The organism is Roseofilum sp., from assembly GCF_982964205.1.
Genome location: NZ_CEZBFX010000011.1, coordinates 1 through 57,671, shown reverse-complemented (window position 1 = coordinate 57,671; position 57,671 = coordinate 1). Strand labels below are relative to the sequence as shown.

Sequence of the window (57,671 nt, the reverse complement as noted above, 5' to 3'; positions counted from 1 at the left end):
AATGAATTCAGGTTCTGTAAATCCAGATACTGATTGGATATATTGTTTAAGAAGTTTGAGGCGAGTTTTATCTGTACCGTCACGCCAAATTTGAATCGCTTTTTGATAAAACATGCGGTTAGAAAAGCTGACAATGACAACTCCACCGGGTTTTAGGATGCGGTGAATTTCACTAAAGATGGCATCGGGGTATTGCAAATATTGTATGGAGACACAATTGAGAACCGCATCAAAGCTTCGATCCTCAAATGGCAGTTGCAGAGTTTGATTGAGGTTTTGCACCCAATAGTGATTTAATCGGGGGTTTTTGGCTAACTCTTCTTCATTTAAACCATGGCCTTCCACATGCTCAAATGTCATGTCTTCAGGAAGATGGGAAACCCAACTACTCATTAAATCTAAAATTCGGGTCTGGGGTTTGAGGCGATCGCGATAAAGGTCAGTTAACTGCTGGATAAACCCCTCATCCACATGGGTGACGAACCGAGGAAAAGCATAAAACTGGAGATCGTCGCTAGAATCAAGTTTAGTGCGGTCTTGGGGGTGTAGGAGCATGGTTAATCGATTAAAACTTAAACCTGTAAACTTAAATCATTAGGGGTTCCTTTTCACTATAAAGGATTCCTCAGGTTTGGCCTTCTCCCTTCTTTGCGCGATCAGGATAGTTCCATGATTCCCAGTATTATTATTTTCTTTTTAGTGGCGATCGCCTGTCTATCGGGTTCCCTAGTCATCATTCCGGAACCTTATCAAGGCTTAGTTGAGCGCTTGGGCAAATATCACCGTACCCTAGGCCCTGGGGTAAATTTTATTATACCGCTGCTGGAAAAAGTCGTGATTCGAGCCTTGATGAGTGAGCGTTTATTGGATGTCCCTCCCCAACAAACAATCACCAAAGATAATGTATCGTTAGCCGTTGATGCGATCGTTTACTGGCAAATTGTCAACCTAAGACGTGCCTATTATGCCATTAACGATATTGAACATGCCTTAGAAAACTTAGTGTTAACTAATTTGCGAGGGGAAATTGGCCGCCTAGAAATGAGCCAAACCTTTTCAGGAATCAAAGAAATTAATCAATCTTTGCTGGAACAAATTGACTCTATTACTGACTCTTGGGGAGTGAAGTTAATTCGAGTAGAAGTTCGAGATATTACTCCGCCAAAAACTATTCTTGAATCTTTGGAAAAAGAACGAGCAGCGGAAAGCCAACGTCTGGCTTCGATTATTGAAGCCCAAGGTGGAGCGCAATCGATGAAAATCTTGGCTGAGGCGTTAGGAATGGACTCTGGAAGCCCTGAATTTATCCAATTTATCATCGCCCGACATTATCTAGATACGAATGAAAAGCTTACCGCTAGTCCTAACTCTAAGGTTTTCTTTATGAATCCTAGCGTTTTGAATGAGACCCTAATCAATCTTCTGGAATCTGAACGTTCGGGATTGAAGAAAATTGATCTACCTCCTACATCCTCACCGGGAAATGGATCGGAAGGCAACCCTGATGGCTAAACCCTTAAACAACATAGCGCGAAGCGCTGGTAATCGGTAATGGAATTAAGCTGATAAAACAACACTGTTTATGGACTATTCAAGGAACGGGTACACCTGAGTTTGCCCTATTATCCATTACCTATTCCCTAAGCTTGTTTTTCCTGGGAATTGGCTAAATGAAAAACAATCCGAAACGCTTCATCTAAGGTTGTATCTTCTTTAGTTTTAATACGCTTGATCCGAGTTTGATTTAATTTAGCAATCAACTCTTCATAGGTTTCTTTTTCAGCAGAAGCATCCTGGCGATTAATCGGGGAAATAATCCGATAATCACAGCCATAGCGCTGACATTCTAAACTACCGTACTTGCGTAGGCTTCCATTAGGATGAATGTAAGAGAGGACTTCAAAATCAAACACTCTAGTTGTCATATCCACAAACTCTATCGGTGAAATGTAAGGGTCAATCCGGATGTAGACCGCGATTAACTCTTATACTTTAATCATCTCAGAGTTAAGTGCAAATGGCTGTGACTGATGCCAGTTAATTTGGTGAGTTCTCGAAGAGAATCGATTGATCTTGAGCTAGGGATCTGAGTGAGCGATCGCCCTTTGCCATGGAATTTCGATCACACAAACCGTCCCCTCGATCCCCGTTGAATCGCAGTCATTTCTTCCACACTGGGGAATACGCCCACGCCCACAATACCTGGTAGTGAAGGTTTGACCTCCACTTTCACCACCCTAGCCATACAGATCCAAATGGTGCGATCGAACAAATGAAACGTTAACCAGGGGCGTTCCAAGAGCAAACTCACCTGCTTTTGAAACTCCTCTGGAGCAATGGGTAAACTAAAAGCTTCTGATTCTCCCGTATCGTAGAAAAATGTAATTTCTGTTGCGTCTGTGTCTTCAGAATACATCAGCGATTTACTCCACACTACTCTATCCTGGATACCATTGTACCCCTTAATGGAGCATGAAAACACCGTCCTGCTTCGGTAGAATAAAGGGAACGAAGCAGGAACAGAACCTCAGAGGTTTACTACGAGTTGATCCAAGTTTGAAGGGCTATGGCAGAGCGCGAGGACTGAGGGGAACAAACTCCCCGTGATGAGTGAGTCCGAGTAACATGGGTTGATTGGGGTGAATGGGATTGCCAGTAATGGCACAGCGTTCTTCTTGATGAGCGATCGCCTCTATAGTAGAGCGAATGTCTTCCGGATAATATTGACATTGATAGTCATCCGATCGCTGTTGCACATAATTCCACAGAATATCTCGCACCATAGCTTGATAGCCCTGATTGCCAGCCAGTTTCTTGAGCTGTTGTTTGAGTTCTTTTTCTAAGCGGATGCTCGTAACTTCCATATCGGTTGTTGATGTTCTTGGGAGGGTGTACATGATTTTTTTCCTCAATGGGTGGACAACTCTGTAATATCAGTGTAGTATTTAAAAGTCAATCCTTACACCTTGCAGCCAAAAATTCCCGTGATTCCTGATTTTGCCCGATCGACCAACTCTAACCATAGCCGCGATCAATACGGCTTATGTGGCCTAAGTCTCTATGGAGAAATGGGCGATCGAAGTAAGAATATAGGAACCATCGAGATATCTTGCGGTTTTAGAAATCATTCTGAACCCTGGGATACCATAATCCAGGATGTGCTACAGGCAAACATCCGAGCCGATCAGCGAAGCCAAAGGTACAAATTAGAGAGTGTACCTGGGTAAAACTCAAAGCATTCTCCTGTTGTGTTTACCCCCGCTTCGTTCCTAACCCGAAGCGGGGGTAATTTTATGAGGAACTTAGTCGTGACCAGTGCAACCCATGTTTTAAGTCAATCGGTAGTCGTATTTTCTAAGAACTACTTACCCGTCAGTCAGATCGATCTTAAACGAGCGATCGCCCTTTTGGTGACTGGAAAAGCCGAACCTTTAGATTTAGTCAAAGGACAAGAATGGATGGTTCGCTCTCCTAATTTAGTACTGATGGTTCCTGAACATATCCGATTGACTTTTGCGGGGACAGAGGGCATTTGGAAAACACCGCCCGTTAACCGAAAAGAGCTGTTACGGCGAGATAAACAAATGTGCCAATACTGTGGTAGTAAGAAGAATTTGACGATCGATCATGTGATCCCTCGGTCAAAAGGAGGTCAACACAGTTGGGATAATGTGGTGATTGCTTGTCAATCTTGTAATTCTCGCAAGGGCGATCGCACCCCAGAACAATCCGGCCTTAAACTACGAACTCAACCGAAAGCACCAATCCACCCGGCTGTGGCGTTTGCGGAACAGTTCTGGAGAGAACATCAAAGAGACCTGGATGCGTATGGAGGCTAGGAAATATGTTGAAGTTAACCTATTTAGATAATGATTTTCATCTAGAGCGCTTTGCCACATCCTTGGAAGATTGGGTCACCGCTCGCTTAACATTTCTATTGCGCGTGGGTGAGCCAATCTCCCTAGACAAGACAACAGCCTCTTTCCTACTGCCTGCGGATTTACCAGAAATGCGCTTATTAGAAACCCAGGTACGCCATCAGGTTGATGACCGGATTACGTTAGATCGGGTAGATTGCGATTACATGGAAGTCAGCTTACGAGGCACGTGGTTAACGTCTAATCCTCAAGCAGAAGAAGGAATCTTCTTGGTTGAATTAGGCGATCGTACGGAGTTCTTTCTCTTCCATCTGTGGATGGCATCTAAAACCCAAACCGCGATGAAAAATTAATTTCAAAAGCCCCTAGCGCGATCGCCTGGGGCTTTTTCCGTTGAGCGATCGCATATTCAAGCCACACCAAAATCAGTGTATTGACGTACATGGGGAGGATGGAAGCCTAAAATAATATCCTGTGGAGGAACACCTAACTCTACCAACTCTTCCGCCACTGAAATATTGGTTCCGTCGTGTTGAATCCAGATTTTGCCCTCAATAATATCAATATGAATAACAGAACCATGGACGCGCCGCTGGTTATCCCAACCGACATTCATCAGTTCATAGCGATCGCGCTCCAAATCTAAGATCGCTTCCGGTTCAATCTCCCCATTAGACGGTTTATATTGCCCATATTTGAGGATCGGATTACGAACCAGTTCACGATAGTTCTCTAGGGTATCCATTGAATAATCCTCCGTTCCACATCATCAAAAACGATCAGTTTGATCTCCCAATCTCTTAAAATGAGTTGACCTAGCTTTTCAGTCAAAATCGTTTCATACGTTCGTTTGGGAACCGCAAGATAGAGCATCCGTTCCGGTTGCAGTTCTGCCAGGATGCTTTGATATATTCCATGTCTGTACTCGAAGCGCAAGAAAAAACCCAGTCCCCGTTATTTAGGGAACCGAGCCTTTAACCAAGGTTAATTTTTAGCCGTCACTTATAGAAGACATTAGCCTTTACACCGCTTCAGCCTCTCCAACTTCAACCGCATCTACCTGAAACGCAGCCTGAGTTTTTTCCCGATCCAACTTCAAATACAACACCCCTAACGGAGGTAAGCACAACTCAACCGAATAGGGATAATTATGGAACCACCACTCATCCGTCCATTTACCCCCCAAATTCCCCATATTGCTACCGCCAAACTCATAGGAATCACTATTAAACAACTCCGTATAGAATCCCGGTTCAGGAACTCCAATGCGGTAGTGGGAATGGGGTTGAGGCGTAAAGTTACAAACAATCACCAAAAAATCATCGGATTCCTTATCCCGACGGATAAAAGAAACCACACTATGATTATTATCATTACAATCAATCCAAGAGAACCCTTCTTGATTAAAATCCTGAGTATAAAGAGCCGGCTCGCTACGATATAGAGCATTAACCTCACTCATAAACTTCTTCAGTTTTTGATGCTCTTCATACTGCAACAAATACCACTCTAAATCGCTCCACACATTCCACTCATTCCACTGGCCAAACTCCATGCCCATAAACAAAGTTTTTTTGCCAGGGTGAGCATACATATAACTAAACAGAGCGCGCACACTAGCAAATTTTTGCCAATGGTTCGGGTCATCGGTTGGCCCGGGCATCTTACCAATAATGCTACTCTTGCAATGCACCACCTCATCATGGGAGAGCGCCAGCATAAAGTTCTCACTATAGTGATACATAATGCTGAACGTGACATTGTTTTGATGGAACTGGCGGAACCAGGGATCGAGACTGAAATAGTCCAACATATCGTGCATCCAGCCCATGTTCCACTTCAAATTGAAGCCCAAACCACCCACATAAGTTGGCCAAGACACCATTGGCCAAGATGTGGATTCTTCCGCCACAGAAATCGTTCCAGGGAAATAGCTAAATAAACAATGGTTGACTTGACGCAGGAAATCAGCCGCTTCAATATGTTCATGGCCGCCATATTGGTTGGCGACCCATTCCCCATCCTTACGCAGATAATTGAGATAGAGCATGGAAGCAACCGCATCGACGCGCATTCCATCAATGTGGAATTTGTCATACCAGAATAGGGCATTAGCGACTAAAAAGTTGCGGACTTCATTGCGTCCATAGTTAAACACTAAGGTTCCCCATTCCTTATGTTCTCCTTTCCGAGGGTCAGCATGTTCGTAGAGATGGGTGCCATCAAAAAAGGCCAAACCATGACCATCTTTGGGGAAGTGTCCGGGAACCCAGTCTACTAAGACTCCAATGCCGTTTTGGTGACATTGATCGACAAAGTACATGAAATCTTGGGGCGTTCCAAACCGGGAGGTCGCGGCATAATAACCCGTGACTTGGTAACCCCAACTACCATCAAAGGGGTGTTCGGCGACGGGAAGTAGTTCAATATGGGTAAAACCTAGTTCTTTAACGTAGGGAATTAGTGTATGAGCCAGTTCGCGATAGGTGAGGAAGCGACCACCAGGGTTGAGTTCTGAAGTGATGACAACCGGTTCAGTTTCACCATTGGGTAGTTTAGCGGGTTCTTCTGAAGATGCATGGAGCCATGACCCTAAATGGAGTTCGTAGACAGAAACCGGTTTGTTTAAGGGGTCAGTATTGCGTCTCTCTTCCATCCAATCGTCATCATTCCAGGTGTAGTCATCTAGGTCAGTGACGATAGAGCTGGTTTTCGGCCGGACTTCTTGTTGGAACCCATAGGGGTCTGATTTTTCGTAGATGTGTCCGTGAGGGTTTTTGATTTCGTATTTGTAAAGGGTGTTTACACCCAGGTCAGGAATGAAGAGTTCCCAGACTCCATTACCTGTGCGTCGCATTTGGTGCTGACGGCCATCCCAGTTGTTGAAGGTGCCAAGAACGGAGACGTTTCTGGCGTTGGGGGCCCAAACGGCAAAGTAAACTCCTTTTACGCCATCAACAGTCATGAGGTGAGCGCCGAGTTTTTCGTAGATGCGGTGATGGTTTCCTTCGGCAAACAGGTGAATATCAAATTCGGTGAGTTTGGGCGATTTGAAGGCGTAGGGGTCGTAGATGATGCGCTCGTGTTCGCCTTCTTTGATTCGCAGTTGGTAGTTACTTAGTTCGGGGATGTCAATGTTGCACTCGAAGAAGTGGGGATTATGTACCGACTGCATGGGGTATTCTTGGCGTTTTTCCGGCAGTACCACGGATACAGATTCGGCGTTGGGTTGATAGGCTCGCACGACCCAGGTTGATTTACCGTTATTTTCTATTTTGTGGGGGCCAAGAACTTCAAAGGGGTCATGATGTTGGTTCCATACAATGCGATCAATTTGGTCGGTGGCAATGGTCATTGACATTTAATTATCCTTCCTTAAGTTTAAGAAATTTGATTGGGTTTGGTGGGTGTCCCCAACTGGGTCGGGATGATTACATTTTCTTTATATTTGACCATAAATCCTATACCAATAGGGAAGAATTTGGGGATTGGGGGATAACCCTGGGGACTGTATCACATTACCTTTAAAGGTTGGCTTTGGGAATCAGGTGAATGGGGAATGAGTAAGGGTTAATCGCCCATTCCTCCCATTCATCTATTCCCCTAGCTCCCTAACCCTGGGGGTAAGGCTTCCCCACAAAGTTGATGGATTTCCTCTATTCTTTGAAATAACCAGGGATATTGGGTTCTGTAGTGGGGAATCAGGGCTAGGGGACTGAGGAGAGCCGCGGCTGCAATATCGGCAATACTAATCTGTTGGCTAACAAGATAGGGCTGATGTTGCCAGGAGTCGCCTAGGATTTTCAGGCCTAATTCTAGGCGACTCCTGGCGAGGGCAACGGCACGAGGGCCGATGTTATATTGTTGTTTGACAATTTGAATGACAGCTTGGCTGAACCAGGAGGGATCGATGGATTTTCCCTCTCCAGAGCGATAGTGATAGTAAATGAAGCGGGTGGCAACGCCTAGACTTTCGTCGAGCCAGTCTTCGAGGAGTTCGGCTTGCTGGTGTTGGTGGCGATCGCCTAAAATTAGAGTGCGATCGGGATGCTCTTTCTCCAGATAGTGCCAAATTTCAGTCGAATCCCCAATAGCTTGGTTCTCTGATAACAGTACTGGCACAGTTTGCCCCCCAGTTAGGGGTTTAACGCGCAGAATATGAACCCCAGGAGTTAGGTTTTCTACGTCATAAGTAATTTTCTTATAGCCTAGAATTAAGCGAGCTTTGCGACAATAATGAGAGGTACTAAATTGCAGTAGACGCATTCCTATTCCTTTCCATAAAGATATTCAATCACTTGGTTAAAGTAAATTTCCGCTACCTTGTCTTCTGGACAAAGTCGTAAACATTCTTCAAAATATTCAGCAGCTTGATGAAATTGCTGCAAATAGTAATAGGTTAACCCTTGTTCAAATACTGTTTTTGTTTGCATTTTCGCCCTTCGAGTAGACACCGGATCGGCATTAAAAACTTCAAACACAGAAACCCGTTCCGATTTGCCTTTCACTCTCACCTTATCAATAATTCTGATTTGATAGTTAGAGTCATGTTGAAGGCGTAAAAAAGTATGTTCAGAAATGAGTAAAGGAACCTGATAATTTTTGGTCAGTCCTTCTAGTCGGGAAGCTAAATTAACGGCATCACTAATAACTGTACTATCCATACGGTTTTTACCCCCTACAGTTCCAATCATCATTAAACCTGTATTAATGCCAATCCCAATTTTGAGTTTAGGTCGTCCTGGACGACCGCGTGTTTCATTATAGCTATTGAGTTCATTGAGCATAGCAATTGCTGCTTGCAGGGCATTATCTGCACTACCATGAAAGATGGCCATAATGGCATCTCCAATATACTTATCAATAAATCCATTATTCTCAACAATTGGAGTCTCCATTCGAGACAAATAAGCATTAATAAACTTAAAATTATCTTCAGGACTCATGGCTTCTGATAAACTCGTGAAGTCTCGGATATCAGAAAATACAATTGACATTTCCTGCTGAACATGATTACCGATATCTACATCCAAGATACTCTCTTTGTGCAAAAGCTGAATAAATTCTTGAGGCACAAATCGACCGTAAGCATTTTTGAGTTCCACCTCTAAGTTCAAGGCATTTTCTAAGTCACTTAAGGCAATTTCTAAGTTCGTATTGACCTCAAACATATCTTCAATAAACTGTTGTCGTTCGGCTTCTGCTGATTTGCGCTCAGTAATTTCCTCAATAAAACCTTGATAATAGAGAAAATTCCCTTCTTTATCGTAGACACTACGGGCATTTTCAGAAATCCAAATTACTGTCCCATCTTTCCGATACACCTCAGACTCAAATCCTGAAACTTCATGATTTGAGTCCATTAATTCCAGAAAGTTTTGTCGCTGTTCTCGATCGACATAGAGTTGTTCTTCTATATTAACAATCCCATTGATTAGATCCTCTGGGGAATCATAACCGTAAATTCTAGCTAAAGCTGGATTAGCACTAATATATTTTCCATCAGGAGTCGCTTGAAAAACTCCTTCTAAAGCACTTTCAAAAATTCTACGATATTTATCTTCTGCCTGTTTCAAAGATTCAATTAAATGAGCTTGTTCTTGATTGAGATTTTCTAGATCTGAATTTGCTTTTTGTAACTGAATATTAGTCTCAATTAACATTTGTTCTTGGGAATAGCTATTCAGCGCTTCCCGAATGGTTAAGCGCAAATCTTCAATTTGCCAAGGCTTGGTCAAATATCGATATAAATTCGCATAATTGACAACCTTACGAATCCCTTCAATATCGGCTTGCCCAGTCAGCATAATTTTAATCGTTTTAGGGCAAATCTCATGAATTTTTTGCAGCAGTTCATCTCCTTTCATTCTGGGCATCATATAATCAGAAATGACCAGAACTACTTCATTATTTTCTGCTAAACATTTGTGGATAACTTCTAAAGCACCACTCCCATTTTCCGCCAACTCTACTTGATAAGATTTACCAAATTCCCGTCTCAACATTCTCTTGAGACTATCTAAAATAAAATGCTCGTCATCGACACATAAAATTACCGGTTTATTCATAACGAATTTGAGTCAGAAAAAATCAAGTAAAATCAGTTTACTTTTTGGAATAAGACGAAACTTACTCTTGGCCATACATCTGAACTTTTTGGAGTCCTGATTTGATGGTTTCGATTAATTTATCCTGTTTCCAAGGTTTGGCTATATGTTGATAAAGGTTGGCATGTTTTTGCGCTCGCTCAATAGCTGACTGATCGGCTTGTCCTGTCAACATTACCTTAATTACTTTCGGGAATTTTTGATGAACATGAATTAAAAACTCATCCCCTTTTACACCAGGCATAAGCCAATCGGAGACAATGACAATTAAATGATTATCCGTTTCTTGGAGTTCTTCAATAATCTCCCATGCTTCATCGGCACTTTCTGCTAGTTCATAAATATAGTTATCTAAGAAAGCATTTTTAAGTTGAATTTTCAGACTATTAAGAACGACACTTTCATCATCAACACATAAAATAATGGGCTTAGGCATGGGAATTCACCTCCTGAGTGGATAAGGGTAAGGAAACGATAAATTGAGTATTCCCAGGAACTGAGTTCACGTCTATTTTACCTTGATGCTTATGAATAATTTTTTTGACGATATCCAATCCTAATCCACTTCCTTCCCCTGGGGACTTCGTCGTAAAAAAAGCATCAAATATTCGGGGCATATTTTCCGAGGATATCCCTGGACCTGTATCGGCAATTTTGACATGAACATGCTGTTTCTCTGGGAAAACATCAATGAAAAGGGTTCCTTGATAGTTCATGGCTTGCAGAGCATTATGGATTAAGTTAGTCCAAACCTGATGTAGTTCATCTGGATAGCACCAAATTGGTGGAGTATCTTTGTAGTTTTTAACCACATCAATTCCTTTTTTGAGCTTATTTTGATATAAAGTCAGCACTGTTTCTATTCCTGAATTAATCTGGGCGAGTTCTTTACTATTATGTAAATCGTGTCGGGCATAACATTTGAGAGCGAAAACAACTTTTGCAGCTTGATCGGTAGCCGTAGAGACTGTTTTTACGCTTTTCTGAATACTAGAAATTTGATAGACCATATTGAGGATTTTATCGTTTTCTGGCTTGGCCAGTTCAGGAATAATATCGGTAATTTTGTCATAAATTCCTATATCGACTAAGGTGTCAGCGATCGCGTCAGCTTCAGGAATGTGATAAGCTTCAAGCTGGCGAACTAATCCCTTTCGATTTTTTCGTTTTTCTCTACTCGATATATGATCGTTAGATTGGTCTATTTGATTGCTAAGTTGATAGAAGAATTTTTTTCGATCGACTGTCATGGTTTCAAAAAAATAAGGTAACTCTTCGAGAGTGCGATCAAAAAATTGAGTTAGGTTATCTACAGATGCCCGAATTGCGCCTAGGGGAGTATTGATTTCATGGGCAACTCCAGCAATGAGTTGTCCTAGGGCGGCCATTTTCTCGGATTGAATTAACTGGGACTGGGTTAATTTCAGTTGTTCTAGGGTTAGTTCTAGTTCTTGATTTTTCTGCTGGAGTTGATTTTGCAAAAAGATGTTGTCTAAATGGGTTTTTACTCGCACTAAAACTTCATCAATTTCAAAGGGCTTGGTAATATAATCAACGGCTCCCAAATGAAATCCTTTGACTTTATCGAAGACTTCATTCATAGCGCTGATGAAAATGATGGGTATCGATTGGGTTTTGGGATTATTTTTGAGCCGTTGACAGACTTCATAACCACTGATCTCCGGCATCATGATATCGAGAAGAATTAAATCAGGAGGACTTGCTTCAATGGCAGAAAGGGCTAAATTCCCACTGGGTACTGGTCGGACTTTATAGGAGTTTTCACGCAGAATTTTCACCATAAGTCTGAGATTTTCTGGAGTATCATCAACGACTAAAATATCGGCTTTAGGAGATGAAAATGGCTGAGAATTCATACGTTTAAAGAAATAAGGGAAGTCCAATAACAAACTAAAGTTTAAGGCTTGAACCGGTGCCAGAAGTGCCTGCAAGCAGACTAAGCTAGGCTGACGAGAGACCAATCTAGGAGATTGGCTCCGGGAGATCTTCAGGAAAGTCTCCGGTTTGTCCATCTCTCGATAATCTGATGCTCGCAGGGTAACCCCCAGATAGTAGACTAAACAGTACCTAGGCTTGACCCCATTGTAGAGCCACAGGTCGTCGTACAAAACTCTAATTCAGAAGCACACTTGAACCTATGACCACAACCGATCCAGTAAAGTTGATGAAACAAGAGGTGGGTAAAGCCGCAGCATCCAAGGTAAAATCAGGGATGATTGTTGGCTTAGGAACCGGATCAACCACTGCTTATGCCATTGAATATATCGGCGATCGCCTAAAATCGGGCGAAATTGAAAATATTCTTGGCATTCCCACCTCCTTTCAAGCGGAAGTTCTAGCTAGAGAATATGGTATCCCCTTAACTACCCTAGATGTAATCGATCGCATGGATCTTGCCATTGATGGCGCTGATGAAGTCGATCCTAACAAAAACTTGATTAAAGGCGGAGGCGCTGCCCACACCCGCGAAAAAATTGTCGATACCTTGGCCGACCAATTTATTGTAGTAGTAGATTCTGGTAAGCTCGTCGATCGCCTTGGCTCGACCTTTCTCCTACCCGTTGAAGTGATGCCCATGGCTATGACAACTGTGATGAAAGCCTTAACAAAACTCGGCGGTAAACCCCAACTGCGGATGGGAGTAAAAAAAGCAGGGCCAGTGATCACAGACCAAGGTAATATGGTCATTGATGTCAAATTTGACTCGATTGACAACCCGACTGAACTGGAAAAAACGATTAATAATATTCCTGGAGTCCTAGAAAATGGGCTGTTTGTTGGTGTGGCTGATGCGATCCTAGTTGGAGAGGTTAAGGAGGGTCAACCCTCAGTTCGGGAGTTTTAAGCGCTACGCGCTGGCAATAGGTAATGGGTAATAGACCTGATTTACCTATTCCCTATTCCCCCCTTAAAGCACTCCCGAAGACCCTAAATTTAAGATCAACCGGGCAATATTGAAATAAATCAAGACCCCCAAAACGTCAACCGCCGTGGTAATAAACGGTGCAGACATCAGGGCTGGATCGAGACCTAGAGAGCGAAAGATAAAGGGTAATCCGGAACCGGCTACAGATGCTAAAATCGAAATCCCTAACAAGGAGATTCCCACAGCGATCGCAATGGCGAAGTTAACCTTGAGCAAAAATAGCGCTCCTAGGGTGGCTAAAATGCCCAGGGTTACGCCTAAAATCGATCCGGCTAATCCCTCCCGGATCACCACTTGAGACATACCTAGAGAGCGAATTTCGTCCGTATTCAGCCCTCGAATGACCACTGTTGAGGACTGCGATCCCACATTCCCCCCAGTTCCCGTCAATAGGGGAATAAAGGCCGAAAGGACAGCATATCGAACAATTAATTCTTCCTGCGATCGAATAATAAACCCAGTGACTGCATTAGTTCCCAATAAAATCAGCAGCCACATCACCCGTCGTTGAGCTACCCGCCATAAGCTCATCTGGAAATAATTGTCACCATCGGACTGAACCCCCCCAAAGGCATAAATATCTTCCGTAGCTTCCCGCTCAATGATATCAATTACATCATCAACGGTGATAATGCCTACCAATCGTTCTTCCCGGTCTACCACAGGAACAGCTAAAAAATCATAGCGCTGAATGAGTCGAGCGACTTCTTCCTGATCGGTATTGGTGTGTACAAAAACGGTATCGCTAGTCATCACTTCACCAATTTTCCGATCGGGTTGGGTGATGATTAAATCTCGTAGGGAGACAATTCCAGTCAGACGACGGGCACTATCGGTGACATACAAATAAAAGACCGTTTCACTCACATGGGACAGGTTCCGAATTCGTTCAATACTCTGGCTAACCGTATACTCTTCCTTCAATGAGATATATTCTGGGGTCATGATCCGACCCGCTGTATCCGGTTCATAACCCAGAAGTAAGTTCGTTGTCGCCCGTTCTGAGGGACTCATATGATCGAGTACCCGTCTGACAATTTTGGCAGGGAGTTCGTCAAACAGCCTCGCTCGGTCATCAGGAGACATCTTATCAACAATATCGATTACTTCTTGGCGCTGAAATTTTTCTAAGAGGGACTGTTGCACTGAAGAGTCGAGATTTTCGTAAACATCGATCGCCTCTGCTTTCGAGAGTAACCGAAAGGCGATCGCCTGCATTCCCTCTGGTAACCCTTCAATGGCTTCTGCGATATCAGCCGGCCGCACAGGCACTAAAATCGCTTTAGCCCCCTTATAATCTTCTGTTTCCAGGAGGGCTTGCAGTTGTTGGCGCACCAATTCTCGTAACTCACGACGAGAGGGCAGGGAGGTTGTTGTTTCTTCAGTCACGGGTTCCCCTCCTAAACTGAGTTGATGGCTGGATCTAGTTTAGTGGGTCTTGTGCCGGATTTATAGAGAAGGGAATGGGGAAGTGGGGAAGATGGGAAAATGGAGATTACCCATTACCCATTACCTATTACCCATTTTTAATTGAGATGAAAATTCTGTTAGTTGATGATGAAGTTGCGTTAACCGAGTCCCTCAGTCAAGTCCTTAGGCGAGAAGGATATGAAGTCGATATTGCCACGAATGGAGAGCAGGGAGAACAGTTAGCGACCACTGGAGACTATAATTTGCTCATTCTCGATTGGATGTTACCCCATCGATCGGGGCTAGACATTTGCCGATCGCTGCGTAATAGCCAATTGGCTACCCCAGTTCTATTTCTCACCGCAAAAGATACCTTAGACGATCGCGTGATGGGACTCGATAGTGGGGCAGATGATTATATGATTAAGCCCTTTGAGTTGCGGGAATTCTTAGCTAGGGTACGGGCATTATTGCGCCGTTTTTCGACTGCTCACCATTCAGTATTGCAGGTGGAAGACTTACGATTAGATCTCGATAATCAAATGGGCGATCGCCAGGGACACTTAATCCCATTATCCCAAAAAGAATGTCATCTGCTCGCCTATTTTATGCAACATCCCGGTCAACTCCTCACCCATAACCAAATTTATCGAGCTACCTGGAGTACCGAGGAATTACCTAATAGTAATGTTTTAGCTGCTCAAGTGCGTTTACTGCGTCGAAAAATCGAGTTACCTGGAGAACCCTCCTTAATTCATACCGTTTATGGCAAAGGCTATCGGTTTGGCAGCCTAGCTGATTAAAATAGAGTAAATATATCCCTAATTATCGTTTTCTTATTCTCATCGCACTCAAAATCATCCCAAACGTCTGTTAATTCTCCTAATTCAGAGGAGGGATAACAGCAATATCTAAGGATTGGGGGAGGGATCGGATAACCAATCTTGTCCAATTCTTAAGGTTAGATCGGAGCTTAAATCTCCAGTTGACATAGCTTCTAACGTACCGATTCCCAATTCTTCTAATAGGATTTCTCCGCCTTTAATATCTCCTTTTTGGACAACGACTTGAGTGTTTTTTAGGGGGTGGGGCCAATCGGGGATAAAATAGAGGTCATAATAGCCTTTCGATTCTAAATAATCGGCAACTTGATGGGCTAATTCGGGTTGAGTCGTGGCGTTTTGAATGGCAATTCTGAGGGTGGTGGGGTCTCGACCGGTGGAAACACTATAATCTGGGGTATCCCAAACGTTTCCCCTCCAAAACTGCCGAAAATATTCTCGGAGGATGCGATCGCGGCCATCGTCGTCCATAATCCAATAACTGGTATTCTCGAAAGGGGAGAATTGGGAAGAACCGGGGAGCATGATCATTTTCAGAGCCTCGTTGTCCATGTCCAGGGTAAACTGCATCAGGGCAATTCTTTCTTCTGGACTCAAGTTGGTATCGATATAGGGTTCCATGGTTCTCAGCATTTGCGCAAGCCGGGGAATAACCACAGGATTTTTGAGCCGTTGCTGGAGGGCTTTGAGGAGTAATTGTTGACGTTGTACCCGACCAATATCACCGAGCGCATCCCCCCGAAAGCGGACAAAATCCTCTGCTTGTTGACCACTTAAGGTTTGCCATCCAGGAAGGAGTTCAATGGTTAAGCCTTGGGTATAATCGATGTAGGACATGGGTTGGGGGACATAAACCTCTAGTCCTCCCAGGCGATCGACTAATTCAGTTAAGGCTCCTCTTTGAATGCGAATGTAGCGATCGATCTGAATTCCCTTAAGCAGGTCTTCAATTGCATCAATAGTGACCTCTGGACCGCCTAAAAAGTTGACTTCATTGATTTTACGCTCTCCCAGTTGGGGAACTTGCACTTGGGTATCCCTGGGAATGGAGAGCAAGTTAATCGTTTGGGTTTTCGGGTCAATACGCAAGAGCAAGATCGTATCGCTGCGACCCCTAAAACCAGGACTCGATCCGCGATCGACTCCCATGATCAACAGATTCATCGATCGCCTGAGACGATATTGAAAGGGGTACCCCAAATTCACCAGAGGCGCTTGTTCTTGGGGTTCCTCTTGCACCATGGTAATCAGTTGTTTGGGGACTAGCAAAGCGGCGATCGCCCCCAATGTAGCGGAGATTAAGGCAGTGATAATAATGACATAGCACCAGAATAAGACCTGATTGGCTTGGATTACCCTAGAGCCTCGATCCCATGAATCTTTACCAGAAGAATAGTCAATCAGTCCAGACAAGTCCGTGAACCTATACAATCAACAATCAAAGGCTATTGTGACATAGAGCTACACCGACTCAAGGAGATCCTTATAAATTCTCTCAAAACGGTAACCCGATCATCGTTCTGGATTCAACCTTTCGGTTTTCCAAATTTTCACCGTTCCATCCTCACTACTACTGAGGAGAACTTGCAGTTTAGGATGGGCTAAAAATTGCAGTGCAGTGATGGCTCCATCATGTTCTCTAATGCTCTCTAACAATTCTCCAGTTTGAGTATGCCATAATTTAATCGCTTTATCTTCACCGCCACTAGCAATTAAAGGTTGATGGAAACTAAAAGCCAGAGATAAAATGGGAGAACCCTGATGAGCTGACCAGAGTTTCGTATAATTCGGAACTTTCCAAAGATGAATCTGATGATTATATCCTGCTGTTGCCAACATTAACCCATCGGGACTAAACGCTAGAGATGAAATTGCCGATGGACTTTTCACCGAACGGACTAATTTTCCATCTGCTATCTGTCGAATTCTCACCAAAGGTTCTAAAGCGCTACTGGCAAAATATCTGCCATCCGCAGATAACGCCAGATCCATGAGATGGGCCGAATATCCAGTCAAATTTTTCAGCAGTTGACCGGTTTCAGTATTCCATATTTTGACCGTTTTATCTTCAGATCCCGTGATTAACAACTCACCGTTCACGCTAAACTGAATACAAGTAACAGCAGCTTGATGGGCCTCCAATCTGAAAATTTCTTCTACCTTACCTTTGCCCAGTTTCCAAGCTTTGATCGTTCCATTTTGACAAGCACTGGCAAAAGATTGACCATCAGCAGATAGAGCAACAGCATTGACGCGATCGCTATGAGCCTCAATCGTTTTTAAAAGATCTCCAGTTTTCAAATTCCAGAGTTTAACCGTACAGTCATAACTGCCACTAATAACTAAACCTTGGGCACTCATCGCGCAAGAGCTGACACCATCCTTATGGTCTGCCAGAATGTGAATACACTGCCAACTTGAAGGATGAATACTGTCTTGATTTGGGGTCGCTTCCTGTTCTGGAATGGCTTCTTCCTCTTCCAGAGGTTCAGTTGGAGAAGTCCCTGGAGAAGGAGCTTTTGGTTCTTGAACCGACTCTTCTGTGGAAGGGGGTTTAGCGGGAGAACTCGCTGAAGCAGTCGTTTGTTGCAGCTTAATCTGCTTCACCTTGAGAAAATCCGCTTCCGCTCTATAGATATACCCTAACTTTTCATAGAGAAACGCTCGATATTGATAGGCTTTGAGATAATTCTCATCTAATTTAATCGCGTGGGTAAAATCCTCAATTGCCTCTGGATAATCCTCCAATTCTGCATTGATGACTCCTTGCTGATAATAGAAATCCGGATTTGTTTTTTCAGTCTTCAATTGAACCCTAGCAGAGGTGGGTTCCAATAATTCCTGTTTGATTAACTCGTAAGCCTGATTGATTTCCTTAATTTTTGTTTCCGCTTGTTTGATAGCAGACTCATCTCCAACAAACTGATCCGGATGCCACTGTTTTGCCAGTTGACGATACGCTTTTTTTATGGTCTTCAGGTCTGCACCCCGCTTGAGGCCGAAAAGTTGCCAAGCCTGTTCTATGGTACTCATTGTGTCCCGATCTCAACCTTGAACAGAGGACAAGGGTAATGCACTTACTCTCTTTGTCTATAATATCACGTTGCGATCGTGAGGAAAGATGAAGAGCTAGAAACCTGGTTTCTTTACACTTCTCGCACCCAAATGTTGTCAGCTTACCCATTTATTACCCCACTGCAAAGTCTGTATACTGGCGGAGATGAGGGGGATGATAAGCTAAAACAATCTCCTGCTTCGGGACTCCCTTAGCAGCTCACCGATCGGCGATAATGCTCCGCATCACTTACGCGATCGCATCTTCCGTGCCATCATGTTGTATCCAAATTTTGCCGTCGATGATGTCAACATACAACACACAGCCATAGATCCGTCTCTGGTTATCTTTCCATCCAACGCTCACCAGTTGATAATGATCGCCCTCGCGATCGAAAATGGTCTGACTTTTTACCGGATCATTCGGCGATCGCCGTTTCGCCCGCTCTAATTGTTGAAGAAGCTAGAAAAGTCTCGACTTCTACAGCAATTTTATCCTCATTCTTGGTAGCCGCAATTAACCGCTCTGCACCCAGATCGATATAAAAATCAACAACGCCTAAATCAATAGGATAGGGATCGTGAGTAATTGTCCACCCTTCATGTTCAAGAGCAGTCCTTACTAACTCATGAAATAAATCTCTTGCTGGCATGGTCAGCAGTTAGGGAATAAGGAATTTATTAACTTCTATTTTATCTCATATGATAAAATCCCTCAAGAGAGTCGGTCTAAAATTTCCTCAACTCACTAATATTTCATCATTTAAAATTTTCAGGAAAAAAGGGTTGACCCATTACCCATTACCAGCGCGCAGCGCCATAATTGAATGCTACGATAGCCACAGTTGAACCTTGCAACCTGAAGGAGTTCTGCACCATGTCTCATACCGTTGTGCCTGTGATTTTAGCTGGGGGAAAAGGAGAGCGCTTTTGGCCCCTGAGTCGCAAACATCGGCCCAAGCAGTTTCTGAGTTTGGATGGAACCGGTTCGAGTCTGTTGCAAACAACTGCCGATCGCCTGGTTCAACTCGCCCCCGGTTGGGATAAACTATGGATCTGCACCTCTAGCCAACTGGCAGATGGCGTGCAAGAACAGTTAGCCCAACTGCCTCCAGAAAACCTTCTGGCAGAACCGGAAGGTCGAGATACCGCGCCAGCAGTGGCTTGGACAACCCTCGAAATTGCCAAGCGCTATGGTAAAGATGCAGTCATTGGATTTTTCCCCGCAGATCATTGGATTGGAGATTATCCCGCCTTCGAGAAAACCATTCAAGCAGCCGTAGAACTCGCAGCCACAGAAGAAGCGATTGTTACCCTAGGCATCAAACCTGCTTACCCCTCCACCGGCTACGGCTATATTGAACAGGGAGAACCCAAAGGCAGCTATCTCGATTTACCCGTGTATCGGGTGCAACGCTTCACCGAAAAACCGGACCTCACCACCGCCGAACAGTTCATCGCCCAAGGTAACTTTAGTTGGAATAGTGGCATGTTCATTTTCCGCGCTGGGGTGGTGTTGCAGGAGTTAGCCACCCATGCGCCAGACATCTTAACCCCTCTGCAAAACCAGGGTAAAGCCGCCTATGGCGACTTACCGAAGATTTCGATTGATTATGCTTTGATGGAGAAAACCCAACTCGCCTATATTTTACCGGCTGATTTTGGCTGGGATGACCTGGGAGACTGGAACGCCATGGCTCGCTTATTGCAAGGAGCGCAGCCGAATTTAGAGCTAGGGAACCATGTCAGCCTGGATACTCAGGGGGCGATCGTTTACGATCGCGATCCAGAGGGTTTAGTCGTGACGATTGGCTTAGAAGATATCGTCATTGTCCGGGATGGGAATGCCACCTTAATCGTCAACAAAGAGCGCACCCAAGACATTAAAAAAGTGCTCGGACTGCTCAAAGAAAATCCCAAATATCAGAATTTGCTTTAAAACTAAGACAGTATCCCAATTAATCCCACCATGTTTGCACTCACCAAGACCAGTTCGCGCCAACGGGAAATTTTAGAAGTCGTCTTCCGCAACGGTTGGGATTACATCGAAGGCTTGCTCAAAGGGGATCAACCCGGTGAACCTAAGTTACCTTCTCCCACCGTATTACGCAATATTCTGGTTGATTTAGGGCCCGTATTTGTTAAATTAGGACAACTGCTCAGTACTCGACCTGATTTACTACCGGGTCGTTATATTACGGCTCTGTCCGATCTGCAAGCCAATGTTCCTGCGGTGCCTTGGTCAGAGGTGGAGGCCCAACTGCGTCAAAATTTACCCGTTCCCTTAGAAGAAGCCTTCCCTCAAATTGAGCCAGAGGCGATCGCCGCCGGTTCCCTCGGCCAAGTCCATCGTGCTACCCTCAACACGGGGCAAGACGTGGCCTTAAAAATCCAACGTCCTGGCATTAGTCGCATTGTCGAGCAAGACATTACCCTCATTAAAGGATTAGCTGAACTGGCATCACTGAGCGATTTTGGTCAAGACTATGATTTAGTCGCCCTCGCTGACGAATTTACCAAATCCCTGCGCGATGAACTGGACTTCACTAAAGAAGGCCATTTCACCACACAAATGCAAGAAAATTTATCCGCCAGTCGCTGGTTTGACCCCAAACAACTCGTTATTCCCCAAGTCTACTGGGACTATACCAGCCAAAAACTCCTGGTTTTAGAATGGTTAGAAGGCAAACCCCTCCTTTCAGCCGACTTAAGCCCATTCGTCACTCCCACCCTATCGCTCGAGCAAAAACGAGATCGGGTAACAACTCTCCTCTTCCGGGCCTTTTTCCAACAAATTTATATTAACGGCTTCTTTCATGCCGATCCTCATCCTGGCAACATTTTCTTGCTCAACGATGGAAGAGTGGCCCTGTTAGACTGTGGTATGATTGGACGCTTAGATCCACGGACGCAACAAATTCTAACCGAAATGTTGCTGGCGATCGTGGATATTGATGCCCAACGTTGCGCCCAACTCACCTTAGATTTAGCCGAATCGAATCAACCCGTTAATCTTAGTCGTTTGGAAGCCGACTATACACGGATGCTTCGCAAATACTATAACGTTAATTTGAGTGAAATTAACTTTAGCGAAGTCTTCTACGAAATTCTCGAAGTTGCCCGCAAAAACAAAATTCGTCTCCCCGGTAACATGGGACTCTATGCCAAATCTTTAGCCAACTTAGAAGGAGTCGCCAGAGGCTTTAATCCCCAAATTAATTTACTCGATCAAATTAAACCTCTGATTACCGATATTTTCCAGCGCCAATTGCTCGGAGATAAACCCATTCAAACCCTACTCAGAACGGCTCTCGATTTCAAAAGTCTCTCCTTACAATCCCCTCGCCTAATTGAATTATTTCTCGACCGTTTAACCTCAGAAACTTTGAATTGGAATATTCAGGTTAAAGACCTAGAGCGACTTCGTCGCAGTATTGACGACTCCGCTAACCGCCTCTCCTTTAGCATTCTCGTTGGTTCCCTAATTATGGGAGCAGCCGTTATTTCCAGTAATGCCCAAAGTCCCCAACTCTCGTTACTCAGCGCCGTCTTATTTGGAGCCGCCAGCTTTATTGGATTATGGCTTGTCGTCAGTATCCTAAGGTCAGGACGATTGCGATCTTAAGGAGCTAGGATTAACTGGTGGAGATCGCCCCTTGAACTGAATACACTGCTTTCTGTAATCCTGGTAGAAGAGCCTCAATATACTCTGGCCAACCAATAACGATCATTTGCTCGTGGGCCAAGGTATCCGGATGAATGGCATTGGGGCTAAACTCTAAGGGTTGACCCTCTAGATCGCAACAAATTAATCCCGCCCTCTGAGCTAAGGCGATGGGGCCGACAGTATCCCAGAGTTTTACCCGACGATTGAAGTAAAAATACAGGCCAACCCGACCAAAAATTACCTCTAAGACCTTCAAGCCAAAGCTGCCTAAAGAGTAAAATTGAATGTGGGGAACAAACTGAGTTAGAGCTTGGCCATACTTTTTCCGGTCTTGAAAGCCAATTTGCACGGGACAGAATGATGTAGAGGGAGAGGGAGGTATTTGGGGAATGATGGCTTTGGGTAGTTCTTGAGAGCGAATTTCAAATAAACCCCAATCCTGGCCCCCATAATATAATCTTGCCCGTGCAGGAGCATAAACCCAACCGGCGATCGGTTGATAATCTCGCAACAACCCTACCATCACCGCATAATCTTGACGACCATTGACTAATCCTTCTGTACCATCTAAGGGATCGATACACCATAATTGTTCATACCCTTGATGGAATAAGCGTCTTGATACTTCATTTTCCTCGCTAATAATGCCATCTTGGGGAAACATACCGCCAAAAACCTGAGACAGCTTCCGGTCTAAATAGCGATCGACATTGGTTACATAATCTCCTGGGCCTTTTTGATCGACCTCAAAAGACTCACTGAGCAACTCAATTTGTTGACCACACTCTTGTAATACTTGAGTGATTTTGGGATTAAACTCAGATGCAATGCGATCCATAGCTCTCTCGACATAAAAAAACGGGGTAACCAGCATTAGGTTAACCCGTTAACTTGGAAACGCGCTAGAGAAATTACTTTTGGACAACCAATTTCACGTTAGCGTTTTGCAGACCAGGACGCTTAACTTCGCTCAGGGTCTTGTTGACTGCATATTTTTGGTTGATGGAGTTGATCAACTCGGTTTGATTGTGCTTTTTCGCAACACCCCAGAGGTCAGCGATCAGGTCGAAAGAACCATCAGCATTACGAGACCAGCCGAGGTCATATTCGCCTTCGAGAACCGCAACGATGTCAGCACGAACCTGTTGGCCGTTGTATCCACGCACATTGGCTTCACTCTTAACGGAGATACCCAGGTCACGCAAGGAAGACTTGAGGATTTCAGCGTCGGTGATTTTGGTACGCAGGGTGCTAAAGTGAGACATTTGAGATTTCCTCCTAAGAAAACGTTGTTTGAGAGAAACGACAACTCATGGATTGAAACTATGCCGTTGAGCGCTGATGGCGATCGCTGGCGTTGGATGAACTAGCGAGGGATGCGCTAGTCTTTCCTCCTGTTGGGAGCAGGAGAGAAAGTCTGTTAGAACTCCAGTCGCTGATATTCAGCAACTGAAGCAGCCGCAGGTCTAGCACGTTGTCTTGCCCAGTCTCTGAGGGCAGAGACCTGTTCTTGCATCGTCTTTGACAGGGGCAACGTAGCTTTGATCGCAGCAATTATGTCCAGTTGGGTAAATTCCCGATCCTGGGCAAATGCTTCATACATGGCTGCAATCAGGGCCTGCTCAATTTCAGCTCCGGAAAAACCATCGCAGATCTTCGAGAGTTGCTCGATATCGAAGCGGGATATATCTCGGCGACGTTTTTCTAGATGAATGGTGAAAATATCTTGACGCTCTTGTTCATTGGGTAGATCGACAAAGAAGATTTCGTCAAAGCGGCCTTTACGCAAGAACTCTCCGGGCAATCGCTCTACACGATTAGCAGTTGCCATGACAAACACTGGGGAGGTTTTTTCTTGCATCCAGGTGAGGAACGATCCGAAGATCCGGCTAGAGGTTCCGCCATCGGAGTCCGCCGAACCGGTTCCTCCAGCAAAGGCTTTGTCGAGTTCATCAATGAACAAGATAGCGGGGGAAATGGATTCAGCCGTTTTCAGGGCATTTCGGAGGTTCGCTTCTGAACGACCAACCATGGACCCATCGTAGACTCGACCCATATCCAGGCGCAGTAGGGGTAATCCCCACAGGCGAGAGGTTGTTTTAGCAATTAGGGATTTTCCACAACCGGGAACGCCTAAAATGAGCATTCCTTTGGGTTGGGGGAGTCCGTATTGTCTGGCTCGCTCAGTAAAGGCGTTCGATCGCTGTTTGAGCCAGGATTTGAGTTCTTCTAACCCCCCGACTGAATCAAGGGTTTCGTCTTCTTCAATGTATTCGAGAATACCATTACGGCGAATTAACTGTTTTTTCTCAGATAGAACGATTTCTACCTCAGATCCTGTTAATCGACCGGCTGTTACTTGAGCTTTACGATAGACCTTTTCTGCTTCATCTAGGGTTAATCCTAGGGCAGCTTTGAGGAGTTTTTCTCGCACATTGGTCTTGATCCGACTAGAACCGAGTTGAGCGGATAAGATTTGGTTGAGAGCCTCAAGATCGGGTAAAGGAAAGTCAAGAACAATAATTTCTTTTTCCAATTCAATGGGAATTTCTTGCACAGGAGACATTAATATAATGGTCTTCTGAGTTCCCTTAAAGTTGGCGATCGCATCGCGTAACCACCGCACGATCGTTGGAGTATAGAAGGAATGCAAGTCCTTAAAGATAAAGATTGCCCCTTCTTTGGAAGGTTGGCGAATCACCCATTCGATCGCCGCTTCCGGTGACAACGTGTTGTGCTGGGTTACGCTGCGAGGTTCTCCGTACTCAACCATTCCACGGGTGACTGTCCAAACGTAGAGTCGTCTTGGAGACTTGCCTTGTGCAAGGTTGGCTATGGATTGCTCTGCCCGCTCTTCCTCAGAGGTTACGAGGTAGATTAGGGGATATTGAGCTTTAATTAAAATACTAAGCTGCTCTCGCATAGCGATCGACCTACTTGCAACAGGGGGAATACCGGTTGGGGCTAGACTAATCTGATCGATACTAAGTGGATAACCCAGGGTTAAACGTTTAGCTTACAATCGGATTAGTCCGGCCATTTATGTCAGCATATGATCCGACAATATCTAGCACGGAACCAATTCTTCCTCGCCAGATTGAGAAATCTGGGAATCAAGGTTTGACACCCTCTCAACTGGCAGTTCCTCTTCAGACAGCACTGTGGGCTGATTCTTAAGAGCGACCAGTTCTCCATCTTGGATAACCACTGAACTCTCACATTCTGGACAGGTATGGATCTGATACGTTTTCCCGTAGGAATCGTTCATATTGTCCACGACCTCTGGATGTTCCAGGTAGAATGTAATTGCCCGTTCTACAATGGCTGACATCGGTTCTAAATCGATCGCCGCTTGTATTTTTAGCCGACGATGGAGTTCTGGGGGAATGTACAGCGTAACTTTTTGCTTGTCTTGCATATAGCTCTGGAGTCGTCCTATCCGGCTATGCCTTATTACCTTATCGATTCTATCATTAGCTGTCAAGACGTAAAGACTGTATGACGGCAATATTGTTACATTTGTTTACAAAGCGGAGGATGTGGAGGACAGCGTTAAAAGCGCTAATCCTTTTGTGTGTAATGATTTCAGTCTCTGCTTGCGCTGCAAATCCCCCATTGAATAACTGGAAAATTTATCAAAATCCCCGTTATGGATTTACATTTCCCTATCCCGATCGATGGCAAGCGCAACCGCCCCCGGAAAATCAGGACGGGCAAATTTTCAGCCATCCCGATCGCCCAGAGATTCAGATCCAAGGGTTTGCCCAGTCTCAGGTTGAACTTAATGGCTTACACGATGGTTCAAACTTTATTACCAACCAAGGAATCAAAGGTTTATTAACCCCAACTCTAGAGACGACCACCAGCCGGTTAACCCTGAGAATCTATAGCAATCAAGTCTATTATGTTTGGGAAGGGCGATCGCCCAGTTCAGAATTTGCCCAATATTATCCCCTCTTTGAACAAATCGCGAGGGAATATACCATTCCCTGAGTCGAGTAACGGGCGATCGCAAAAGACAAAACCCGTCCCATGCTGGAGATCATCGAGTTACTCTCGGTAAACGATGTTTGAAGCTACATAAGATTTCCCAAGAAATAGTACCAAGAGTGTCCGCCCAATCATCAGCGGTAAACTGATTTTGGCCATCTTGCCCTAAAAGGGTAACGACCTCGCCCACTTGCAGATCGGGGATACTGCTAACATCAAGCATTAACTGATCCATGGTAATAGCGCCCACTTGGGGAATACGCTGCCCTCGAATACCGACTTGCACTTTATTGGAGAGGTTACGAGGAACCCCATCGGCATATCCGATACCCACAACAGCAACAGTCATCTCCTGGGCCGTAATATATTGATATCCATAACTAATACCGGTTCCCGCAGGAATAGTTTTAATTTGGGTGATCCTTGCTCTGACTTGCATTACCGGTTTGAGGCTGACCAAATCTTGGAGGTGGGGAGCGGGATAGAGTCCATAGGTAGCCAGTCCAACTCGCACAAAGTCATAATGGCAAGAGCGATCGCATAACGTAGCCGCAGAATTAGCTAAATGCAGTTTTGGCAAAGGTAATCCCGTGGCTTTAATTTGGGCGATCGCCTCTTGAAAACGCTGATGCTGTTGATTCATGATCCGCCGATCGGGACTATCCGCCGTTGCCAAGTGGGAATAGATACTGCCAACTTGGAGATGGGGTAAGTGGGAAACCTGCTGGAAAAACTCAGCTCCTTCTTGCCAAGGAATGCCTAAACGGGACATTCCGGTATCCAGTTTCAGGTGAACCGTGAGGGTTTTGTCCAGTTCGCTCAGGGTTTCGGAAACAATTAAAGCTTGTTTGGCACTACACAGAGTCGGTTGCAGATGCCAATGGGCGATCGCCTGGATTTGTTCCGGACTATTAACCGCGCCTAAAAGTAGAATCGGGGCTTCTATCCCGGCTTCCCGTAATTGTATCCCCTCTGGAATTGTCGCCACCCCTAACCAACTTGCCCCCGCTTCCAAGGCAGTTTCAGCCACAGAGATCGCCCCATGACCATACGCATCCGCCTTCACGACTGCCATTAACTGACAGTTTTGCTGTAAATGGTGTTTGAGTTCTCGCACATTATGGGCGATCGCCCCTCGATCGATTTCTACCCAAGCTCGTTCCCGCAAAGGCACAGTTGCCCCACTTTCTTGTAAAGATGAACGATTCGATTGAAATTTCCGCGAAGATTCTTGACTGAGCATATCCACTCCTTACAGACCACACCAAAGTTATTCCACACTGTATCTGGTGTTCCGGATTCCGACAAGAGAGAAGGGGGAGTCAGGAATTAAGAATGGCTCCTTCACTGATTAAAAGGATGAACCCGGTTGTTGAAGAAATTTAGTTTCTTCGGGTGTAGATAAACGACCCAAAAGATCATTTCTGTGGGGATACCGTCCAAATTTCTCGATAATTTCCTTGTGTCTGTATTCAAACTGGAGATTGGACTCTAATCCTGGCTGGCTAAATAATTCTACAGCAATTTCATGAATTCTCAGAGATTCACTATGCATGAAAGGTAGATAGAGAAATGACTTTTGCTCAATAGTAAGATATCGATTCGTTTGACCAGAAATTGCCTCTTGAGCGAGCGCTAATGCTAAGGAATCAAAGGCAAAAGCTAATGCCTGATTTCGATATATATTTCTAGAAAACTGATCGAGAATAATAATCTCAGCTAATCTTCCTAAAGGATCTGTCCGCCAAGGGTAAAGTTCGCACAGCGTTGCTTGATTATGGATTTGACCAAAGCGATCGCGAATGAGGAGATCCAATGATTCATCTTTTTTCCACCACTGCTTCGGATCGATTTGGTCAAACCAAAACTCAATAATTTCTCGATACTCCATAGGAACCCCGTTCATCTTAAGATCGGATTGTAGTTATTCTAGCTTAGTCAGTATGGAGTTAATGAATTATCCCCTGTGGAAACAAGTTTTGGAGTTTGTGAAAGTGACAACCGAGGAGGTCGGAGAAGAACTTCTCAAGCAGTTTGGTCAGGTGCAGGGACTTGAAAAAGACGATGGTTCTTTAGTGACGCAGGCAGATCAATGGGCCGATCTCCAACTACAAGAACGAATTTTAGCCCAATTTCCCGATCATGGAGTATTAACAGAAGAAACAGCCAAACATTTTCCCGATACTCCTTGGTGTTGGATTATTGACCCCATTGATGGTACAACCAATTTTACGCGTGGCGTTCCCCTGTGGGGAATTTCTATGGCCTTACTCTATCAAGGCACTCCCGTATTTGGCTATCTCTATTTTCCCCCCATTCGTCACTCCTTTTATGGGTTTTGGAATGCTCCCTCAGAGCTAGAAGGCCATCCCGTCGGGGCGTTCTTGAACGATCGCCCCATTACCCCAACGTCCGATCAGCCCAGTCACAATCATTTCTTTAATCTTTGTAATCGTTGCGCTCGCACTACCTCGGTTTTGCAGGCCGATTCCGCTCCTTTTCCCTGTAAAATTCGGATGCTTGGTGTAGCAACTTACAGTATACTCACCGTTTCTGCCGGAATTGCCATCGGGGGGATAGAAGCGACCCCGAAAATCTGGGATATTGCCGCAGTTTGGGCGATATCCCATGCTGCTGGTGTCGTCTGGGTTCCCCTCACCCATGCGGCTCCTTTTCCCCTCATATCGGGTGAAGATTATCATCATTACCCCTATCCCACCCTGGTGGTCAGTCACTCCCAATGGGTGGAGCTATTCCAACCTTGGATAGTTACTGTTACTCAATAGGCGAATTTAAAAGTATTTTCTTATTAAGAGTTTGACTCAACAAATTGTGAGTAACTCTTAAGAAGCTTTACGGCGATCGTCATAACGCTCTTGAGTTTTACAAGCAATTGAGCCAATTTCTATCGGTGCTTGGTTTTCAGAGAGCGCTTCTTGGACCACTTGTTGGGCATGTTCCCGACAGCGTCCACAACCACCAGAAAATTCCAGGCGATCGCAGACTAGATCGATAGAACAAGCTCCTTGAGCGACCGCCTTGCGAATATCGCGATCCGTAATTGCATGACAAATACAAATGTACATCTAGGTTCACTGCCTCCACTAGATTTTAGTTATTCTTGTCTTAACTTAATCCTAAGTTAATGAAAAGTATTCTCAATTAACTCCTTCCATTATGCATTGACAGCCCCTAGGAAGTCAAGTAGGATCGGCGAAGACAACTCGAAATCGATACCTGTTCTTGATTAAAGAGCAATCAATCAGTTAGGAGAACACCAATGCAGGGCAATACTAATGTCCACACCCAATTAAATGCTGCCCTCAAACTTCAATTGACGGCAATTAACCAGTTTTTTCTCCATGCCAGAATCTGTAAAAACTGGGGACTTCATCAGCTAAACGATAAAGTGTATAAGGCATCGATTGCAGCGATGAAACATGCCGATAAGCTGATTGAGCGGACTTTATTTCTGGAAGGTTTGCCCAATTTACAAGATTTAGGTAAATTGCTCATCGGTGAAACAGTACCAGAACTGTTGCAAAACGACTTGAGAATGTATCAAGACATACGGTCAGATCTCCAACAGGCAATTAAACTGTGTGAATCGGTTCAAGACTATGTTAGTCGGGACATGCTAGAAGAGATTCTAGAGGACATCGAAGAGTCGATTGATTGGCTCGAATCTCAACAATGGCTAATCGAAAGTGCAGGATTAGAAAATTATCTGCAATCGATGATGTAATCCCAACAATTATCCGAGTAACCACCCAGTTTTAAAGTGAGACGAAAACAATGAAAGGGACAGATCGAGTTATTGACCAACTGCACAAACTGCTCAGAAGTGAACTCGCTGCACGGGATCAGTATTTTACCCATTCTCGTATGTATGGAGATTGGGGATTGAATAAGCTCTATGAGCGCATCGATCATGAAATGCAAGAAGAAACCCAACATGCGGATGCGATTATTAAGCGATTATTGTTTTTAGAAGCACGTCCAGATTTATCCCAACAGGAGGGTCTCAATATTGGCTCAACAGTAAAGGAAATGCTCGCTAGTGACTTAGAGTTAGAGTACAAAGTAGTTTCCGACTTGAAAGAAGCGATCGCCGTTTGCGAAACCGAGCAAGATTATCAAACTCGCGAAATCTTAGAAGTGATTCTAACGGATACGGAAGAAGATCATGCCTATTGGTTAGAACAACAATTAAGATTGATGGAGATGCTTGGGGAAGCAAACTATATCCAATCTCAAATGTAGGAGTGATGATTATGTTGAGGAACAGGCAAAATGAGACTCGGTGGATCGGAGTGGGTTTAGCGATCCTCCTGAGTTTGAGTCTCTTCGCCTGTACTCAACCCCAGGTTTCTCCTCTTCTAGAGACACCCCTTAGCTCTCCAGAAGAGATTCCAACCGAAAGCCTAGAGCGAGTAGTGGCCTTAACCTCTCTTTCGGCAGATATTTTGCAACGGTTAGACGCTTCCAAATTAGTGGGTATTCCTGGAAGTTCCCTGCTAGAGAAAGACCCCCGGTTCGCCGACATCACCCCTGTCAGTCAAGGACAAACTGCACCAAGTTTAGAGAAAATTATTGCTCTGAAACCCGATTTAGTCATTGGTGCAACTGGGTTTCACGATCAAATTGCGGCCAGGCTTACGGAGCTGAATATTGAGACGTATACTGAAAGCAGTTAAAACCCAACAAGTTCATGTGTTTGACTACTACGGTTTAATTAACCCAGGCACCATAGACTCCATCCAAAACGCCAGTGAACAGCTACTAAAAATTAGCGTGGTTACAGGGGAAAGCGCCGTAATATGGGACGATATTTAAAATTAGTTTTGGAGAAGGGACTTTTATCACCACAATTCTTTTAATTAGTCTATAATCCTCTAAGTTTGCGATCGTCCATCCATTCTCATTATCATGTCCCAAACCTGTGAAAAATACATCATCCTTGGGGCGGGTTTTATCGGACTCGGTATTGCCGAGGCTCTGAAATCTGCCCAAATTCCCTACGATCAAGTTGATGCCAGCGATGATATTGGGGGCAATTGGTATCATGGCGTGTATGAAACTGCCCATATTATCTCCTCTCGAAAGGTTACCCAATTCCCTCAGTTTCCTATGTCAGATGACTATCCCGACTTTCCAAGTGCGGCTCAAATGTTAGCCTATCTGCGTCATTTTGCCGACCATTATCAATTACGGGAAAATATCGAACTTAATCGCACAGTCATCGCCGTTAATCCAACCAAGAATAATCTCTGGCACGTCATTTTTGCAAACGGAGAAGAAAGAACTTACAAGGGAATTTTAATCTGTAATGGTCATCATTGGTGCAAGCGCTTTCCAGAATTTCAAGGTGAATTCAAGGGTGAAATCATTCATTCTAAAGATTATAAACATCCGGAGCAACTACGGGGTAAACGAGTCCTTGTTATTGGTGGAGGTAACTCAGGTTGTGATATTGCTGCTGAAGCAGCACGAGTCGCGGCAAAATCGTTTCTTAGCTTGCGAGAGTCCGTTTGGTTTATTCCCAAAACCTTTGTCGGCGTTCCAGTCGTTAATCTGGTTCAATGGTGGATGCCCGAATGGGTACAACGAGCTATGGCTCAGACGATTATTCAACTCACTTTTGGCCCCCATAAACGCTATGGTTTACCCAAGCCGAACTATCGCCTATTTACCAAACATCCTACTATCAATAATGAAGTTCCTTATTATATTAAACAAGGAAAAATCACACCCAAGCCTGGCATTGACTGCTTGCATGACTCTACCGTAGAGTTTGTCGATGGTAGCTCGGCTAATATTGATTTGATTGTTTGCGCTACAGGGTATCATGTTGCCTATCCCTTTTTGCCTGATGAGCTGCAACGGATTAAAGGGGCAATCGTTCAATGTTATGCCGGAACTTTTTTAGACGATTATAAAGGGATTTACTATATTGGCTGGGGGCAAGCGCGAGGCGGAGTGGGTTCAATTATTGGCCTTTACAGTCAATTTTTAGTCCAATGTTTACAACTACAAGAAGAGCTTAAAATTCCCCTTGGCTTAGTCTTCAAAAAAATGGGGCAGGAATTACCCACAACCCACTTATCCGATCCGCAAGCTGTTTTTAGGCAGTTAAAGTTGGGGAAAATTGCTTTTCCTTTAATTCGCAAAATTGCTTATACTCTGGATTCCCAGTATCCTGAGTTTGAGAATGAAGTTTTACCCGAAAACCAAGCTAAAAGAGTCATGTCTCCTACTAAGTGTTGATGGATTAAAGATTGACTGTGTAAATAGGCTTGAACAGGTTATGATAGGGTATTAGTAATAAATTTATTACTGTATATGGGGTTAGCGTTAGGAATCGATTTTGGCACATCGGGAGCTAGGGCGATCGCCATTAATCCAGATCGGGCAATCTTTGCTCAGGCAACCTGCACTTACGATCGCCAGCATCCCCAAGTCTGGAAAACTAGCCTGTTTTCGTTATTAGAGCAACTGCCACTAGAGTGTCGCCAACAGATTACGCGAATTTTAATCAATGGGACTTCGGCAACTGTCCTATTTTGCGATCGCGAGGGCGAGGCGATCGCGCCCCCATTGATGTACAATGACGACCGAGGAAAAGCTGTCATGCCTCAGTTACAACGCTTTGCGCCTGCGGATCATCTGGTTTTGAGTGCCACATCGAGCTTGGCAAAGCTGTTTTGGGGATTAGAAAACCTTTCATTTGGCGATCGCCCAATCTATGTCCTCCATCAAGCTGACTGGTTAGCCTCTTTACTCCACGGAAGACTTGGTATCAGTGATTATCACAATGCCCTCAAATTGGGCTATGATGTCCATAATTTGTGCTATCCCGATTGGTTTCCCAAGCTCCCTGCAACTCTAAAGTTACCGAAAATTTATACCCCTGGAGAAGCGATCGCCCCTATCTTACCAGACATTGCCCAATCCTTTTCCTTCCCCTCCGATTGTCTCATTTGTGCTGGAACCACCGATAGTATTGCCGCCTTTATTGCCAGTGGTGCATCTTTTCCCGGTGATGCGGTGACCTCTCTTGGCTCCACCTTAGTGTTAAAATTGCTCAGTGAAATCCCGGTTAACGATAGCTGTTATGGAATTTATAGCCATCGGTTTGGCGATCGCTATTTAGTGGGAGGCGCTTCTAATACTGGGGGTGCAGTGCTGCGGCATTTTTTTACTGACGTAGAATTAGATACTTTCTCCCGTCAAATTAACCCTCATCAGGAAAGTCCCCTAGATTATTATCCCTTACTCGGAAAAGGCGATCGCTTTCCGATCAACGATCCGAACCTCCTCCCCCGTCTCGATCCCCGTCCAGATAACCCCGTTGAGTTTCTCCATGGACTCCTACAAGCGATCGCCCGTATTGAAGCTCTGGGATATCAACGACTCTCCGAACTGGGAGCTACCCCTCTCAGACGCTTGTATACGGCTGGAGGGGGAGCAAAAAGTCATACTTGGTCACAGCTACGGCAAACCTATTTATCTGTTCCCTTTCTCACCCCCATCAGTCCTTTAGCTGCCTATGGCAGTGCGTGTTTAGCCTTGAATCCAATTTAGTTGAAGATACGAGAAACAAGATCATTAAATACGCTGAATATTACACAGTCTAGATATGACAAGTTTTTAAGCCAATTTGAGATCCGACAGAAGTTGATTATAATGAGTAGATTATTATAGCTAAGTCATGCCATTACTCTATGAGGTTGCACTTTAACAAGAGGCTTAAGACCCTTGTCTGTCAAGGATATATTAGTGCAAGATATCATAAGATGGTATAATAAATAACTGAAAACTGGAAGAGACCAAGTTGTTCTCAGCCCCTTGTCTGTCCTAATAGACTCACGCACTGCTATAACACGTAGCCAGTAACTTACGGTTTTGGTATCAACTATGAAGAAAAAACAGAGAGAATCATCGGACAAAACCGCTGAACTCTTGCCATCGAAAAACCATAACCGGGGTGCATCCAATCAGTCATCAACTGCCTGTTGGTCGATTTTAGCGATCGATCGAGATCCACAGATTTACCAGACTTTGACGGAGAAATTTCAGGATTTTGTATTTCAAGGAAAATCCTTGAAAGTCGAATGGATAAAGAATAGAAAAAAAGCGCAAAGTTATCTAGAAGTCAATCCAGATTTTAGCATTGTTTTTATCGATCTAGATCTAGACAAACCCAGGGGTGGGTTAGATCTGGTTCAGTGGATTAGAGAAGATTGTGCCAACTCATGCCATCGCCTTATTGTCTGTGCAACAGAGCCGGATCGAGCCTTAGAGTTTTCTATATGGCTCAATTATGAGATTAATGATTATCAGCAGAAAGATCAGCTCAATCAACAAACGTTAGGGATCTGTTTATTAAAAAACCTACGTTCCGATCAAGAAATTCAAGACTTAGAAAACAAACGCCAAGAACTCACTGTTTTATCAACCCAACTCAAACACTTAAATCAAACGTTAGAGGCTCAAGTTAAATCTAGAACCCAAGAGCTGGAAACCAAAACAAAGCAACTAGAGCAAGAAATTAGCGATCGCACCCTCGCCGAAACCGATAAGCGAGCATCCGAAGATAAATTTTCCATTGTCTTTCAGTGTACCCCACACCCCATTACCATCACCTCCATGAAAGATGGGCGACACCTAGAAGTCAATGATGCCTTCCTAAGAACCACCGGATATACCAACGAAGAAGTCATTGGGCGCACCGCCGTAGAATTGGAACTCTGGACAAAAATGGAACAGAGAGTCAACCTCTTTGAAACCCTAGTGAGTCAGGGCTTTATCCGCGATTATGAATTTGAATTTTGTACCAAATCCGGAGAGCGCCGCATTACCTTACTTTCTGCCGATATCATTAAACTCAGAGGAGAAGATTGTTTACTGTCGGTCACCAATGATATTACCCAACGCAAACACGCAGAAGAAGCCCTAGCCAAATCCAAAGAAACAGCAGAACAGGCGAATCAAGCCAAAAGTGAGTTTTTAGCTAATATGAGCCATGAACTGCGCACCCCTTTAAATGCGATTCTTGGTTTTACCCAAATCATGAGTCGAGACCCTTCACTCAAACGAGAACACCAAGAAAATTTAGAGATTATTGGGCGATCGGGAGAACATCTTCTAGAGTTGATTAATGATATTTTGGAAATGTCCAAAATAGAAGCAGGTCGAGTGACCCTCAATCCCAGTAACTTCGATCTCTATCGCCTGCTCAAAAGTATTGAAGAAATGCTTCAGCTTAAAGCCACGTCAAAAGGCTTGCACCTCCTCTTTGAACGGGACTCCTATGTGCCCCAATTTATTGGTGCAGATGAAGGAAAATTGCGCCAAGTTTTAATTAATTTACTGGGGAACGCGATTAAATTTACCCAAGATGGGGGGGTTGCCCTGCGGGTAAATGGACAATCAACAGTAGAAAATCAGGAAGAGACAACTATTGAGTTTCGAGTCGAAGATACAGGACCAGGAATTGCCCCAGAAGAGTTGCATCAACTATTTGAACCCTTTGGGCAAACGGAAACCGGGCGTAAATCCCAACAGGGGACTGGATTAGGATTGCCCATTAGTCGTCAGTTTGTGCAGTTGATGGGGGGAGATTTGACCGTGACTTCCGAAGTGGATCGCGGATCGACCTTTACCTTTTCCATCCAAGTCAAATTAATAGATTCAAGTGAGATTGAGTCCTCTGTTCCCACTCGTAAGGTGAAGGGATTAGCTCCTGGGCAACCCACCAAACGGATCTTAGCTGTAGACGATCGCCAAGAAAGTCGGATGCTACTGCTGCAACTGTTGGGCAATTTAGGCTTTGAGGTGGAGATGGCTTCTAATGGGCAAGAGGCGATCGCCATCTGGAAACGATGGTACCCCCATTTGATTCTCATGGATATGCAAATGCCAGTCATGGACGGTTACGAAGCCACCCGACAGATTAAAAGTACTTCCAAAGGTCGCAGTACCCTCATTTTTGCCCTCACAGCCAGCGCCTTTGAAGAAGAACGCAATTTAGTCCTCAGTGCTGGATGTGATGAATTCTTGCGTAAACCCTTCCGAGAAAACATTCTCTTAGAAAAAATTGCCCAACATCTGGGAATTGAGTATCTTTATCAAGAGAACGACAATTCACCCTCAGAAGCCGATCGACCTCTAGCACGTCCTTTAGAAGACTATCTCGCAGAAATGACACCAGAGTGGATCGAAGAACTCTATCAAACTGCTATTAAAGGATTTGACGATGAAATGGTCTTACTCATTGACCAAATTCCCGAATCCTTAAGTCCTCTATCCCAGCAATTATCAGAATGGGCCCATAATTTTCGCTTTGACTGTGTGGTGTCGTTAATTGAAAAGGTAAGACCATGATCGCAGAACCGGAACTCATGGGGCGCAATATCTTAATTGTGGACGATCTGCCCGATAATTTGCGTTTGCTCTCCAAAATGCTGACACAGCAGGGGTATAAAGTACGAAAAGCCATCAATGGAGAAATGGCGATCGCCTCCTGCACCGCCCAGCCTCCGGATTTAATCTTACTCGATATTAATATGCCTGGCATGAATGGCTATCAAGTTTGTGATGTCCTCAAATCTTCCTCCATGACCGCCCAAATCCCCATTATTTTCTTGAGTGCCTTAGATGAAGCCAACCATAAATTGCAGGCCTTCAAATCTGGCGGACTAGACTACATTACCAAACCCTTCCAAGTCGAAGAAGTCTTAGCTCGGGTAGAGCATCAACTTAGCCTCTGCTATCAACAGAACAAACTCAAAGAAGAACTCGAACAACTGAAACAAGAGGTCAACCAACGACAACAAACGCAACAAAATTTAGAACGGCTAGTGACCGTAGATGAACTCACCCAACTCAGTAACCGTCGCCATTTTAATGATTATCTCAAACAAGAATGGAAACGGTTATTTTCTCTACCTTTCTATACTGGAGGATATCCCCAAGCCCTATCGTTGATTTTGGCTGATGTCGATTATTTCAAACTTTATAATGATACCTATGGCCATCTAAAAGGCGATCAATCTCTACAAAAGGTGGCTCAAGCGATGAAACAAGTTGTCACCTATTCTGGCTCTTTAGTTGCCCGATATGGGGGAGAAGAATTTGCCATAATTTTACCCAATGCCTCGTCAGATTATGCCTTACAAGTGGCCGAACTCATTCGTGTACAAGTGAAAGCCCTCAAAATTCCCCATAGTCAATCGATCGTGAGTTCATATGTTACGGTTAGTTTGGGGATCGCTTGTCGGTTTCCAGATTCCGATTTATCTCCAGAAGACTTGATTTCCAGTGCTGATAAAGCACTCTATCATGCCAAACAACAAGGCAGGAATTCTGTCTATCGATAACGATTTAACTGTCTAAAAACTGTCAACAGTTGTCCTGTCATACCCAGTCTTATGGTGAACAATAATATAGATTCAAAAAATCTTTTAATTGTCGATGATACCCCGGATAATATTCGCTTACTCTCTACGATGTTAGCCGAACAAGGGTATAAAGTGCGTAAAGCTCTCAATGGAGAAATGGCCTTAAATTCTTGCCAGGCCGATCCTCCCGATTTAGTCATTCTCGATATTAAAATGCCCGATTTAGATGGGTATACGGTTTGCGAACGCTTAAAACTTAATCCAGAGACTGCGGAAATTCCAGTGGTTTTTATTAGTGCCTTAGATGATGTGATTGATAAGGTCAAGGCCTTTCAAGTCGGGGGTGTAGATTATATTAGTAAGCCGTTTCAGTGTGAAGAGGTATTAGCACGAGTTAGAAGTCAATTAACTATTCGAGAACTAACCTTTAAGTTAGAACAGAAAGTGGAAGCTCGAACGGCGGCTTTATTGGGTGCTTTTGAAACGTTACAAGAGACTCAAATTCAGTTAGTTCAAAGTGAGAAAATGGCAACTTTGGGTCAACTCATTGCCGGAATTGCCCATGAAATTAATAATCCCTTGGGATTTATTACGAATAATCTGGCATTTGCCCAAGAAGGAGTACAGAGTTTAATGGAGCATTTGCAACTCTATCAGCAGGAATATCCCCAGCCGACGGAAGCTATTATCGATCACTCGGAGACGATTGATTTAGAGTATGTGTTAGAAGATTTACCCAATATTCTCAATTCAATTAAGATAGGTAGCGATCGCATCCAACAACTTAGTATTTCCTTACGCAAGTTTTCCAGAAAAAATAATGATAAGCCAGTAGAATCCGATCTTCACGATGGACTCGAAAGTACTCTACTTATCCTCAAACACCGCCTCAAAAACAATGGGAATCGAGGAGCCATTGAAATCAGAAAAGAGTATCAAGAGTTACCCCAAATCCTCTGTTATCCCGAACAACTCAATCAAGTATTTATGAATCTGTTAGCCAACAGTATTGATGCTTTAGATGAGCGGTGCGAGAAAAATGGGGGTCGTTCTTCAGAGGAATCCTATACCATTACTATTGCAACCGAATTTATCAGCGATCGCTCCCTCATCCAAATTCGGGTTACCGATAACGGGTTAGGCATCCCTGAAGATATACAAAGTCAAATTTTTGACTATCAATTTACCACCAAACCAGCGGGAAAAGGCACAGGATTAGGATTGGCGATCGCCCACCAAATTATCCAACGCCATGATGGACTTCTTGAATGCCACTCCATTCCCCAACAAAAAACTACGTTTACTATCTACTTGCCCATTAAGAATCAGATTGACTGATGAATCATCTTAAAAAAGTATGACAATATCCTACAATAGACCCATCATGATTGTATCAATCTTAATCGAATCGACTATAGGCGATCGCCCCTTGACCATGATAAACTAGCGCTACATTTAGTGAACTGTGCCATTATTTATGCCATATTGGTTGTTAAAATCAGAACCGACAGATTATAGTATTACGGATTTGGAGCGCGATCGCACCACGGTTTGGGATGGGGTACGCAACTATCAAGCCAGAAACGTCTTACGACAAATGAAAGTCGGCGATCGGGTATTTATTTATCACTCCAATGCCAAACCTCCAGGCATTGTGGGATTAGCAAAAGTGATTACCGAGAATGTTGTCGATCCCACCCAATTTAATCCCCAGGATAAACATTACGATCCGAAAGCAACACGAGAAGCTCCTCGCTGGCAAACTGTGGACATCGAATTTATACAAAAATTTCCCCGCTTGATTTCAATTACAGAATTAAAACAGAGCTTTTCCCCAGAAGAGCTATTGGTGGTTAAACGGGGAAACCGCTTATCAGTGATGCCTATTTTAGATGCAATAGCTGAACAAATTATAGCTTCGATTAACACCGATTAATAGACTTTTGAGTCACGAGCAGAGGTGAGATTAGCCTAATATTAAGCTTGACCGATTTAAATGGGAATTTCGATAATCAACTCTGTTCCCTCTCTCGGCTGAGAAACGCATCGTAACTGTCCTCTATGTTGTTGGGTAATAATTTGGTAACTGGTTGATAACCCCAGTCCTGTTCCTTGACCTACTGGTTTCGTTGTAAAAAAGGGATCAAAAGCTTTTTGGAGATTGGTTTTGCTCATGCCGGAACCATTGTCCTGGATAGAAATTTGTACCCTTTGGGCATCAAGTATAGTGGTCGTAATATGAATGGTAGGATATCGATCGAGTGGATTTTTTTCTAAAGCATCAATCGCATTGGTAAGAAGGTTCAAAAATACTTGATTCAGTTGACTTGCCGAGCAGTGGATAAGAGGCAGTGAACTATAGTTTTTCAGGATCTTAATTTCTGGACGATTGTGTTGAGCTTTGAGACGATGGTTTAAGATCAGTAAAGTATTTTCTAATCCTTCATGAATATCGACTTTTTTATATTTGGATTGATCGAGTCGGGCAAAGTTCCGTAACCCTTGAATGATTTTATGAATGCGATCGCTACCCGCTTGCATGGAATTAAACAGACTCTCTATATCTAAGCGTAAATAATCTAACTCTATTTCTTCTAGTTTTTGGGCGATCGCTGCATCGACTTCCGAGGAGTGTTGCTCATAAAGGCTAACTAGATCGAGCAAATCTTGCACATATTGGCGAGCATACATGATATTGCCGAAAATAAAGTTGATGGGATTATTGATTTCATGGGCAATTCCCGCTACCATTTGTCCTAAAGAAGACATTTTTTCGGTTTGAATTAATTGCGCTTGAGTCTGCTGCAATTGTTGGAGGGTTTGTTCTAATTGTTGGTTATTTTCTTGTAATTCTTGGGTTCTCTGTTCAACTTTCTCTTCCAAGTTGTGACTGTAGTCTTCTAACTGTTGGTAAAGTCGCGCATTTTCTAGGGAAATAGTGGCTTGAGTGCCGATCAGTTTGAGAATTTCTAGGCGATCGCTAGTAAAGGTGCCGGTTGTGAGTTTATTTTCTAAATAAAGAATGGCGATCAGTTTTCCCTGATTCTGCAATGCCAGACACAGTATACTCTTCGGTAAAGATTGGCTTAAGTACTCGTCAGAGGAAAATCGGGATTCCTCGATCGAATGATTCAGGACTAGAGTTTCACGAGTGCGCCAAACTCGATTGATGATAGTTAGGGGGAGTTCTTGAGTCGAAGCTAGGGGGAGAGAGCGCGCCAAAGAACGAATTTGTATGTTGGATGCATCGTCTATGTAGTCGGCGATCGCTTCAATCCATAAACTCTCCTGTTTCGGCAACAGCAAAGCTCCTTTAGTTGCTCCAGCATTTTCGATTAGCGATTGTATCAATTTTGCCAGTAATTGTTCTAGATTTATTTCTCCAGATAGGGCTTGAGAGGTTTTGATCGCTGAAGAAAAATCCAGAAAGATATTTGCCCCTGAACTGGTTGAAGTCAGATGAAGAGAGGTAGACCTAGAGGAATCAAAGTTCTCTTTAGTACACCTTATTTCTGAATTCAGAATAGGAGCAAGTACTTGGGAATACCGTTGTTCCAAGTCTGCGACTTTGGCTTGAGCGCCCCAGTGTGCATAAGCATAGTAAGCATCAATGAGATAAACTTCGGCAACTTCGGGCATCTCTTGTTCAAAATAAAACTCTGCCGTTAACTCACAGGCGATCGCCTCATGGTGCAGATATTCACCTTCCTTTGCACCCACTCTCGCTCGTTTATAAAACTCCACAGCTTCCCACTTTTGACCCAAGTTTCGTGCTTGTTCAGCTTGAATTAGATCGCATTGATGCTGATAATTCAGAGGAGAAAATTTTGCCCAGTACTCCATCTGAAGCAAATTCTGTTCCACGTTTCCCAAATAGTGTTCTGTCTCAACTAATCCACTTTCTCGAACCCCAGCCAGTAAAGCTAAAGATGAATAAAAGATTGCCGGGATGGAAAACAGATTATTGCCATTCTCTTTTGTTTCTGGAATGATTAAAATAGCATTCTCTACAGCATTCAAATAATCCTTAAATAAATAAGACAACATCATTTTAAGGAGATGATAATGGTAGACCAGTACCGGTTGATTTTCGTCTATAAGTTTGTGTACTCTTTGCAACTCCCCCTGTGAATTATCCCTAAAAAGCTGCGTCGGATTTTCTAAATTTCCCTGTAAATTCTGGATTGTTTGTTGCCAAGTAGCGATGTAATCTAGATGATAATCTTGCTTCAGCCGTTCAATCATCTCTTTATATTTTTGGAATTCACTGCTGACGAAACCTAGATTTTCACCCATCAGAAACAGAAAATGGCAATATTCTGCTGCCGCATAACTCGCGCATTCAAAATCACCAGATTCTAATCCATGTTTGATCCCTTCTAGCTCTAATTCTATACATTGTTTGGGATGTTGTTTCCAGAGCCTAGATCCTCCAGCAACAATATTTAGCACTTGAGATTTAATCTCTGAAGTATTGAATCGTTCCATTAACTGAACAGACAGTTCACCCAACTGATATCCAAGCTCAAGATCGCCGAACCCTTCACATAACAACATACTATACCAACCATAACCAACAATTGAAGAGGAACAGTTGCCGTATGTTAGAGACAGATCGACCATTGTAAACGTAATTTGTTTCAATAATTCGGGATTGACCATCCAAGCGGTTGTAATAATATTAGTCAACAGATCCATTGCCGCTAACTTGTAAGGATCTGTCATTTCGGGTAGATCGATGAGTTGTTGTAAATTGTTGATTTGATCGCGAGGGTCGTCCGATAACGTGATTTCCAACATCTCCAAAACTTTTAGACCAGAATCTATCACATTCTGCATCTTATTTTGACTGATATCAGCCTGAATTAAAATGTTATATACTTCAACTCGATCGAGAAGAGTTTTCGCTCGTTGAAGAACAATTTCAGCGAGACGTTCAATGCCTTCAAAGTTTGTACTTAAAAATTCGGACTCTAGGGTGGCAATATACAGAGCTAGAGTGAGATCGTACTGAGTTGACCAACTATTTTCTCCTAAGAACGATCGCCCCGCATTGGCATATTCTCTAGCTGCGGCGTAAGCGGTTGTACTTTTAGCTTTTTGAGCAGCTAGCAAATTGAGTTGGGCAATTTCATCTCTCTGGGCGCGATCGCCGATCAGTTCCTCTGCCCTATTGAGATGATCAACAATTTCAAAAACATTCTCGACATCTGTATCTAGATGTTCCCAAAGCCGGCAACCAATTTCTAAATGAGTTTGTTTCCTTTGGTCTTCTTCAATTAAACTATAGGCAGCTTGTTGAACTCGGTCGTGGAGAAATCGATAACAGGGATTTGAAGCATGAATTGTAGATTGAGGTAGAGAATTGTGCAAATAAAATTTATAGACATCACTTTCGGGTAAAATAAAACCTTCAGCTAAGGATGACCATAAATGGACGGCTGTTTCTTCTGGAGTCTTTTGACCCGCCAGCGCTAAAGTTTTGAGATTAAATTTATTGCCAATACACGCTGCTATTTTAATCATTTCTTGGGTTGTAGGTGATAATTTTTGTAATCGACCCATCATGAATCCCACGACATCATCGGTAAGCGTAAGCTGACGCACTTTTGACATATCACATTGCCAAGACCCCACATTGACATTAAATTCAATCGAACCATCGTCATGTAACCCCTTCAAAAACTGTGTTGTAAAGAAAGGATTTCCCTTGGTTTTTTGATAGATAAAATCGGCCAAAGGTGAAGCAACTTCAGCAGAACATCGCAACGTATCAGCCACTAAATAGGCAATTTCTGGCTTACCTAATGGATTCAGAGTTAAGGTATAGGGCGTTATCCCCTGTTTCTTAATTTCCTCCAAGGTTAACATCAGGGGATGGGCAGGGAAAACTTCATTATCTCGATAGGCTCCAAGAAGCAATAAATATCCCGCTTCTGAATCACCCATCAGCAACTTTAAGAGATTCAAAGAAGCATAATCTGCCCACTGTAAATCATCCAAAAATATGACCAGTGGATGCTCTTGGGTTGTGAAGACACCAATAAACTGGCTAAAGAGTAAATTAAATCGGTTCTGGGCAGCACTCCCAGAAAGTTCTTGGACTGGGGTTTGTTGGCCGATAATCTGTTCGAGTTCTGGTATGATATCAACGATTACTTGCCCATTCTCTCCCACCGCTTGTAGGATTTTTGCTTTCCAGGTGGCTAATTCTACATCGGAATCCCCTAACAATTGTTCGATCAACTCTTGGAATGCTTGCACCAAAGCAGAGAAGGGAATATTACGATTAAATTGGTCAAACTTTCCTTGAATAAAATAACCTCGCTGTCGGACAATGGGTTTATGGATTTCGTTAATGACTGCGGTTTTCCCAATCCCAGAAAACCCAGCAACGAGCATCATTTCTGTTTCTCCAAAGCTGACTCGCTCAAAGGACTCTAAAAGAATTTGTACTTCTTGCTCTCGTCCGTAGAGCTTTTCAGGAATCAGGAAACGATCGCACACATCCCGTTGTCCGATCGCAAATCCGGCAATCTCGCCAGTAGCCTGCCACTCCTGCAAACACTGTTCTAAATCATACTTTAATCCCAAGGCACTTTGATAACGGTCTTCTGCATTCTTAGCCATCAACTTCAAGACAATATCCGACAGCACTTGAGGAATAGTTTCCCGACTCCCTAATTCCGCAGGCATTTTCGCCAGATGACAATGCACTAATTCCATGGGATCGTCACTTTTGAAGGGTAATTCTCCTGTGAGTAATTCAAAAAAGGTCACCCCCAGAGAATAAAAATCACTCCGATAGTCAATTCCCCGGTTCATACGTCCTGTTTGTTCTGGAGAAATATAAGCTAGAGTTCCTTCAAGGACATGGGGATTCATCAATTGTTGTTGCTCTTTGGGCAGCAAACTGGCAATACTGAAGTCAATCAGTTGAACGTGGTGAGTTTGGGGATGAATCAGGATATTGCTCGGTTTAATGTCTTTGTGGATAATTCGTTGTTGGTTCAAATAATCCAGCGTATCGGCTAATTGAATGGCAAGGATTAGAAACTCGGATAAACTGTGATGAGAGTGCTGCCAATACTTTCCAAGGCTGATTGCGCCCTCATCTGGCATCACTAGGGCATAGCCGAGATTGCAACGTTCCAGGGCAAGGGGTTGGACAATTCCAGGATGTTCTAGATGAGAGGCGATCGCATACTGGTTGCGAAATTTTACCAGTTCATTGAAGGTAGGGTGCTGATTACGTAGGACTTTGACAATGACCGGTCGGCGATCGCTCACTCTTACTCCGCGATAGACCATTGTCCGGCCACCACTATAGACCAATGTCACTTCTGCATAATTTTTTGAATCAAGACTTATCATTCGGCAATAAGAGTTCAAATAATACCCTCAATATAACAAATTATGAGGTTAAGCAAATGGGATGATTTTATTTATGGACAGTTCCAGGAAAGGACAAAACTGGATTTTTCTGATTCCCTATTCCCTATTCTTTAGGATACCGAATCGGGATTTCAATTATAAACGTCGTTTCCCCAGCAGACGAGACACAAGAGAGAAAACCTCGATGCTTTTCCGTAATAATTTGGTAGCTAATTGATAGTCCTAAACCTGTGCCTTGACCCACGGATTTTGTGGTATAAAAAGGATCGAAAAGCCTAGCTTTAGTTTCCGCATTCATGCCCAATCCGTTATCCGTAATCCGAATCATAACATTTTCACCAGCCACTCTAGTTTCAATCGCAATCGTAATCCCAGGCGGATCTTCTGATTTCAGAGTGCGTGATTTCTCTTCTAACGCATCGATCGCATTAGTCAAAATATTCATAAATACCTGATTCAGTTGTCTGGCATAACATTCGACCAAAGGCAATTGACCATAATCCTTAATCACCTCAATTTCTGGCCGCGAACCGATCGCCCGTAAACGAGGATTTAAAATACTGAGAGTGCTCTCAATACCTTCATGCAAATCAACCGCTTTCAGTTCCGATTCATCCAAACGGGAAAAAGTGCGTAAAGATTGGACAATTTCCCGAATGCGATTAGTTCCGACTTGCATAGAATGGAAAATTTTCTGACAATCTTCTTGAATAAAATCTAAATCAATCGCTTCTATTTCTGCTGCAATCTCTGGATGGGGCTGGGGGTAGTAACGTTGATAGAGGCTCACCAAATTCATTAAATCCTGGCTATAGTCTCGTGCGTGGGAAATATTGCCATGAATAAAATTCACCGGATTATTGATTTCGTGGGCAACTCCTGCCACCATTTGTCCTAAACTAGACATTTTTTCACTTTGGATTAACTGAGCTTGCGTCAATTTCAGTTGCTCTAAAAGCCTTTCGAGTTCTTGAGCGCGAGCTTGACTTTGGGAAAGTAGATCGGCTTGCTGAAGAGCGATCGCCACTTGAGCAACCACAGCTTTGAGAAAATCAACTTCATCATCTTGCCAAGGACGCACCTGTTGACTCTGAATACAGGCAATAATCCCAAAGCGATCGCATTCTGTAGCAATAGGCAGCACCAGCATAGACTGATTCCCTAACACCATTAACTCGTCTCGGATAGCCAGATCTTCAACCGTAGAAACGTCATCAATCTTGATAATTTCTTGACTTAATAGAAGGTGTGACAGAGGGCCAAAATTAGCCGCAGGATGTTTCCCCACAAAACTAGGTAAGCCTTCAATAGTGACTTCAGTAATGATATCCCAATAGGCTTGATCCTCTTGTTCTACATACGATGCAAAATGAGTCCGATCTACTTCTAAAAACTGTTGAATTTCATATACAGTTGTATGCAGAATCCGATCGAGATCTAGGGAGGTACGAATTTGATGGGCAATTTGATTGAGTAATTCCGATCGCTCGGCCTGTTTTTCAATCCGTTGCGCTGATTGAGTCAGAGCAATCTCCGACATTTTTCGACGAGTATCATTGAGTACCGATCCGAGTAATCCGATGGCCTCTCCGCGATCGTTTCGCCAAATCTCTCCCATTAACCGCAACCATTGAATTTTACGCTCTGAGACAACAATACGGTGTTCAATACTAAATTCTTCCTCTTTCTCCAACGTTTGTTCAATGACATGCAAAACTCGATCGCGATCCTGTGGGTGAATCAAGGCAACATAATTTTCAAATCTGCCTTGAAATGAGCCTGAAGGTAACCCCAAAATTCCTTCTACACCATCAGACCACATCACATCATTTGTGTACCGATTCCAACTCCAACAGCCCATTTTTCCAGCTTCTAGGGTCATTTGTAATAAAGTGTCTTTCTGACGTAGCGCTCTTTCAGCTCGGATTCGTTCTATTTCTGCTCCCGCTCGTGCTGCAAAAACTTCTAAAATGGAAGATTGCAGATCTAGATCTTTTTCCATAGGTTTAGTATCCAAAACTGCAATAAATCCCAACAATTCTTCTTGGGCATTTAAAATAGGCATCCCAACATAGCTTTCTGCTCCAATATCCACCAAGTATTGATCCTTAGGAAATTGGAACTGAAGATCCTGTAGATAACAACAAAACGTCTTATTTTGGACTATTTTATTACAAGGAGTATCTATGAGATTATACTGACTCTTTTGACTGAATTCTGAGCCTTCCCAACCGGCTAGTACCTTGGCTAAGGGTTCACCGTCTTGGGAGGTCACTTCAGCAATAAACGCATAAGAAACGTCTAGAGCTATGGCGATACATTTAACGCAGGATTGGAAAAAAGCTTCTCCCGTTTGCGAGGCGGTTCCTTCTACAATAGAGTGCAAGGCCTGTTCTTGTCGTTTGCGATCGCTAATTTCAATACTCATCCCATCCCAGACCACTGCACCGTCAGTTTGTCTTTCGGGTCGAGCAATAACTTGTACCCATTTCAGGATGGATTCGTCAGTAATAATTCGATGTTCATGTTGAAATCTTCTCAGGGAAGTTCGTGATTCTTCTATTGCTTGTTGTAGGGAGGGCAGATCCGTGGGATGAACGGAATTAAAACAGGCAATAAAGTTCTCAGGATCGATTCCATAAAGATCTCGACTGCCTTCGGAAACATAAGGGAAGGAACGAGTGCCATCCGCTTCGATCCGAAATTGGAAAATTAATCCAGGGAGATTATCGATTAACCGTTGTAATCGGGCTTGAGTCGCCTGTAATTTTTGCGTACGATCGTTGACTTGCTCTTCCAGCTCTTGATTCAGCTTTTGTAACTGTTGCTCGGCAATTACGCGATCCGTGACATCAATAAATGTACCCAAAATACCAACGACTTCTCCCGATTGATCGTGCAAAGGAATTTTATTCGTTTCTACCCAATGATGGCTGCCATCCTGGTGTTGAATCGATTCGATAATTTTCAATTCTGGGGTATCGGAGTCCATAATCCGGCGATCGTCGCTCTGATATTTTTCTGTTTCTTCTGGTTTCCAAGGCAAATCATAATCCGTTTTTCCAATCAGCTCTGAGGAAGAATTTAAACTAGCAAATTCGGCAAAATATTGGTTACATCCCAAAAAGACACAGGAACAATCTTTCCAGAAAATTGCTTCCGGAATATGGTTAATTGCTAAGTGTAAAAATTTTTCTGCTTCAGAGTGATAGCCTTGTAAACGCTCTAAGTCCGCTTTAACCTTTTGCAGTTCCTTAACCGTGTCTTGCCAATGTTGGTTTACTCTGGCTAAGGCTGCGTGTAGATCTTGGTTTTGGGACTCAAGGATAGCAATCTTCTCTTGAGCATTAATAAATTTTGATGACATAATATAGCAAAGGAGTTGCACTTAACCCTAAATTAATCCCCGAAGGCTTACATTTGAGTTGTTCTTTGAGCGACTCAGCCTGATTGAGTACCTTAATCGCAAACTGACTCTTAAATTATACTTCTAAATCAGGATAAGAGCAAAAAATCTATGAACTCTTTACACTCTCAGTTGTTTAAATTAAGCCTAACTCTTGGGATAATTTGAATAAGAGATCCTCTGCCGAGTTATCGACCAGTTCCGCATCTAAAATATCAAACGCTTCATGGTCTGGTTCAGTCGTATTTTGAGAATGATTTGCCGAATCCGAGGAGGGTGTCCCCTGGGTTTGAACCGTTTGAATGGTTTGGGATAACTGTTGGCAAAATTGACGCTCCCGATGTTGAGCTTGGGAGAGGGCCTGTTTTTGCTGGTCATTGATGGCGATGAGGCGATCGCATCGCTCGGTTAATTGAGTGATTTGCGATCGCAACTGCTCGATCTGCTCCCTGTAATCTGGAGAGTGCCTCAGTTCCGAAAATTCCTCCTCCAACTCACCTAACCGCTCCTCCACCTCACCCAACCGCTCTTCCACCTCATCTTCATCCTGCTGCTCAAAAAACTCTCCCAAAATCTCATTGACAGCCCGACTATACTGGATCTTGCCCTGACTTTGGCGATACTCATCCAGAAACTCCTCATTCTCGGTTGTCAAATAAACCGTAATCTTCTTCTTTCGCGACTTCATCATAGAATTAAAAAGATGTAACCAAACCATACCTCTAAGACCAAGGCCTATGACCAGGATTGAGACCAAAACCGACCCAATGGTTATCAACATGGGGCCGCATCATCCCTCCATGCACGGAGTTTTGCGGTTAATCGTCACCCTCGACGGAGAAGACGTGATTGACTGCGAACCAGTCATCGGTTATCTCCATCGAGGTATGGAAAAAATCGCCGAAAACCGCACCAACATCATGTTTGTCCCCTATGTTAGCCGTTGGGATTATGCAGCAGGGATGTTTAATGAAGCCATTACAGTCAACGCTCCCGAACAATTGGCAGGGATAGAAGTCCCCAAACGCGCCAGCTATATTCGGGTCATTATGCTCGAACTCAACCGTATTGCCAACCACCTTCTGTGGCTTGGCCCCTTCCTCGCTGATGTTGGCGCTCAAACGCCCTTTTTCTACATCTTTCGGGAGCGAGAACTCATTTATGACCTCTGGGAAGCAGCCACAGGCCAACGCCTCATTAACAATAACTATTTTCGCATGGGCGGTGTAGCAGCCGACTTACCCTACGGTTGGGTCGATAAATGTATCGACTTTTGCGACTACTTTGACCCCAAAGTGGATGAATATGAAAAGCTGATTACCAATAACCCCATTTTCCGCCGTCGGATTGAAGGAATTGGTACTATTTCCCGGGAAGAAGCCATCAATTGGGGACTTTCGGGACCCATGTTACGGGGTTCGGGGGTGAAGTGGGATTTACGCAAAGTAGACCACTACGAATGCTACGATGACTTCGATTGGGAAGTCCAATGGGAAACGGCTGGTGACTGCTTTGCCCGTTATCTGGTGCGGATTCGGGAAATGCGAGAATCGCTTAAGATCCTTCGCCAAGCCTTAAAAGGACTACCCGGTGGCCCCTACGAGAACCTCGAAGCCAAACGCATGGCAGCCGGGCCAAAATCGGAGTGGAGTGGCTTTGATTATCAATTTTTGGGTAAAAAAGTAGCGCCAACATTCAAAATTCCCTCTGGAGAACATTATGTTCGCCTAGAGTCTGGAAAAGGAGAATTAGGCGTATTTATTCAGGGATGTGATGATATGTTTCCTTGGCGCTTTAAAATTCGGGCGGCTGATTTTAATAATTTGCCAATTCTGCCCCATTTGTTGCGCGGCATGAAAGTGGCCGATATTATGGCGATTCTCGGTAGTATCGATATCATTATGGGATCGGTCGATCGCTAAGTGAGACAGCAGTGTTTGCGCTTTATGAGGCACATTTCGATCCCCCTAATCCCCTTTTCTAAGGGGGGATTTAGGGGGATTGTTCTTACTGTATCTCATTAGATCGCAAACCGCCGGATGTATTACTTAACACAAAAAGTGAGGTACTATCTATACTAGGACGAGGCTTTGTTGGCAGCTATTGTTAAGTAAAGGGATGGATGTGAATGCTAGGAATGGCGACAGCACTGCTCTAATTCATGCCTTGACTTACTACAATTGGGTCGCTCTGATATCTTAAAGCTATTACGCGAACAAGTGGGCGATCGCGCTAAAGAATTGGAAGAAGAAGAAAATCCTCGCGCTGATGTGGAGTATGACTATCCTGATTTTTCCGAGCGCGGGCGCAATCCTGCCTATGCGGAAGCAGTGCAAGAATTAGCAGACATCTGCGGCGATAAACCGATTGAGTTTGGCGATCTTGAGGGTGGATTTTACATCAATGTCAGGACGAATAAACACAAAGATTTAGATGTGGAAGCGGTGCAAAATCAGTTCCTGGCTGGGATTCTATATGTTTGCTTCGAGTCGCAATCTCTTCGATCGCATCACCTTTTGGTGGGATTAAGAGCGAGTTTAAGTCAGATAATTCATCGGATCGACGGGAGTGCCATTCTCCCGCACTTCAAAGTGTAAATGGGGGCCAGTGGACAGTCCAGTCGATCCAATCGCGGCAACTACATCCCCTTGACGAACCGTCTGTCCTTCCCGTACGTATACCTCACTGGCATGGGCATAGAGCGTGGTAATTCCATTACCATGATCGAGAATCACCGTATTTCCATAACCCCCATACCATCCAGCGTATAGAACAATCCCATTTTGAGCCGCATAGATAGGAGCGCCATAGTCAGCCGCAAAATCTAGGCCATTATGAAACCGTTGCACGCCGAAAATGGGGTGAGTTCGCCAGCCAAAATTACTGGAAAATTCCCCATAACTGGGGGTAAGCATTTTTCCGGGTTTGAGTCTAAGCACTTTCTTCCGTAAGGACAAGGATGAAGTTTCCAGGCGCTGGCGAATTAAAGATTCTAAGTTTTGAGAGTCTTTTTGTAATTGAAGATAGGCGGCATCTAGAGCTTGTCGATCGCTATTCAACCGTTCAATTAATTGGACTTGAACTTGGCTTTGCGTGTGATAATCGCTTTTTTGATTGATCAATTGTTGACGCATTAGTAACAATTGATTATAGGTTTGTTCAATGTCTAGGGTTTGTTGTTGCGTCTCATCCAAAATCGTTTTAACCGTTAGCAGCAGTTGGCGATCGGCCAGTGCCAGTTGTGTTAACCGATGACGACGACTGAGAAAGTCGGTGAGGGTTTCACTCTGAAGTAATATGGATAACCCCGAATGACGCGGTTGCCGTTGCAGAAATTGGAAGCGGGCGATCGCGCCTTCAGCTAAGTCTTGATACTCTAGTTTCTGGCTGTGTAGTTCTCCTTTGAGGCGATCGAGGTTTTGGGTAGTGCCTTCAATTTGATCTTCAATCCCCTTAAGTTGACTTTCCGTCAGCTTTAAGGTACCTTCAAGACCTTTCAAGTGTTCTTGAGCGGCTTGCTCTAAGTGCTTCAAGCGCCCTTGTTCCTTAGAAATCAGTTTTTGATCCTGTTCGAGTTGTTGCTGTTGTTGTTGAAGCTGATCGACTGAAGGTGACGCAAAAGCGATCGCACTTCCTGAGAACCACAAATAAACCATCATAGAACCCGTAACCAGGAACTGGAGAAACCTTTGCCTCATCTTACCCAACTCCACAACTGACATACTTAATCGATTACCCATTACCTATTTCCCATTACCCATGATCGATTACCAGCACCCAGCACTATAAAACTTATAGCGTAAAACCATGCTATTTTAGTAAGCGACTCAATGCCTAGAAATCAATTGGCCACAAAAAATAATCAACACTATTTTAGTAATTTGGAGCCACTACTATGGGATTATTTGATGCATTTCGCAAAGAAACGGTAAAAAGCCAACTTACCCTTGGTCCTGCGGAAGCCTTTGCTGCCGTTATGCTATTAGTAGTTGCCGCAGATGGTTATTTAGCTGATGATGAAGTTCGCCTGCTCAATACAACTCTTAGCCGTATGAGACTCTTCCGCAGCTATTCTGATGATGTGATGCGGCGCATGTTTGACAGTCTTTGTGGAACGCTGCGGCGCGATGGTGGAAACGTTCTGTTTGATGCAGCGATCGCCACTCTACCCCATGATTTGTATGATACGACTTTTGCGATCGCCACCGATCTAGTCCTCGCCGATGGCCAAGTCAGCGACGAAGAAGAAGACCTTCTCGGTAGTTTATGTCGCGCTCTAGAATTACCCGATACTCTCGTCAATCAAATCATCCAAGTCATGATGATCAAGAATAAAGGATAACGATTCCTATCTTAGATCTAATTCTTGCTGGAAATAATAATTACTTTTGAGAATCTGAATTAAAAGTTTTCCCGATTCCCTTAATGATTAATGAGTAAGGGTGGGTGTACCCACATCTATAGATGAAATCAAGAGATTGGGTTCATCCACCCTTACCATCAACTCCCCATCAACCCACCAATAGATTTCATCTTTTCCCCTAAATCAGGTCTTGAAACTTTTAGGTAGTGAGTGAGGATATGGAACTTATTTAAATTTAACGGGCGCTGCTACGAGATCTCGATAATTTGGCATTGCGTTGGGCAAATGTCAACAGCAAATACACAACCATCAGATACATAGAAGCTAAGGCAACAATCATGAGGGGCAAACCAGTGTACATAGGGCATCAGTTAAGTAGCGGAGTAAGGAACAAGCACAAGGATTTCAAAGCTGAGGTAACCTCCAGTTAAGCCAGCGGCCAGTCTGACTCTGGAGATAGACTTAAACCAGTCCACTTGATCGCTTTAAACTGCTCTGCCAAGGACTTTTTATCCTCTTAAATATAGGGGGTATATCTAGAAGGACAACTGTCCTGACATCCCCAAAAAATATACAAACGCCGATTCAGGCGCTGATAGCCCCCCAATATAACAGACTCGGAAAGAGACCCAACTCTAAAAGAGGGCATAGTAAAACCGAGAACAGCTTACTACAGCAGTATCCTTCCACCAACAAGACTTATATTGAGGTTAACGTCTATCAGCCCTAACTTGTACGACTTTGCAGTTTTCCAGTTGGGTTACTGAGTGATTTGAAATCCTTATTATTTAATCTAACACAAAACTTTCAACTTGCTGAGGGAATATTGCCCAATTTGGAAAAAAAATCCGAAAATCGGAGATCTGCCCCCTTATTAGCTCAATAAACTTGGTTGCGGACTCTTGAACCACACCATTGGTACTCGGTGAGACTCTCTCGATTCTAATTCCCTGACAAACGGCAACATGGTATTAGAATAAATATGTAAAGTTTCGTAACTAACGGCAGAGTCAGCTTAATTCATGACCTCAACGACCTCCTTATTCCATCCAGTTGAAGCAGACGTTGATCTGCTAACGGAAAACTTGAAACAGTTGGTTAGTGCGCGTCATCCCATCCTGTTTGCAGCCGCTGAGTATCTCTTTGGAGCAGGAGGGAAGCGCTTAAGACCCGCCATTGTCCTCTTAATCTCTAGGGCAACCACTGCCAACCCAGAAATTAGCGATCGCCATCGGCGTTTAGCGGAAATCACCGAAATGATCCATACAGCTAGCCTCGTCCATGATGATGTGGTGGACGAATCGGATCTACGCCGGGGTCTACCCACAGTTCACAGTAGTTTTGGCAATCGTATCGCTGTCTTAGCTGGGGATTTCCTGTTTGCCCAATCTTCCTGGTATTTAGCCAACTTAGATAATCTTGCGGTCGTCAAGCTGCTATCAGAAGTCATTATGGATTTGGCTGAAGGAGAAATTCAACAAGGACTGAGACGATTTGATACGAGTTTATCCCTGGAAGAGTATTTAGAAAAAAGTTATTACAAAACTGCATCGCTGATTGCCAATAGTGCAAAAGCAGCCGGTGTTTTGAGCAGTGTCTCCGAACAGATGGCCCAAAACTTATATGTATATGGGCGTAATTTAGGGTTAGCCTTTCAAATTGTAGATGATATTCTCGATTTTACCGGTTCTGATGAAGCGCTGGGCAAACCCGCAGCTTCGGATTTGAAAAACGGCAATCTCACAGCTCCCATATTATATGCCTTGGAAGAACACCCAGGTTTAGAGACCTTGATTGAGCGCGAATTTAAGGAACCTGGAGATTTAGAACAGGCTCTAAGTTGGATTGATCAATCTCAAGGATTACCGCTCTCCCGCGAGCTAGCAGCTAAACATGCTCGTTTGGCTCGTGAATCTTTAGCGGATCTACCGAAAACAGAATCTTACGAAACCCTGATCAATCTTACCGACTATGTGCTACGTCGTTTATATTAGGCTTCTTGTACAAGTCAGGGAATAGGGAATAGGGGAAACCGGGTTCCACCCTTTCCTTCAATAGCCCGTCAATCGTGTTATCCCATTGGCTTGATTCTAGATTGAGGATTTGACAACATCCACCCATCTTTTGATCAAGCTATATTGGGAGGAATATTTGAGATGGGAGGAGTGGAACTTGAAGAGAGTTGAGCCAAATAAGATTGAATTAAATTTTTCACATCTTCAGCTAACACTTCTACCCCCGCTTGCAAATTACCTGGAGTTTCAAAGAACACTAAACTATCAATTGGTAACGTCACCATTTGAAATAGAAGGGCAGTAATGGCGATCGCTACAGCCATCAAGTTAGGATCTTCTTTAGCCGAAGCAGATTGAGCCGCATCTTTGAGGGTGGGGAAGGCGTAAATCACCTTTTTCGTTAATTTCGGTTGTTCATTATTGCGTAGGGTAGTAAACACCCACTCCCCACTGACCGATTGCAAAATATAATATTGGGAGTGTTGCAGTTCTTGGGCTAACCGTTTCAGGGCTGGAGCGATCGCCGCTATGATCTGAGGAGTGTGGCCATCTTGAGGTGCTTGATCGATTAAAGTTTGAATCTGGGCATCTAAATCCATAGATTAAGCTTTGGTAGTGTCGTCTCTCTAGTCTAACCTCATTCAAGCCGACTTTTGCATTGGCTGAAACTGAATCAATGCAAAAGCCGAGAATGCAATCCCACGATCCTTACTTGATGAAGCTTCGCAGAAACCCCATCAAAATTAGTACAAAGTAGGGAGATCCGAATCTAGGGTACGGTGCAGTCGTCTAGGCAAACCAGCTTTCATCTTCCAAAATTGTACAGTGACCCCCTATTTTATGTAACTTCTCGCTATCCTTTATTATCAACAATGACGACTGTACTCGAACAAGGAACCATCAGTATTCATACTGAGAATATTTTCCCGATTATCAAAAAATCCCTCTATTCTGACCATGAGATTTTCTTTCGGGAATTAGTCTCTAACGCAGTAGATGCGATCGCCAAACTCAAAATGGTCTCTCACACCGATGACTTTTCCGGTGAAGTCGGAGAACCCGAAATCGTAATTACTGTTGATAAAGAGAAGAAAACCCTCTCTATTAGCGATAACGGCATCGGCATGACGGCTGATGAAGTCAAAAAATATATTAACCAAGTTGCCTTTTCTAGTGCGGAAGAATTCCTAGAAAAGTATAAAGGAACCACAGAAGAAGGCATTATTGGCCACTTTGGTCTAGGGTTTTATTCCTCCTTCATGGTTGCCAAACAAGTTGAAATCGATACTCTGTCCTATCGCAACGGAGCGCAAGCGGTTCACTGGACTTGTGATGGTTCCCCAGCATTTAAACTGGAAGATTCGGAACGCACCACCCGGGGAACCACAATTATTCTCACTCTCATGGACGAAGAGGAAGAATACTTAGAACCCACTCGGATTAAGCAGTTGGTGAAAACCTACTGTGATTTTATGCCGGTTTCCATTAAGCTCGACGAAGAGCAAATTAATAAACGGGATGCCCTATGGCGCAAATCTCCACGAGATCTCACAGATGAAGACTATCTAGAGTTTTATCGCTATCTCTATCCGTTCCAAGAAGAACCCCTACTCTGGATTCATCTGAAAACGGATTATCCCTTCTTGCTTAATGGGATTCTCTATTTCCCCAAACTCAAACCCGATGTAGATGTCACCAAAGGACAGATCAAGCTGTTCTGCAATCAGGTGTTCGTCTCCGAGCATTGCGAGGAAATTATTCCTAAGTTCCTGCTTCCCATGCGAGGGGTAATTGATAGTCCCGATATTCCCCTAAATGTGTCGAGATCTGCCCTTCAGATGGATCGCACCGTTCGGAGAATAGCAGACTTTGTAGCGAAGAAAGTCGGCGATCGCCTAAAAGAACAATATCGCGACTCCCGCGAAGACTACATCAAGAGTTGGAAAGACCTAGGTACATTCGTTAAATTTGGCTGCCTCAACGACGACAAATTTAACGGCCAAGTCGAAGAGATTGTCATCTATCGTACGACCTGGGAAGGCGAAACCACTGAAAGTTCCCCAGAAGTCCAAGTGCAAGCCGAAGAAGGCGACGCTTGGCAAGAAGTTCAATCCAGCAACAAAGACGCTCAAGGTCATACCTATACCACCTTAAAAGAATACCTAGAGCGCAACAAAGAACGGCACGAAAATCGAGTCTTCTACTGCACCGATGAAGTGAACCAAGGAACCTATATCCAACTTCACCAAAATCAAGGTTTAGAAGTTCTCTATATGGACTCCTTCATCGATCCTCACTTTATCAGCTTCCTAGAGCGCGAGCATTCTGATGTCAAATTCTCCCGCGTGGATGCCGAAATTGATGAGCAACTGTTGGAGCAGGACAAAGACAAAGAAATTGTTGATCCCAAAACCAATACCACTGCCAGCGAACAGATTAAAGAACTGTTCGAGAAAGCCCTCAATAAACCCAAACTTCAGATTCGTACTGAATCATTGAAAGGCAATAATAACGAGCAAAACCCACCCGCAATGGTGTTATTGCCGGAATTTATGCGCCGTTTGCAGGAAATGAACGCCATGTTCCAACAAGACACCGCGAAGTTTCCAGAGGAGCATATTCTGTTAGTGAATACAGCTCATCCCTTGATTCAGGATTTGTTGCGGTTAAGTCAAGGCACGATTATTTCCGGCGAAGGAACCTCTCCTTCTGCCGACTTAGCCAATCTGATTTGCAATCAAGTTTATGATTTAGCTTTGATGGCGCAAAAAGGTTTTGATTCGGGTGGAATGAAGTCTTTTGTCGATCGCTCCACTCAAGTCTTAACCCGCTTAACCGCGAAAGCATAATCATCAATTGTGGATTAGGGGTAGATCGATCTACCCCTAAATCATTAATCTATATCGATAAAAATCTTTCTATTATCAATTTCTTTTTTTCAATTAATTTATCAATAAATTGACTATATTCGTATTTCAAAGAAAGTCTGCTAGAGAATGTACTCAGGGTAAGCTCATCTAATTGGGTAGCGAATGTACTTGACAAAATCTGAATCCTATAAATTAGCACAGAATTAACCGAATTTGGATAGTATGGTCTTGACATAAACTTCTCAGAAATTCATCAGCTTAAGATTATGACTCAAGGTTTTGCCCCAACCCTCCAATCAGACAACCAGAAGAAAGTCACTTCAAC

The 57,671-nt window shown here is 43.8% G+C and carries 50 protein-coding genes and 1 pseudogene (1 of these 51 running past the window's edge); 23 read left to right on the top strand and 28 right to left on the bottom strand.

The annotated features are described in order from the left end of the window. On the bottom strand, positions 1 to 555 hold the 5' portion of the coding sequence (locus AC3A14_RS05335) for a class I SAM-dependent methyltransferase (protein WP_318699456.1). It extends 99 nt beyond the left edge of the window; the window shows 555 of its 654 coding nt (coding positions 1–555); it begins with the start codon at positions 553 to 555; the stop codon falls past the left edge of the window. Positions 556 to 669: 114 nt separating this feature from the next. Between AC3A14_RS05335 and AC3A14_RS05330 the strand changes: the two genes are divergently transcribed. Next, positions 670 to 1,512, top strand: a complete 843-nt coding sequence (locus AC3A14_RS05330) for an SPFH domain-containing protein (protein WP_318699455.1) — start codon at positions 670 to 672, stop codon at positions 1,510 to 1,512. Positions 1,513 to 1,640: 128 nt separating this feature from the next. Here AC3A14_RS05330 and AC3A14_RS05325 read toward each other — a convergent pair whose 3' ends face one another. The 3 genes from AC3A14_RS05325 to AC3A14_RS05315 form a co-directional block, all read right to left on the bottom strand. Then, positions 1,641 to 1,925, bottom strand: a complete 285-nt coding sequence (locus AC3A14_RS05325; RefSeq protein ID WP_318699454.1) for a hypothetical protein — start codon at positions 1,923 to 1,925, stop codon at positions 1,641 to 1,643. Positions 1,926 to 2,122: 197 nt separating this feature from the next. Continuing rightward, positions 2,123 to 2,416 carry a hypothetical protein gene (locus AC3A14_RS05320; RefSeq protein ID WP_318699453.1) on the bottom strand — a complete coding sequence of 98 codons (294 nt, stop codon included), beginning with the start codon at positions 2,414 to 2,416 and terminating at the stop codon, positions 2,123 to 2,125. Between the two features lie 148 nt (positions 2,417 to 2,564). Further along, complete coding sequence (locus AC3A14_RS05315) at positions 2,565 to 2,897, bottom strand: ribbon-helix-helix domain-containing protein (RefSeq protein ID WP_271944900.1); 333 nt, start codon at positions 2,895 to 2,897, stop codon at positions 2,565 to 2,567. Between the two features lie 411 nt (positions 2,898 to 3,308). Between AC3A14_RS05315 and AC3A14_RS05310 the strand changes: the two genes are divergently transcribed. Next, on the top strand, positions 3,309 to 3,839 hold the full coding sequence (locus AC3A14_RS05310) for an HNH endonuclease (RefSeq protein WP_318731323.1): 531 nt from the start codon (positions 3,309 to 3,311) through the stop codon (positions 3,837 to 3,839). A 5-nt stretch (positions 3,840 to 3,844) separates the two neighbouring features. Beyond that, the gene (locus AC3A14_RS05305) at positions 3,845 to 4,231 is read left to right on the top strand and encodes an alr0857 family protein (protein WP_318731324.1); all 387 of its coding nucleotides are present in this window, start codon (positions 3,845 to 3,847) and stop codon (positions 4,229 to 4,231) included. Between the two features lie 56 nt (positions 4,232 to 4,287). Here the strand turns inward: AC3A14_RS05305 and AC3A14_RS05300 are convergent, their stop codons facing one another. From AC3A14_RS05300 to AC3A14_RS05270, 7 genes are all read right to left on the bottom strand, one after another. Then, the gene (locus AC3A14_RS05300; RefSeq protein ID WP_318731325.1) at positions 4,288 to 4,623 is read right to left on the bottom strand and encodes a XisI protein; all 336 of its coding nucleotides are present in this window, start codon (positions 4,621 to 4,623) and stop codon (positions 4,288 to 4,290) included. After that, positions 4,611 to 4,814, bottom strand: coding sequence for an element excision factor XisH family protein (locus tag AC3A14_RS05295; protein WP_318731326.1), 204 nt, complete (start codon positions 4,812 to 4,814; stop codon positions 4,611 to 4,613). Before AC3A14_RS05295 ends, AC3A14_RS05300 begins: the two co-directional genes overlap by 13 nt. An 85-nt stretch (positions 4,815 to 4,899) precedes the next feature. Then, complete coding sequence (glgB, locus tag AC3A14_RS05290; protein ID WP_318731327.1) at positions 4,900 to 7,239, bottom strand: 1,4-alpha-glucan branching enzyme; 2,340 nt, start codon at positions 7,237 to 7,239, stop codon at positions 4,900 to 4,902. A gap of 242 nt (positions 7,240 to 7,481) precedes the next feature. Then, positions 7,482 to 8,144 (bottom strand): glutathione S-transferase, encoded by a 663-nt coding sequence (locus AC3A14_RS05285; RefSeq protein WP_318731328.1) that lies wholly within the window; start codon positions 8,142 to 8,144, stop codon positions 7,482 to 7,484. Positions 8,145 to 8,146: 2 nt separating this feature from the next. Further along, positions 8,147 to 9,946, bottom strand: a complete 1,800-nt coding sequence (locus AC3A14_RS05280) for an adenylate/guanylate cyclase domain-containing protein (RefSeq protein WP_318719780.1) — start codon at positions 9,944 to 9,946, stop codon at positions 8,147 to 8,149. A 61-nt stretch (positions 9,947 to 10,007) separates the two neighbouring features. Beyond that, positions 10,008 to 10,421 carry a response regulator gene (locus AC3A14_RS05275; protein WP_318699446.1) on the bottom strand — a complete coding sequence of 138 codons (414 nt, stop codon included), beginning with the start codon at positions 10,419 to 10,421 and terminating at the stop codon, positions 10,008 to 10,010. Further along, entirely contained in the window at positions 10,414 to 11,862 is a 1,449-nt protein-coding gene (locus AC3A14_RS05270) for a hybrid sensor histidine kinase/response regulator (RefSeq protein ID WP_318719779.1), read from the bottom strand. Before AC3A14_RS05270 ends, AC3A14_RS05275 begins: the two co-directional genes overlap by 8 nt. Before the next feature lie 281 nt (positions 11,863 to 12,143). Between AC3A14_RS05270 and rpiA the strand changes: the two genes are divergently transcribed. Continuing rightward, entirely contained in the window at positions 12,144 to 12,851 is a 708-nt protein-coding gene (gene rpiA, locus AC3A14_RS05265; protein ID WP_318699444.1) for a ribose-5-phosphate isomerase RpiA, read from the top strand. Positions 12,852 to 12,914: 63 nt separating this feature from the next. On the opposite strand, the gene mgtE is transcribed toward rpiA, so the two are convergent. Beyond that, positions 12,915 to 14,321: a magnesium transporter gene (gene mgtE / locus AC3A14_RS05260; protein ID WP_318731329.1), complete on the bottom strand. Its 1,407-nt coding sequence runs from the start codon at positions 14,319 to 14,321 to the stop codon at positions 12,915 to 12,917. 146 nt (positions 14,322 to 14,467) lie between these two features. Here mgtE and rppA point away from each other — a divergent pair, with 146 nt between their 5' ends. Further along, positions 14,468 to 15,145 carry a two-component system response regulator RppA gene (rppA, locus tag AC3A14_RS05255; RefSeq protein ID WP_318731330.1) on the top strand — a complete coding sequence of 226 codons (678 nt, stop codon included), beginning with the start codon at positions 14,468 to 14,470 and terminating at the stop codon, positions 15,143 to 15,145. 108 nt (positions 15,146 to 15,253) lie between these two features. Here the strand turns inward: rppA and AC3A14_RS05250 are convergent, their stop codons facing one another. From AC3A14_RS05250 to AC3A14_RS05235, 4 genes and pseudogenes are all read right to left on the bottom strand, one after another. Beyond that, complete coding sequence (locus AC3A14_RS05250) at positions 15,254 to 16,597, bottom strand: LCP family protein (RefSeq protein ID WP_318731331.1); 1,344 nt, start codon at positions 16,595 to 16,597, stop codon at positions 15,254 to 15,256. A gap of 99 nt (positions 16,598 to 16,696) precedes the next feature. Then, positions 16,697 to 18,217: a WD40 domain-containing protein gene (locus AC3A14_RS05245; RefSeq protein WP_318731332.1), complete on the bottom strand. Its 1,521-nt coding sequence runs from the start codon at positions 18,215 to 18,217 to the stop codon at positions 16,697 to 16,699. 154 nt (positions 18,218 to 18,371) lie between these two features. Further along, positions 18,372 to 18,638 (bottom strand): annotated as a pseudogene (locus tag AC3A14_RS05240) (element excision factor XisI family protein). Positions 18,639 to 18,657: 19 nt separating this feature from the next. Next, a complete protein-coding gene (locus AC3A14_RS05235; protein ID WP_318731333.1) occupies positions 18,658 to 18,891 on the bottom strand; it encodes an element excision factor XisH family protein in 234 nt (77 codons plus the stop codon). Between the two features lie 224 nt (positions 18,892 to 19,115). Between AC3A14_RS05235 and AC3A14_RS05230 the strand changes: the two genes are divergently transcribed. Both AC3A14_RS05230 and AC3A14_RS05225 read left to right on the top strand, forming a co-directional pair. Beyond that, positions 19,116 to 20,177 carry a mannose-1-phosphate guanylyltransferase gene (locus tag AC3A14_RS05230; RefSeq protein WP_318731334.1) on the top strand — a complete coding sequence of 354 codons (1,062 nt, stop codon included), beginning with the start codon at positions 19,116 to 19,118 and terminating at the stop codon, positions 20,175 to 20,177. 30 nt (positions 20,178 to 20,207) lie between these two features. After that, on the top strand, positions 20,208 to 21,863 hold the full coding sequence (locus tag AC3A14_RS05225; RefSeq protein ID WP_318731335.1) for an ABC1 kinase family protein: 1,656 nt from the start codon (positions 20,208 to 20,210) through the stop codon (positions 21,861 to 21,863). A gap of 10 nt (positions 21,864 to 21,873) precedes the next feature. Here AC3A14_RS05225 and AC3A14_RS05220 read toward each other — a convergent pair whose 3' ends face one another. The 4 genes from AC3A14_RS05220 to AC3A14_RS05205 all read right to left on the bottom strand — a co-directional run bounded on the left by AC3A14_RS05220 (position 21,874) and on the right by AC3A14_RS05205 (position 25,323). After that, positions 21,874 to 22,743, bottom strand: a complete 870-nt coding sequence (locus AC3A14_RS05220) for a 3'(2'),5'-bisphosphate nucleotidase CysQ family protein (RefSeq protein WP_318731336.1) — start codon at positions 22,741 to 22,743, stop codon at positions 21,874 to 21,876. 73 nt (positions 22,744 to 22,816) lie between these two features. Next, entirely contained in the window at positions 22,817 to 23,170 is a 354-nt protein-coding gene (locus AC3A14_RS05215; RefSeq protein WP_271944967.1) for a DUF1257 domain-containing protein, read from the bottom strand. 155 nt (positions 23,171 to 23,325) lie between these two features. Next, positions 23,326 to 24,828 (bottom strand): stress-responsive protein Ycf46, encoded by a 1,503-nt coding sequence (ycf46, locus tag AC3A14_RS05210; protein ID WP_318731337.1) that lies wholly within the window; start codon positions 24,826 to 24,828, stop codon positions 23,326 to 23,328. Positions 24,829 to 24,972: 144 nt separating this feature from the next. Continuing rightward, a complete protein-coding gene (locus tag AC3A14_RS05205; RefSeq protein ID WP_318699434.1) occupies positions 24,973 to 25,323 on the bottom strand; it encodes a slr0373 family blue light stress response protein in 351 nt (116 codons plus the stop codon). A 161-nt stretch (positions 25,324 to 25,484) separates the two neighbouring features. On the opposite strand from AC3A14_RS05205, the gene AC3A14_RS05200 reads away from it, so the two are divergent. Next, positions 25,485 to 25,898: a hypothetical protein gene (locus AC3A14_RS05200; protein ID WP_318699433.1), complete on the top strand. Its 414-nt coding sequence runs from the start codon at positions 25,485 to 25,487 to the stop codon at positions 25,896 to 25,898. 49 nt (positions 25,899 to 25,947) lie between these two features. Here the strand turns inward: AC3A14_RS05200 and alr are convergent, their stop codons facing one another. Together alr and AC3A14_RS05190 are read right to left on the bottom strand one after the other, a co-directional pair. Further along, positions 25,948 to 27,138 carry an alanine racemase gene (gene alr, locus AC3A14_RS05195; protein WP_318731338.1) on the bottom strand — a complete coding sequence of 397 codons (1,191 nt, stop codon included), beginning with the start codon at positions 27,136 to 27,138 and terminating at the stop codon, positions 25,948 to 25,950. A 108-nt stretch (positions 27,139 to 27,246) separates the two neighbouring features. Next, entirely contained in the window at positions 27,247 to 27,786 is a 540-nt protein-coding gene (locus tag AC3A14_RS05190; protein WP_318731339.1) for a DUF924 family protein, read from the bottom strand. Between the two features lie 61 nt (positions 27,787 to 27,847). Here AC3A14_RS05190 and AC3A14_RS05185 point away from each other — a divergent pair, with 61 nt between their 5' ends. Further along, positions 27,848 to 28,681 carry an inositol monophosphatase family protein gene (locus AC3A14_RS05185; RefSeq protein ID WP_318731340.1) on the top strand — a complete coding sequence of 278 codons (834 nt, stop codon included), beginning with the start codon at positions 27,848 to 27,850 and terminating at the stop codon, positions 28,679 to 28,681. A gap of 57 nt (positions 28,682 to 28,738) precedes the next feature. On the opposite strand, the gene AC3A14_RS05180 is transcribed toward AC3A14_RS05185, so the two are convergent. Beyond that, positions 28,739 to 28,981 (bottom strand): (2Fe-2S)-binding protein, encoded by a 243-nt coding sequence (locus AC3A14_RS05180; RefSeq protein WP_318699429.1) that lies wholly within the window; start codon positions 28,979 to 28,981, stop codon positions 28,739 to 28,741. 194 nt (positions 28,982 to 29,175) lie between these two features. Here AC3A14_RS05180 and bfr (AC3A14_RS05175) point away from each other — a divergent pair, with 194 nt between their 5' ends. The 9 genes from bfr (AC3A14_RS05175) to AC3A14_RS05135 all read left to right on the top strand — a co-directional run bounded on the left by bfr (AC3A14_RS05175) (position 29,176) and on the right by AC3A14_RS05135 (position 39,233). Continuing rightward, positions 29,176 to 29,640, top strand: coding sequence for a bacterioferritin (bfr, locus tag AC3A14_RS05175; RefSeq protein ID WP_318699428.1), 465 nt, complete (start codon positions 29,176 to 29,178; stop codon positions 29,638 to 29,640). 50 nt (positions 29,641 to 29,690) lie between these two features. Next, positions 29,691 to 30,158 carry a bacterioferritin gene (bfr, locus tag AC3A14_RS05170; RefSeq protein WP_318699427.1) on the top strand — a complete coding sequence of 156 codons (468 nt, stop codon included), beginning with the start codon at positions 29,691 to 29,693 and terminating at the stop codon, positions 30,156 to 30,158. An 11-nt stretch (positions 30,159 to 30,169) separates the two neighbouring features. Then, complete coding sequence (locus AC3A14_RS05165; protein ID WP_318731341.1) at positions 30,170 to 30,592, top strand: ABC transporter substrate-binding protein; 423 nt, start codon at positions 30,170 to 30,172, stop codon at positions 30,590 to 30,592. Between the two features lie 232 nt (positions 30,593 to 30,824). After that, positions 30,825 to 32,162: a flavin-containing monooxygenase gene (locus AC3A14_RS05160; RefSeq protein WP_318731342.1), complete on the top strand. Its 1,338-nt coding sequence runs from the start codon at positions 30,825 to 30,827 to the stop codon at positions 32,160 to 32,162. A 75-nt stretch (positions 32,163 to 32,237) separates the two neighbouring features. Continuing rightward, the gene (locus AC3A14_RS05155; RefSeq protein ID WP_318731343.1) at positions 32,238 to 33,479 is read left to right on the top strand and encodes an FGGY-family carbohydrate kinase; all 1,242 of its coding nucleotides are present in this window, start codon (positions 32,238 to 32,240) and stop codon (positions 33,477 to 33,479) included. Between the two features lie 333 nt (positions 33,480 to 33,812). Then, positions 33,813 to 36,281, top strand: a complete 2,469-nt coding sequence (locus AC3A14_RS05150) for a hybrid sensor histidine kinase/response regulator (RefSeq protein ID WP_318731344.1) — start codon at positions 33,813 to 33,815, stop codon at positions 36,279 to 36,281. Next, entirely contained in the window at positions 36,278 to 37,276 is a 999-nt protein-coding gene (locus AC3A14_RS05145) for a diguanylate cyclase domain-containing protein (protein ID WP_318731345.1), read from the top strand. The genes AC3A14_RS05150 and AC3A14_RS05145 overlap by 4 nt, the downstream gene beginning before the upstream one ends. 51 nt (positions 37,277 to 37,327) lie before the next feature. Further along, complete coding sequence (locus AC3A14_RS05140) at positions 37,328 to 38,635, top strand: hybrid sensor histidine kinase/response regulator (protein WP_318731346.1); 1,308 nt, start codon at positions 37,328 to 37,330, stop codon at positions 38,633 to 38,635. A 139-nt stretch (positions 38,636 to 38,774) separates the two neighbouring features. Then, positions 38,775 to 39,233 carry an EVE domain-containing protein gene (locus tag AC3A14_RS05135; RefSeq protein ID WP_318731347.1) on the top strand — a complete coding sequence of 153 codons (459 nt, stop codon included), beginning with the start codon at positions 38,775 to 38,777 and terminating at the stop codon, positions 39,231 to 39,233. A 56-nt stretch (positions 39,234 to 39,289) separates the two neighbouring features. Here AC3A14_RS05135 and AC3A14_RS05130 read toward each other — a convergent pair whose 3' ends face one another. The 3 genes from AC3A14_RS05130 to AC3A14_RS05120 form a co-directional block, all read right to left on the bottom strand. Next, on the bottom strand, positions 39,290 to 44,671 hold the full coding sequence (locus AC3A14_RS05130) for a trifunctional serine/threonine-protein kinase/ATP-binding protein/sensor histidine kinase (RefSeq protein ID WP_318731348.1): 5,382 nt from the start codon (positions 44,669 to 44,671) through the stop codon (positions 39,290 to 39,292). Between the two features lie 124 nt (positions 44,672 to 44,795). Next, positions 44,796 to 48,059 (bottom strand): PAS domain-containing protein, encoded by a 3,264-nt coding sequence (locus AC3A14_RS05125; protein WP_318731349.1) that lies wholly within the window; start codon positions 48,057 to 48,059, stop codon positions 44,796 to 44,798. A gap of 175 nt (positions 48,060 to 48,234) precedes the next feature. After that, on the bottom strand, positions 48,235 to 48,789 hold the full coding sequence (locus AC3A14_RS05120; protein WP_318731350.1) for a hypothetical protein: 555 nt from the start codon (positions 48,787 to 48,789) through the stop codon (positions 48,235 to 48,237). 46 nt (positions 48,790 to 48,835) lie between these two features. On the opposite strand from AC3A14_RS05120, the gene AC3A14_RS05115 reads away from it, so the two are divergent. Then, positions 48,836 to 50,020 (top strand): NAD(P)H-quinone oxidoreductase subunit H, encoded by a 1,185-nt coding sequence (locus AC3A14_RS05115; RefSeq protein ID WP_318731351.1) that lies wholly within the window; start codon positions 48,836 to 48,838, stop codon positions 50,018 to 50,020. 258 nt (positions 50,021 to 50,278) lie between these two features. After that, entirely contained in the window at positions 50,279 to 50,695 is a 417-nt protein-coding gene (locus AC3A14_RS05110; RefSeq protein WP_318731352.1) for a hypothetical protein, read from the top strand. On the opposite strand, the gene AC3A14_RS05105 is transcribed toward AC3A14_RS05110, so the two are convergent. After that, a complete protein-coding gene (locus tag AC3A14_RS05105) occupies positions 50,636 to 51,838 on the bottom strand; it encodes a murein hydrolase activator EnvC family protein (protein ID WP_318731353.1) in 1,203 nt (400 codons plus the stop codon). The genes AC3A14_RS05110 and AC3A14_RS05105 overlap by 60 nt on opposite strands. 155 nt (positions 51,839 to 51,993) lie before the next feature. On the opposite strand from AC3A14_RS05105, the gene AC3A14_RS05100 reads away from it, so the two are divergent. Both AC3A14_RS05100 and sds read left to right on the top strand, forming a co-directional pair. Further along, positions 51,994 to 52,440: a tellurite resistance TerB family protein gene (locus tag AC3A14_RS05100; RefSeq protein ID WP_318698290.1), complete on the top strand. Its 447-nt coding sequence runs from the start codon at positions 51,994 to 51,996 to the stop codon at positions 52,438 to 52,440. A 1,043-nt stretch (positions 52,441 to 53,483) separates the two neighbouring features. Then, entirely contained in the window at positions 53,484 to 54,455 is a 972-nt protein-coding gene (gene sds, locus AC3A14_RS05095; RefSeq protein WP_318731354.1) for a solanesyl diphosphate synthase, read from the top strand. Between the two features lie 134 nt (positions 54,456 to 54,589). Here the strand turns inward: sds and AC3A14_RS05090 are convergent, their stop codons facing one another. Continuing rightward, positions 54,590 to 55,075 (bottom strand): hypothetical protein, encoded by a 486-nt coding sequence (locus AC3A14_RS05090; RefSeq protein ID WP_318698292.1) that lies wholly within the window; start codon positions 55,073 to 55,075, stop codon positions 54,590 to 54,592. Positions 55,076 to 55,348: 273 nt separating this feature from the next. Here AC3A14_RS05090 and htpG point away from each other — a divergent pair, with 273 nt between their 5' ends. Continuing rightward, positions 55,349 to 57,325 carry a molecular chaperone HtpG gene (htpG, locus tag AC3A14_RS05085; RefSeq protein ID WP_318731355.1) on the top strand — a complete coding sequence of 659 codons (1,977 nt, stop codon included), beginning with the start codon at positions 55,349 to 55,351 and terminating at the stop codon, positions 57,323 to 57,325. The last annotated feature ends 346 nt before the right edge of the window (positions 57,326 to 57,671 follow it).

Coding starts and splice junctions, on each gene's coding strand:
- AC3A14_RS05330 (WP_318699455.1), top strand. CDS start 670: ATGATTCCCAGTATTATTATTTTCTTTTTAGTGGCGATCGCCTGTCTA.
- AC3A14_RS05325 (WP_318699454.1), bottom strand. CDS start 1,925: ATGACAACTAGAGTGTTTGATTTTGAAGTCCTCTCTTACATTCATCCT.
- AC3A14_RS05320 (WP_318699453.1), bottom strand. CDS start 2,416: ATGTATTCTGAAGACACAGACGCAACAGAAATTACATTTTTCTACGAT.
- AC3A14_RS05315 (WP_271944900.1), bottom strand. CDS start 2,897: ATGTACACCCTCCCAAGAACATCAACAACCGATATGGAAGTTACGAGC.
- AC3A14_RS05305 (WP_318731324.1), top strand. CDS start 3,845: ATGTTGAAGTTAACCTATTTAGATAATGATTTTCATCTAGAGCGCTTT.
- AC3A14_RS05300 (WP_318731325.1), bottom strand. CDS start 4,623: ATGGATACCCTAGAGAACTATCGTGAACTGGTTCGTAATCCGATCCTC.
- glgB (WP_318731327.1), bottom strand. CDS start 7,239: ATGTCAATGACCATTGCCACCGACCAAATTGATCGCATTGTATGGAAC.
- AC3A14_RS05285 (WP_318731328.1), bottom strand. CDS start 8,144: ATGCGTCTACTGCAATTTAGTACCTCTCATTATTGTCGCAAAGCTCGC.
- AC3A14_RS05280 (WP_318719780.1), bottom strand. CDS start 9,946: ATGAATAAACCGGTAATTTTATGTGTCGATGACGAGCATTTTATTTTA.
- AC3A14_RS05275 (WP_318699446.1), bottom strand. CDS start 10,421: ATGCCTAAGCCCATTATTTTATGTGTTGATGATGAAAGTGTCGTTCTT.
- AC3A14_RS05270 (WP_318719779.1), bottom strand. CDS start 11,862: ATGAATTCTCAGCCATTTTCATCTCCTAAAGCCGATATTTTAGTCGTT.
- rpiA (WP_318699444.1), top strand. CDS start 12,144: ATGACCACAACCGATCCAGTAAAGTTGATGAAACAAGAGGTGGGTAAA.
- rppA (WP_318731330.1), top strand. CDS start 14,468: ATGAAAATTCTGTTAGTTGATGATGAAGTTGCGTTAACCGAGTCCCTC.
- AC3A14_RS05245 (WP_318731332.1), bottom strand. CDS start 18,217: ATGAGTACCATAGAACAGGCTTGGCAACTTTTCGGCCTCAAGCGGGGT.
- AC3A14_RS05235 (WP_318731333.1), bottom strand. CDS start 18,891: ATGCCAGCAAGAGATTTATTTCATGAGTTAGTAAGGACTGCTCTTGAA.
- AC3A14_RS05230 (WP_318731334.1), top strand. CDS start 19,116: ATGTCTCATACCGTTGTGCCTGTGATTTTAGCTGGGGGAAAAGGAGAG.
- AC3A14_RS05225 (WP_318731335.1), top strand. CDS start 20,208: ATGTTTGCACTCACCAAGACCAGTTCGCGCCAACGGGAAATTTTAGAA.
- AC3A14_RS05220 (WP_318731336.1), bottom strand. CDS start 22,743: ATGGATCGCATTGCATCTGAGTTTAATCCCAAAATCACTCAAGTATTA.
- AC3A14_RS05215 (WP_271944967.1), bottom strand. CDS start 23,170: ATGTCTCACTTTAGCACCCTGCGTACCAAAATCACCGACGCTGAAATC.
- ycf46 (WP_318731337.1), bottom strand. CDS start 24,828: ATGCGAGAGCAGCTTAGTATTTTAATTAAAGCTCAATATCCCCTAATC.
- AC3A14_RS05205 (WP_318699434.1), bottom strand. CDS start 25,323: ATGCAAGACAAGCAAAAAGTTACGCTGTACATTCCCCCAGAACTCCAT.
- AC3A14_RS05200 (WP_318699433.1), top strand. CDS start 25,485: ATGATTTCAGTCTCTGCTTGCGCTGCAAATCCCCCATTGAATAACTGG.
- alr (WP_318731338.1), bottom strand. CDS start 27,138: ATGCTCAGTCAAGAATCTTCGCGGAAATTTCAATCGAATCGTTCATCT.
- AC3A14_RS05190 (WP_318731339.1), bottom strand. CDS start 27,786: ATGGAGTATCGAGAAATTATTGAGTTTTGGTTTGACCAAATCGATCCG.
- AC3A14_RS05185 (WP_318731340.1), top strand. CDS start 27,848: ATGAATTATCCCCTGTGGAAACAAGTTTTGGAGTTTGTGAAAGTGACA.
- AC3A14_RS05180 (WP_318699429.1), bottom strand. CDS start 28,981: ATGTACATTTGTATTTGTCATGCAATTACGGATCGCGATATTCGCAAG.
- bfr (WP_318699428.1), top strand. CDS start 29,176: ATGCAGGGCAATACTAATGTCCACACCCAATTAAATGCTGCCCTCAAA.
- bfr (WP_318699427.1), top strand. CDS start 29,691: ATGAAAGGGACAGATCGAGTTATTGACCAACTGCACAAACTGCTCAGA.
- AC3A14_RS05165 (WP_318731341.1), top strand. CDS start 30,170: ATGTTGAGGAACAGGCAAAATGAGACTCGGTGGATCGGAGTGGGTTTA.
- AC3A14_RS05160 (WP_318731342.1), top strand. CDS start 30,825: ATGTCCCAAACCTGTGAAAAATACATCATCCTTGGGGCGGGTTTTATC.
- AC3A14_RS05155 (WP_318731343.1), top strand. CDS start 32,238: ATGGGGTTAGCGTTAGGAATCGATTTTGGCACATCGGGAGCTAGGGCG.
- AC3A14_RS05150 (WP_318731344.1), top strand. CDS start 33,813: ATGAAGAAAAAACAGAGAGAATCATCGGACAAAACCGCTGAACTCTTG.
- AC3A14_RS05145 (WP_318731345.1), top strand. CDS start 36,278: ATGATCGCAGAACCGGAACTCATGGGGCGCAATATCTTAATTGTGGAC.
- AC3A14_RS05140 (WP_318731346.1), top strand. CDS start 37,328: ATGGTGAACAATAATATAGATTCAAAAAATCTTTTAATTGTCGATGAT.
- AC3A14_RS05135 (WP_318731347.1), top strand. CDS start 38,775: ATGCCATATTGGTTGTTAAAATCAGAACCGACAGATTATAGTATTACG.
- AC3A14_RS05130 (WP_318731348.1), bottom strand. CDS start 44,671: ATGATAAGTCTTGATTCAAAAAATTATGCAGAAGTGACATTGGTCTAT.
- AC3A14_RS05125 (WP_318731349.1), bottom strand. CDS start 48,059: ATGTCATCAAAATTTATTAATGCTCAAGAGAAGATTGCTATCCTTGAG.
- AC3A14_RS05120 (WP_318731350.1), bottom strand. CDS start 48,789: ATGATGAAGTCGCGAAAGAAGAAGATTACGGTTTATTTGACAACCGAG.
- AC3A14_RS05115 (WP_318731351.1), top strand. CDS start 48,836: ATGACCAGGATTGAGACCAAAACCGACCCAATGGTTATCAACATGGGG.
- AC3A14_RS05105 (WP_318731353.1), bottom strand. CDS start 51,838: ATGGGTAATCGATTAAGTATGTCAGTTGTGGAGTTGGGTAAGATGAGG.
- AC3A14_RS05100 (WP_318698290.1), top strand. CDS start 51,994: ATGGGATTATTTGATGCATTTCGCAAAGAAACGGTAAAAAGCCAACTT.
- sds (WP_318731354.1), top strand. CDS start 53,484: ATGACCTCAACGACCTCCTTATTCCATCCAGTTGAAGCAGACGTTGAT.
- AC3A14_RS05090 (WP_318698292.1), bottom strand. CDS start 55,075: ATGGATTTAGATGCCCAGATTCAAACTTTAATCGATCAAGCACCTCAA.
- htpG (WP_318731355.1), top strand. CDS start 55,349: ATGACGACTGTACTCGAACAAGGAACCATCAGTATTCATACTGAGAAT.